The following is a 57,671-nucleotide window of genomic DNA, read 5'->3' on the forward strand; positions in this document are numbered from 1 at the left end:
ATAAAAAAACTGTAGATCAACTCAGCATCAAGTTCATCTACAGTTTAGTTTTTATACCGCCCCTGCTGCGTTGAGAATCTTTTCAATCTCCTTGAATCCTCGTTTTTTAGCATGTTGTAACGGAGTCACATTATTATCATCTGCTATATTAACATCTGCACCATGTTCGATTAACAATTGAATCGTTTTTTGCTGTGTTAGATTACCGTCATTTAAAATAATCGCCTCCATGAGCGCAGTCCATCCCAAATGATTGACATGATTAACGTCAATTTGTGTATTGGTTAATAATTCTTTTATAACCTCAATATGCCCGTGCTCTGCAGCAGGGATTAATGCCGTTCCCCCATATCTATTCGTAATCTTAGGGTCTGCATCAGCTTGAATAGTCATCTTTAAAATATCAAGGTATCCTTCTCCCCCTGCATAAAGGAAAGGTGTGTTTAGCATTTTATCTTGAATGTTGACATCAGCTCCTGCGTCTATTAATAGCTTTGCCGCCTCGACATTATTCTTATATGTCGCAATCATCAATGCTGTTCGATCGTTTGAGTCCTTTGCATTGATATCGATTTTTTTATTCAAAATACTTTGGAGTTGGTTGATATCACCTTTTTCTACTGCTTTAAACAATTCACTAGTTGATTCTTTTTTCAACATTTCACTCCCCCCTTTGCTATTATACAAAGCCCCCGTTTCATTTGAGGCACATCCTTGAAGGATAAATAATAACGCCAACATAACCACCTTCATGTTTGTCATCATTAAACACCTCTTCTAACGACATTTTTTAATACTTCCCATAGTTTAAGTGTTAATGCTAAATTATCCATTAATTATTTCTTAAAAAAGTCTAAAAATTTTCAAGAAAAAATAACCTTTCACTTAACAACGAGATATTTTCGTTAGACATTTAACCGGTACCCAGCTCCCCAAACGGTTTCCAAAAACTTGGGCTGTGCAGGGTCCCGTTCAATTTTTTCACGCAGTTTTCTAATATGAACAGTCACTGTCGAAACATCTGCTGCTGACTCATAGCCCCAATTTCTTTCATAGAGTTGCTCCTTGCTTAGCACTTGATTGGGATGTCTGAAAAAAAAGACAAGCAGATCAAATTCCTTTGTCGTAAAGGCAATATTTTCCTCATTGACAAAAACCTTTCTTGCAGAAGTATCAATGCTAATCCCATGAATAGAAATGATATTATTCGTTTGTTGATTACTTGCTAAACGTTCATATCTCGATAAATGTGCCTTCACTCTTGCAACAAGCTCACTTGGACTAAATGGCTTCGTAATATAGTCATCCGCACCTAGTCCAAGTCCTCGTATTTTGTCTATGTCCTCTTTTTTTGCTGAGACAAACAGTATTGGAATATTGTGAACTGCACGAATCTGTTTGCAAATCTCAAACCCATTCATTCCCGGAAGCATAATATCTAAAATAATTAAATCATATTGTCCCTGAAGAGCCTCTTTGAGTCCGGCCTCACCATTATGTTCCATAACAACTGAAAAACTATTAATCTCTAAATAATCTCTTTGGAGCTCAGCAATGCTCACTTCATCTTCAATTAGTAATATTTTTTTCACTGTTTCTCACCTTTTCCTCAGCCTTTTTCAATGAAAAGAAAATGCTTGTTCCCTTACTTAATTCACTAGTTCCCCAAATGTCTCCACCCATTTCAAGGACAATTTGTTTAGCAATGGCCAATCCTAAACCACTACCACCCGTTTGCGAATTTCTTGATGGCTCAGCCCGATAAAAACGATCAAAAATTAAAGGTAATGCATTCGGATCAATACCTATTCCATTATCCATTACTTGAATGATCACTTCATCTGATTTTTCTAACAGTGAAATAGTAATTTGCTTTTCTTGCTTATCCATATATTTTTCACTATTGCTCAATAAATTCGCCAATACGCGACGTAATTTATCGCGATCAGCCATAACATAAAGTGGTTTATTAAACGAAGTATATTGTAAATGGACCTCTCTAGAAACTAAGTCGAAGCTTGCTTCTTCTACGTAACCCCTTATATATTGATGAAGGTCTATTGTTTCAATATTAAATGGTAGTTTCTTCAAATCCAGCTTTGAAAATAAAAAAAGTTCATCAATTAATAAATCCAGATCCTTCGCTTTTGTATAGATGGTAGTTAAATATTTATCCATTTTTTCTTCTGTATTCGCCACACCATCTTTTATCCCCTCTACATAGCCAATAATAGATGTAATAGGTGTTTTTAAATCATGTGAAATATTTGACAGTAGTTCTTTGCGGTTTTCTTCATATTGTAACTGCAATTGTACGGAATCCTTTAACTTGATTCTCATTTCCTCGAAGGAGCGATTTAATTGACCAATTTCATCATTCGAATGGACATTAATAGCAAAGTTTAAATCTCCAGATTTAATACGTTTAGCTCCCTCTTTTAGAGTTGATATCGGTTTGATAATACTTCTAGATACTAAATAATTTAATAATCCAATAATCATCATAAAAAATAAAAATAATATACCTAAAAGTATTGGAAGCAGCTCTCTAATTACTTCCGCATGGGAGCTAACTTGTTTTAAGACAAAAATACTTCCCTCCGTGTCATCAGGAAAATAAAAATCGAACTTTACATACGTATAAAATGAATTCTCCATCATAATCGTGTCGCGTGTATTAATATTCGTTGCTTCAAAGCCTGGAAGACTATTCAGTAACATCTGTTCATGTTTAGGATTCGAAGTATAAATAAGCTGATGATCTTTTCTTACTACAATTCCAATTGAAGAATCGCCAATTTTCTGAAGCTGTTCAATATCCAATAACTGCTGGGGATTATTTTTGGCAAGTAACTTTAAATCCAGAAATGCGTTCTCCTCAACTGTTGTTAAAGGTTTTTGCACATAGGATTTTTTGTAAAAATGCTCAATAGCCTTTACATCACCTGTAATCGCAAATGAAAATAAAAACCCTGCAGCTATTAATAGTGTGATAGCTATTATGATTACACCTACATAAGATAGCAAAAACCTTGTTTTAATGGACATGCTCTTCCTCCCGTAAGTTAAACTAAAAAAACTTTACCATACAAATCTTAAAACTTTATAAAATGACCTTAAAAAAATAAAAAACTCTATTTAAAGGAACTGAAAATAAAAAAGCGACACTGCTATCCTCTCATTTGAAGGAGTATGCAGTATCGCTACAATTTTAATTTACATCTTTTTTTGCTAATTTATTTTTAGACACCAAATTTATAATTAATTCTACAAGGACGACAGCAATTAAAGAAAGTCCAAATAGTGGCATCAATATTCCTAAAATGATCATGAAAATGATAAAAGGAATAGATACCTTTTGAGAGATTTTAGGTGGTGCAGATAGTATGCCTTGTTTCTTTCGCAGTAGCCATGTTCTGAATCCCCAAGCAATAACTACTAAAAACGCTAGACATACTAGTAAATTGATTAATTTATTTGGCCAACCAAACAAATGACCTTCATGTAAAGGAATACCCCATGTGAACCATTTTGCAAGAATTCCATAGTCCTCATAGCCAACCTTGTCTATGAATTTCCCGCTATATTGATCAAAATACATTGTCGTTTCATCATCCGGGCTAACATCAAGACCTGTGACACCTGTGTTACTAGATTTTGCAACTGTATATACACCGTCTTCGCTAGTAGGATAAATAATAGCGTATGGTTTTGAGATATTCATTGCATCAATTTCTTGTTGTAGCTTTTCCACACTAAGTTGGTTAGGGTTAGCAACAAAGCCTGTATTTCCTCCCCCGTGATGGGCTGCATGAGCCGAGTCTGACGTTGGAGGAGTTTCTTGACGAGTAGCCCAAGGAATCTCACTTACATCAGATGTAGGTGGCTGCTGTTGCAATAATGGCGTCCCGAAAGAAGGATAATCTTGTGAAGCTTGGTAAATATATTTCCCCATAAATGCAGACCATGGTAAGCCTGTGAAAATAATAACTAGCATTGGAATCGTAATAATTGTCCCAACAAGGGCATGGAACTTTCTACTCTTTTGACGTTTGTTTGTCTGCTTTGTTTTCTTTAGTAATTTTCCTTTAAACGTCATGTAAATGCCTGAAAGCATTAAAAAGATAGCCCAGCACGCAGCTAATTCAACTAAATAATTGACAAACGTTCCCCCAATAAATAAGGAACTATGGATATTTCTAATAATATTCCCAAATGTGTAGCCAGCATCTTGACCACCAATAATTTGGTTATGATCATCTAAAAACAAATATTTTTCTTTGCCATCTGCATTTTTCATCGATAAACGTGTATTGTATGGCTCTTCTAACTCAATAATTTTATTTGTTTTGTAGCCAGCATATGATTCTTCTGCAAGTTTAACAGCATCATCAATAGATTGTACCTCGGTTTTTCCACTTTCACCAAAAAAGTATTTATCATATAACTTATTTTCAACATCAGTATAAAATAAATAGCCTATACCACTTAATGTAAGTGAAATAAGCAGTGGCGTAATAAATAATGCGGCATAAAAGTGCGTTCGCCAAAAGCTCTGATAAAATGTGTTTTTCATGTTGTATTCTCCAATCTATTTAATCAATTTCGCCTTGGCGTAATTGTAGCTGTCGCTTTGCTTTCGCTACAGAAAACATTTGCCGCTGACGCTTTGCTTTCCCGCAGATAAACAATGCGTCCGGATTTTGAATTGTACATAGGCATGCAGTTGTTTTTTGTGCGAAAGCGAAGCGTCAGCAACAACGTGAGGGCAGATACGATGTCGGTCATTTCGGTAATGCCACAGGACGTGGCGTTTTTACCGATGCAGGTCAGTTAACCGTTTTCGCAGGATGCGAAGGTTTTAGGCTAACATCCTTAAATTCTTTCCTTTCAAAATCCGTGACATCCGCCGGAGGCATTATCTTTATTCAGTAGATGTTCGGGCATCCACTGAATAAGATCCACATCTGCATTCATCCACCACCTACAGAGATGGAAGTCTTCATAAAAAAAATTACTGAATAAAGATAAGCACAAAATTATTATATAGATAAAAAGTGAAATATGAATGAAGTACTAGGGGTTATTTTATGACAATTATATGTATTCCTATTAATATAATCAGTTTATAAGAAATAAAAAGTAGCCAAACGCAATCATTTCAGGTTTGGCTACTCTACTTTTCTATAAGATCATCTAAGCTTATTTAACTTGTAATAACGGCATTACCATCAATAACACCTCATACAAGTAAATGGATAAATTCAGGGAATATATTAACGTATTTTCACTTTATCCAATTAGTTCTTTCATTACATTCTTATATGCTGTTATAATATCATTTTTATGAACAGCATCCTGCCCTACATACTGTTCAACGAGCTCCCCTAATGTTTGAGAAGTACTTGTATACTGCTTTTCCATGATTTCAAATTTTAACAGACTTTCATAATACTCAATAACTTGTAGATTCATGTGTAACACTCCTTTATTTTTAGCATAAAAAAAACATCTTTCCCTCTACAGAAAGATGTCTACTATGACAAATACACGACATAATACGGTGATTGCCACTACAAATCAATTACGCCTTGGCGTAATTGCGTCCGGATTTTGAGTTGTGCCCACACAATTCATTCCTTTCAAAATCCGTGACATCCGCCGGAGGCTTATCTTCATTCAATAGGCGTTTGGAAACCCATTAAAAAAGATCTATATCTGCATTCATTCACCACCTTGAAAGGTGAGAGTCTCTGAATGAAGATAAGACTTTCTATTAGTAATAGAAGCTTCCTTCTCAGCAATCATCGTACTATGAGCATGCAGGAGAAGTTCTCTAGTCACACTCAACACCCCCTATCCTCGTAGGTTTTTTGGTTGTACTAGATAAAGGCAGGTCTCCTGGCTTATGTTCATCACACCTTTCACCTTCCCATTACAAGTCGTAACAGTGGTCTTTTGAAACGTGCTCCCATTTACAGTTGCGGGACAGCGTCGGATTTGCACCGATCTTCCCTTTTAAACAAATCAAAATATGATTTGTACCTCTATCTTATTATTCCGTTTTTATTATTATACCATAGTGGTTTGTGTACATTGTCACTATCCTAATAGATTACTAATATCTATTGTAATGAAGTAAATTTTTAAAGTCAATTCAGCAATTATAATAAATTAGTTATACCTTTTTCATTATTTTTTACAAATAAAAAAGAAGGCAAGTAGCCCTCTCTAGATATTAATTATTTTGTTTCACTTGTATTAAAATTAGAACCCCGATAATTCAGCAGAAGAAGGTATGCTAGTACCATCACCTGTTAAACCAATCAATTCTTCAAAATGCATTGTTTCTCCTGCATCCAACTTAACCATGATATTTTTTACTTTGATAATTGCACCAACTTCATCAAAGAATGTAATTTGTCCAATTTCATCTATATGTTGAGAAGAAGTATTTGTAATCGAACCATAAGCATTTACATAAGTACCATCTGACTTAGCTGACAAGTTGGATAAAGAAAGAGATTTTGTATTACTTTCAGTTTCATAACTTGAAAAATCTCCAGCATCAATTTTATCAATTTCAGATTGTAAATAATCCTTTCGATCTTGTAGTTCCTTTATCCTTGCATATTTTTGGTATTTTTCTGCACCAAAATAAATAATTAATATTCCCAGTATCACGGACACCATTATTATAAGTGATTTTTTATTTCTCATTACTCTAACTCACATCCTAACAATTAAGTAATACGGTTAAATATTACCATTTTAGTATGTGTTAAACAAGTATTTAATTACTACGTTTCAAATATGTCCACAAAACAAAAAAAGAATGTACCCAATAGTACATCCTAGTCACTTATTAATACCCTACGACATTCATGGCACCATACTAAGCAATAAGGGGCATCCACACACTCAAGATAGCTTACGACGTTTTCACAACTCTACAGAGGTATCGGATACTTGCATAACCTCAAAAAAAAAACGAGATAAACACATCGTTCACCTCGCTTCTTTACTACTCTTATTGATCTGTTTGTTTTTGCTTCTTTTTCAAATACTCCGCACGTATTTTTTCAAGTTGCTGCTTTTTATCAAATTGGGCAGGCTTGTTCTTTTCATGATACTTTGTCACAGCTACCTTACCTTTGGTATCCAATTGATATTTCCCCACTTTGTTCACCTACTTTTCTTGTCTTTAAAGAGAAACTATTCAACTTTGTACCTCTATTTTATTATTCCGTTTTTATTATTATACCATAGCGTCTTGTGTTAATAAGTCCTTCTATCTTTTATCCAATGTGTATCCACCATTGTTAAAACGCACTTGTAAATTAAGGGGTATTTTGTTATTTCTTAGTTAGTTATCCAACTAACTATTAAATAAAGAGGTGAAAACCAATGGCAAAACCTACTGGTATCGAAAAGTCTGTTTTATTAACGGCTGTCAAGCAAAGTTTAGTGGAAAAAGGGATTGAAAAATTCACATTAAAGGTTGTTGCTGAGCAAGCCGGGGTGACACAAGGAACTATTTATTTGGCTTGTAGCAAGTGCTGTATTCCGATTAAAGGGGAATTACTTTTTTATCCTTGAAAAACCTTTATTCATGATAGCCACTTTCATTATAGCTATTCCACTCATTTTGATAGCGACTATACCTATTTATTCTTTGAAAAAGATAAAGGGTACTGATCGATTACTGGCTGCTATTTGTATCGTATTACCTGGAATGCTCATGGATGCAGTCGTATTATTAGTTTTCGATAATATTTTTCCGAATTTATCAGCCGATGTAGATCGTTATTTCGCCTCATGGCTTCTATGGGCCTATTCCCTAATACTTATTACAAGTGTTACAAAGGCTTCATTCGTGAGGAAGAATACTATTCAATCGTGAAAATCAAATATGCCTCGGCATAATTGCGTCCGGAATCGGCTTTGTGCTTAGGTCTGCAGATGTTTTTTGTGCGAAAGCACAGTGCTAACGTAGCGACAGCGAAAGGTCTTGGTTTTGTCTGTGCGAAAGCGAAGCGTCAGCAACAACATGAGGGCCGACACGATGTCGGTCACTTAGGCTAAGAACTTCACAGGATGTGAAGTTCTTAGCCTAAGTTCCTCTATTTCAGCATTTTTTAGACACCCGCTGAAAGAAATTAAAGGGTTTTCCATTATTATCCTAGAATTAAGTATTGATTGAATTAAAGGAGGAGAATAAATGGTTATAGGCCTACATCACGTTCAAATAACAATTCCAAAAGGTGAAGAAGAAAAAGGGAAACATTTTTACTGTCAAGTATTAGGACTAAAAGAACTTGAAAAGCCTGATTCGCTTAAAGGACGAGGTGGGTTTTGGTTACAAGTCGGCAATAAAGAGGTACATGTAGGGACAGAAGATGGCTATGATAGATTAACGACTAAGGCTCATATCGCCTATCAAGTTGAAAATATAGGAGAGTGGAAAAAGACATTAATCGAACATCATATAGAAATATTCGACTCAGTTCCTATTCCTCATTTTGAACGATTTGAATTTAGAGATCCATTCGGTAATAGAGTAGAGATGATTCAGGAAATTTAATAGCAACAGTTGAATAGGAGTAATTTCTATTCAACTGGCCTGTTTTCAAAAATATGATAGTGAATATCACATGACAGTCATTTTAACAAATGTCATCTAACTTTTGAATTTTATCGGATACCTTTTTCGTTTTATTACCCAAATGTTTTATTTTATTGATTAACTTTCGCGTTTTATCCCCCAACTTCTGAATTTTATCGACATCTGCCTTCCAAAAAGCAAAAAATGATTTACCTGATTACCGCTAAATATTTCATGCTGAGTGTATCGTCGTTTCCCCCTCTATCATGGCTTTTACTACCTATGACCTTTCGATTCTAGCAATTACTTCACCCAACTGAAACATTTGTAATATAACTGTAAATTAAGGCGACGAAGCCCTTTGTATCAGGTGTTTACAGCGAATTTCCATTCACTGTGGTAACAATTACCTCAAAGAAGCCTTACTTTTTCATGCTACGATTAATTCCAGAGAAAAGCCAAAACAGGATTAAACTTAACAAATAGCTTTAGGAGGAACTTAACATCATGAATAAAAGATTTTTAACAACAACATTAGCATTGACAATAGGTTTTAGTATACTGGGAATAGTGCAACCAACTGTTCACCCAGTAGAAGTAGAGGCTGCAACAACTAATAACTCTCAGGCTGTTGCTGCGAAAGCAGATCAACTAATTCAAACTGGTAAAAGCTTAATTGGTAAAGCGACATACAGTAATACAACATACAAGCCTACGTATCCATATAAGTTTTCTTGTGCTTCTTTTATCATGTACATTTTCGAGAAAAATGGTATCGATATTGGAACTTACAATGAAGATTATATGATGCAGCAAGGGACATACGTTGCAAAAAGTCAATTACAAAAAGGCGATTTACTTTTCTTTAAGAGTAAAAAAACAGGAACAGATCCTGATCATGTGGGAATGTATATTGGCAACAATAAAATGATTCACATGGCTGATTCTAAGCAAAATATCGTTATTTCGGATTTAAACAGTAAACCATATTATACAGATAATTATGTAACTGCTCGTAGAGTATTACCTACACTACTTTCAGCTAATCCTGCAACGAAAGGCGATAAAATTGTTGAAAACGCCTTTAATTATAAAAATAAAGTAACGATCAGCTCTACAAATAATGAAGCAAGTCTTCGCTTTACAGCGCCAGGATTTGTAGACTTTGTTTATCGCAAGAGTGGAGTTAAACTTGGTACAACCAATTTAAAGGATCTGATGAATGCTGGCACAACAGTTTCACGTGCTAATTTAAAAAAGGGTGACTTAGTGTTCTTTAATAGTGTTGTAGGCTCTAAAACCCCTTCACTAGTAGCTATCTATGCAGGTGATCACCGTATTATCATTCCAAGTTCTAGTGGTATCACTACAAGAGTACTAATGGTTGATTATTACAAAGAGCATTATATTACAGCAAAACGTGTTTTTTAAGACCGCTCTAAATTGTATGTAGAAAAAAGAAGCATTCCTTAAGGGGGAGCACTGAAAAACTTACGGTTTCATAAAAGCGAACCTTTTTCAGATAAAAATAAGGCACTTCTTGTTCAATTTTGAACAGGAAGTGCCTTATTTCTGTCTCTATTCCTTATTCATTTTCGTTTAATTCACTATTCTTCGCTTCTACTTTGTAGCGATTTGCGGCTAATTGCTTAAATGCTTCCGTATTTTGAAATGCCTCTTGTTCGGCATGTGTATCCGACTTAATTGTGACAGAATATGTTTTACTTTTTGCGCCTTCTTTATAACAGCCCTCTCTCATTGGACATACTTTGCATTTTACTCGTTCCTTTTTTACCCGTACGTGCTTTTCTTGTCGCGAGATGACCAGCCTTACAATCAAACATTCCAACGTCTTTATTAAACTCAAACTTGTCTTCTTCTTTTCGTGGTCCTTGTGTAAGAATTGGATTCAACTTTGCCACGAGCGCGATTTTCTCTTCTTTTGTATATTCGATATTTGCCTTTTCAGAGTAAGCTGCGTCTCCAATAACTGTATTAATTTTCATACCTGCTTGTGTGCTTTTTTCAATTAACTCTTGAAGATATTTTCCATCGCTTTCTGCACCTATTGTAATGACAGCCGCTGTAATAATACGTTCATCACTCAACGCGATATGTGTCTTATACCCGAAGAAAGAAGACTCCGACATCTTATGCCCTTTTCGCGCATCCGTATCAGAAGACTAAAATGAATGAAAAATCAACCAGTTCATTGATTTGGCAAAGTATATTATCTTTTGGCACAACAATATCGTAGATCGCCATATATGGACTTAAATTAAGGGTTTCTTGATTTGAAATCATCGAGGGCACCACCTACACATTAATTCTTTTATTATAAAGGAAAGCGTGACTATAATAATAGTGTGATACATTGCGTTGTTTGGAGAAGCATCGCTCGACTCCTGCGGGAAAGCGAGACAGACGAGACCCTGCACGAAGCGAAGCGTAGGAGGAGGCTCGGCGCTCGCCCGCGGAAAGCGAGCGGAATACTTCGGAAAACAACAGTAGAGTCACAGTGCCAAATGAAAAAAGCGAGGTATTCAACGATTTAATCGTTGAATACTTCGCAATGTGAGAAGATATAGACTTTTTCAGTGCCCTCCCATAAGGAAACTTCTTTTTCTTTTATCTATTTTTTAACTGATTCGCAAATTCAATCATAGATTTGCTAGACATTGGTCCTTTAATAAGTACGATGGTTTCACTATCGAGCTTAGTCTTTAGTACATCTAATACTCCCGAAACATCTTTAAACATATGAACGACTGCCTTCGTACCTTCCTTCAACGCTTGTTTCGCGATATTTTCTGCTCTTTTGCCAATAGTAATAAGTGTATCAATATTTCTTTTCGCGACCATTGTGCCAATCTCTCGATGATATTTTTCTTCGAAATTACCTAATCTCTTAATGTCACCTAAAATAAGAATTACTTTTTTCCCTTCTCCTATCGTATCTAACACCTTTAGTGCCGCTTCAACAGAAGTTGGATTATTTGTCCAAGTATCATCTACGATTGTACTTTCACCAATCCCTGTTGAGAACTCTAAGTGTCTTGCCATCGCTTTAAACGTTTTTAAATGCGAAATTGCGATTTCAATGGAAAGTCCCATTTCCTTTACAGCAGCTATAGCCGCTAACGCATTATATACTTGGTGTTCACCGTATCCTGGAACAGACACTTCATATTGGTTATTTGACACTTTTAGTACAAATTGCATGCCGTTCTCTGTGAATTGTATATTCGTAGCTTGATAATCTGATTTTTCGTGAACGCCAAAAGTAATCAACTTCCCTTTAAATTTGCGCAAGGGGATCTTTTTAGTGTTTTCATCATCACTATTAATGATTAGTGTGCCATCTTTTTTTATTCCTTCTAAAATTTCTGCCTTTGCTTTTATATACCCATCAAGATTTATACATCCATCTAAATGATGGACACCGATATTCGTAATAATACCAATCGTAGGCTGATAAATCATACATTGGTGTTTAATATTTCCGATATTGCCCAAACCTAATTCAAATATAGCTGCTTTTGTCTTCTGATTGATTCCAGTCAAGTATGGCAGGGATTGCCGAGGCTCATTTTTACTACTTACAGATGCTTGAACATCCCATTCCTTACTAGTAATATGTTTAATCATTTCTTTCGTAGTAGTTTTCCCACATGTTCCGGTTAAAGCAACGACTGGTATTTCAAATAGATTTCTGTAATATTCTATGAATTTCCAATAGGACTGCACAATACTCCTGACGCGTATAACAGTTGTATTCTCCAGCGCATTTTTCAATTCTTCTGATGATTTATCCGAAATGACTAGAGATGGCCCCTTTCGATCTATCTCTTGCCAGTTGATGGTATCCCTTTTACTAACAAACATAAGTGTATGATTTTGTGTAAGCTCATGTCGGTTGTAATAAATTGCATGTTTAACAGACCAGCGTTCAGAACCGCTTAATAATTCTCCTTGCAATAGTTTTCTTATCTCATGCACACTGATATGTTGCAAGTTAACTTCCCCTCCTTTCTATAAAGTACATTTCTGAATAAATGAGCAATATAACTAGCCTTCTGCCTTTTTTGCAGTCAGCTATAGATATGCTCAATATCTAGTAAATGATGAAAAATAACATTTATTTAGGTGAAATCTATTCGGAAGCAGATGATTTCTTTATTTTTAGATTCTCTGCCAACTTATAAATTTCTTTACTATACATATCTCCTTTAATGAAAATAATCGTATTTTCATCTACAATATCATCTAACAATTTATAGGCCAGCTTACTATTTTTAAAAGTATAAACAGGTGAACTTAATCCTAAATCAACGGCATGATGCGCCATAATGCTCGCATGTTCCCCTATCGTAATGAGTACATCTACCCCTATTTGACTAATTAATTCTCCCGCTTGCTCGTGAATGATATATCCCCAAGATCCTAAATCTGTAATCGTTCCAATGATGGCAATCTTTTTTTTCCCTTCTCCGAGCGCATTTAAAACCTTTAACCCTGCCTCCAAAGAAGTAGTTGTAATATTCCATGTATCATCTATTAATATGGAATTATTAATGCCTTTAAACACTTGAAGCTGCTTATTCAATTTTTGGTATGATTGCAGTTGTTCAGCTGCTAAAGAAATCGGCAGACCCATTTCATTAATAGCTGCAATCGCAGCAAGCGCATTATATACTTGGTGCTCGCCAAAACCTGGTACAAAGATTTCATATAGCTTCTTCTTGTGATGAACGTTGAACAGCATACCATTTTTGTGGTAACGAATATTACTTGCTCGAAAATCACAGGATGCCTGCTTGCCTATTTTAATGATGCGGCCGTGAAACTTCGATAAATCTAATTTACTTGTGTTGATATCCTCAGCATTAAGGATTAATGCGCCTGTAGGACTAATAATGTCCAACATTTCAGCCTTTGCTTGGATATATCCCTCCAACGTTTTACAATAATTTAAATGGTGTGCTCCTATATTTGTAATAATTCCAATAGTTGGCTTGAAATATTCTCCTGCAATCCGGATGTCTCCCGGTGAACCAACAGCAGTTTCAAAAACGGCTGCTTCGGTACGATCATCAATATTCAGTAAATATTGTAAAGAAGCCGTTCTAGAATTACTGCTAAGTGTCGTAGCTGTTACATTTTTTTTGGCAGAAAGTATATGTTTAATCATTTCTTTTGTTGTCGATTTACCAGATGTACCAGTAATGGCTACAATCGGAAGTTTAAATTGACTTCGATAAAAGTTCACAAATTTCCAATAGGCCTCGTCTGTATTTGTTACTTTAATGATGATTATTTGCTCAGGTACTTCATTTTTTCTATAAAATCTATCGGTTACAAGTACTAAAGGATAAAATGGCTTAAGTTTTTCCCAGTTGACAATAGGCTTACTCGTAAAAAGGACTGTATTAGGTCTTTTAACTTGCTTTAGTCGATATGCCCCATGTTGAATCAACACTTCCTCCGACCCTTGTACTAAATGACCTGCAGTTATCGCTTTTAAATTCTGCACCGTAAGAGGCTTCATATCAATCTCCCCTCCTTTCCTTTCTAGTATATGTAACTTCTTTAAAGTTGCTTGGATGTAGACAAGATACATAACTAGAGGAAATCTATTTGTTCGCATATATATATAGGTGATTAAGTATCTAAGTACCAATAGAAGGAGTGATATACCTGAAAACGATTATATTTATCGGTACAAACAAGTCCGGGTCAAGTCGTGAAGCAACGAGAGCAGCAGAAAAATTGGGCTACTTTACTGTACTTTTTACAAACAATGAAAAACAATTACAGCAGAGAAAAGCCTACCCAGATATTCATAAAATGATTCTTATTGATACTTCAAATATAGAAGAAATGAAAGATGAAATTAATAACTTAATTAAAACCGGGTTAGAAATAAAATCTATTGTTAGTTTTGTCGATCCTTTTGTCCATATTGCCTCGATTTTATGTGATGAGTTTTGTGTTAACTATACATCATCAACAGCTATTGAAATGATGGAGGATAAAGAAAAAACTAGAATTTTTTTAGAGAACCAGTCCTATTCTCCAAAATTTTTTCTTCTCAAGCCCAATGAGTCCGTCACTAATGACTTAGAATTTCCATTAATTATAAAATCTCCGAAATCTACAGGCTCCAAAGATGTTTTGTTAGCAAACAACTCCAGCGAACTGAAGAAACACCTGAGCTATCTACGAAGCAAAAACCCACTTGAGACAATAATGATTGAAGAATATATCGAAGGCCCGCAATATTTAGTAGAAGCTCTTGTCTATAAACAGCATGCTCATGTAATCGGTATTATTGAACAAGAAATTACTCAAGGTAAACGTTTTATTATTACTGGTTATGGCGTGCTTGTTAAAGCTCCTAAAGAAATTCAAACTGGTCTTGAGGAAGTTCTCCAATCTATTGTTAAAGCGTTTAACATCGAAAATGGTGCGCTTCATTTAGAGCTTCGTTTAACAAAGAATGGCTGGAAGCTTATTGAGATTAATCCACGAATCTCAGGAGGAGCAATGAATACTATGCTTCACACCGCTTTTGGATTTAATTTAGTGGAAGAAACACTTAAATTATTTTTAGGTGAACGCCCCAATATCAGGCCAAAGCATAAAAAGTTCGTCTATACAAAATACGTCATTGTTGAAAGTAAAGGTATTTTAGAAAAAGTTATTGGAAAAAATAAAGCAACGAATTCACCGGGAGTCGTGGATGTATATGTGAAGCCGAAAAGAGGAACATTACTGAGCCCTCCTTTATCGATGGGACATCGTTATGCGTATGTAATTGCAGAAGGTGCGACATTAGCTGAAGCTAAAAATAAAGCGATTGATGCCGCGAAAGAAATAAAGTTCATTCTAAAAGTATCTTAAATATCAATTATCAATTATTCCTTGGCATAATTGCAGAATCGGCTTTATTAAGTAACTTACTAAAATTACTCTCATTGTTTAGCTACAAAAAATAGCCCGAATAATTGTCCCCTTTCAAAAGGTCAATTACTCGGGTCTTTTATTTATTCTTTAAATGTTTGATCTAAAAATTTAACCGTTTCAAACATATTCGTTTTACTAGCACCCTTTACTAAAATGGTGTCGTGAGGTTTTATGACTTTCTCTAAGAGAGCATGCAAGTTTTCCTTATTAATGAAATGATGAATTTTAGAGGGCTCCATCCCTTTAGCCTTTGCTGCCTCTCCCATTTCCTCCGTTCTAAAGCCATAAGTAATGAATAAATCTATGTCTTGCTCATAAATGAATTCACCCAATTTACGATATTCCTCTTCTCTCAAATCCCCTAATTCTCGCATTTGTCCAATAATAGCAACTTTACGTTTCTTCGCTATATTCGTAAGAACATTAATAGCTGCACGTACGCCCTGTGGATGAGAGTGAACGGTATCGTCAATAAGCGTAATGTCATCACGACAGTTATAAATAGTTAATCTTCTAGGTGGTTTTTTGAAATTAAGCCCCGCTTGAATATCTGCTGGACTAAATCCTAAATAATCTGCAACCGCAACAGCATTCAGCGCATTATAAACATGATGCTCTCCTAAAATGGGGATATACATAGCCACTTCCTGTCCTTGTAGCTTTATTTTAAAGGTCATACCGATGTCTTTATATCGAATATCATAAGCATTATAGTCCGCTGTGCCATGTATGCCAACCGTTAATATTTTTCCTTTAAACTGCTTTGTCTCTAAATATTTTGAGTTGTGATCATCCTTATTCAATATTAATAAACCGTTTTGATCCATACCATGTATTAATTCCGATTTTGCCTTGGCCACGCCTTTAATATCTCCATCAAAGTTGCCTACATGAGCTAAACCGATATTTGTGATAATACTAATATTCGGTTGGATAATGCTACAGTGATTTGTTATGATACCTGGATAAGCCATTCCGTATTCAAGAACAACAGCCTCGTGCGAAGCATTAATTTCTTCTTTATGTTTTTTCGTATGCTCTGTTGTATTCCAATAATCTTTTGACTCAAAAACATTCCATTTTTGCGACAAAATAGAGGCAAGAAATGCTTTTGATGTCGTTTTTCCAGCACTGCCGGTAATCGCAATAATCGGTAAACCCTTTTCTTTGTCTAAAGCCTTATTTGTCGTTTGTTGTGTTATTTCACTTTTTACTTCGCCTTTATCCTTAGTCGGCTGTGTTATTTCACTTTTTACTTCGCCTTTATCCTTATTTGTCGTCTGCTGTGTAGTTTCACTTTTAACTTCGCTTATATCCTTATCTTTCTGCCGTTGCTTAATTTCCCTTTTAATTTGCTTATGGTTGCTAGCAAGGTACATGGCATACTTTATTGTATAGATAACCACATCTAATTCTAAATAGAACGCAGGAGGGCAACCTGGTCGCCAGTTTACTTCATACATCCAGATTTTTTGATGTTCATCTAGGCCTATATCAATGCCAATTTCATCAATAACTTCTCCAAATTGCGCCATCTGAATTTCATCTAAATGTTGAGCTAGTGACAAGGAAAAATGCTCTAACATACGCCGAATATCATAAGCCTCTTCTTTAAATTCCTGCTCTAGAAAAGGATCTAAATAATTCGTAAATCCACCATTGTTAATATTAGGTATGATTGAGCCATTTGGTGCGATTCGCGGATAAATCGTCGTTATAACCCATTTACCTTCACCGTTTTTTTGAACATGAAGCCGAAAATCATAAATTTGACCAGATTTTGTTATCGATTGAATATATGGTTGCACGATAAAGGTGCCTGTAGAAAGTTGCCCACTTATTAAATCATCTAGCTGTGACTTTGAATAAATAGTAATTTCTGTATCCTTCTTTACCTCAAAGTTAGTCCTTCCTACTTTTGAAATAAAATAAATCCTTTTTCCCTTCCGTCCATCTATCGGTTTAAATACCACTTTTTTATAAAATGATATAAATTTGTGGAATAAATCAACATTCTCCACAATTTCAGATGGAATTAAATATTTATCGAATTCCTTAGCTTCCTTCAGTCGCTTCATCACGTTCCATTTATTCCCTATAGAATAAGTTGTAAAAGGGATTTCCTTTTTCAATTTCTCAATAATGTCCTTTGATATTGATAATTTTTCTGGACTTCCTGCATTGTATATCACATCTGGAAAGGGCATCATCCTTTCATGCCAATCGCCATTTTCATATACCTTCCCTCTAATGGAACGATTATCGAAGTTAACACTTTTTGGTGTAAAATAAAAAAATTGAGCCCCTTCTGCTTTTGCAACGGCCGCAAATGCATATGACTTAATTACGGTTTGAGGATCTAGACGATGATGCAACATTCCAATAATTGTCATTCGTTAATCTCTTCCTTTCATCGATTTTCTCTCTAATAATTCAATCAATCCAACGTGCATATAGACAGCTGCTCTAACTTTTATGTTATTTTAGTAGGCTAAAAAAGGTAAATAATTCTATCACCATTTGGGCTCAATGATAAATTTCTCTTTTAACATATCTGGCTTTAGTATTTGAATCCCAGAGATACAACATAATTCAATGCATTTTACAGTGGATGTTCGCTCTAACCTGACAACCTCTGTAATCAAATTCGTATCATGCCCTTCATAATCATAAGCACGCAAAAGCGAAATTGTTCCTCGACAACGTTCTCTATCAATAGCCTCTATACGAAAAAATTCCGTTTCAAACTGCTTTACAGTATCCATTAACCTCAAATGAGTACCGTCTTCTGTGATTAAAAAAAAGGGAATTGTATCGCTTCCCACTATTTTCACAAGCAGTTGACCAAAGTATTTAGAATGATAATCCTTTATCACATCTTGGAGTGCTTTTATGTCGTAGAGTGCTTCACATAGAAAATGGTTTCTTTTATTTTCATTATTCATTTCCCCCAGCCCCTCCCAAGTCTTCATGAGCCATTCGTCCAGGACAGAAAGACTACCTATTCAAGGTTTTAGTGTATACAAAAATATAAGTGGGAGTTCCACTGCCCGTAAAAGCCCGATTGGTTTATGAACAATCAGCGGGGATGAGAATCTCCCATTTCACTTTATGCAACATCTTCTCTTTATCATATGTAAAAACAATAAATATGACGACTTTTTTCGATTCACCTATAAAATTAGTTCATTATTTTGAAAGCTGTGGGAAAGTAGTTTACCGAATATAGATTATGTTAACTTTTCATTTGGAGAATTGATATTTTGAAGATCATTGCAGAAGGTTTTAAAGCAAGAATAAACGGACAGTAAGACTCCCTAAATAACAGCAAAAAAGTTAGGTGGGAGTTCGACTGCCCGTTAAAGCTCGTCTGAAGAAGACTTATTATTTAGTGGTGTACTCCACGTTTCACTTTATTGAACACTTTGTTGGTCTCCCTGATTTAGAAGAATAACACCGCCAATAATTAATGTAATTCCGATTGCTGAGAATAAATTAAACATTTCTCTCCATACAACAATTCCGACAATTACGGTTAAGGCTGTACCTATACCTGACCAAATGGCATATGCAAGGCTTAATGGCAGCGTTTTTAAGCATAGGGACAAAGAATAAAACGAAATCCCATATCCTAATGCGACAGCTATCGATGGACCTAGAATTGTAAATGCCTCTGAAAACTTAAGCATCGTTGTTGCAAATACCTCACTGACAATAGATAACGCTAAAAAAAGATAACCCTTCATTTACAAATTCCTCCTTAATGTCCGCTACCAGCAAGGTTAAGTATTACTACACCGACAATAATAAATAAAATCCCCATAAGCTTTTTTTTATTAAGTAATTCCTTATAAAAGATTGCACCGATTATCGCCGTTAACGCCGTTCCTATTCCTGCCCATATCGCATACGCAGTACCAATTGCTAAAGTTTGTAATGTTAGAGAAAAGAAATAAAAAGCTGTTCCATACCCAACCACTACACCAATTGACGGGAATAATCGTTTAAAGCCATTTGTAAGTTTCAGCATCGAGCTTGCAAAAACTTCTGCGATAATTGAAATAAATAAAAAACCTAAAGCACTCATGTATGTTAGTCCTTCCTTGTCATGTGCATTAATTGTTCAAAGACACCTTCTGTTGCCTTATCGGATAACGGTGCGATATTTAATAGTTTAGAATAATACAATCCATCAATCGTTAACCGAATCAAATGAACAACGGGGGCCTCTAAGCCATCCTGAAACAACTCTTCTAATAAACATTCATAAACGGTTGAGATGGATGAATGGTCATTTTGCAATATTTGAACCGCAATATTTAAAGATGCCCCATTCTCAAGATCTTTTTGAGAAGTTAAAATAAATGCTCTCGACAGTCTTCCAGTCCCTTGCTCAAAACTTGCTAGATGTTCAAAGGATTGTATAACCTCGTTTAAAATCGTTTCAGCAATTGCTGTTTGAAGGGCATCCTTCGTATTAAAATGATATAGTAAACCACCTTTACTAATGTTCGCCCTTTCGGCTACCCTTTCTAAAGTTAAAGTGCTTAAATCATTATCCTTTAAATATCGAATCGCCGTTTGAATAATATGTAATCGTTTTAAATCTGCTTTTGATGACATACAATCCCCCTCTATCAATTTCGCCTTGGCGTAATTGCGTCTAGATTTTGAATTGTACCCGCACAATTCATTCCTTTGAAAATCTGTGACATCCGCCAGAGGCTTTATCTTCATTCAGTAGGGGTTTAGAAACCACCCACGGAATAGAAACCTCATCAGCATTCATCTCACCACCTTCACAGGTAGGAGTCTTCTACTGACTGAAGATAAAAAACCGTCTGGACGGTCTTTTTTATTTTACAGTTCCTATTTCACATCGTCAATTACCGCGCAAAAAAATCGAGACCCGAATAGCATTCAAGCTTCGGGTCTCTTTTATTCTTCATCGTCTATATACTCCAAAATATCTCCTGGCTGGCAGTTCAATGCTTTACATATCGCATTCAACGTAGAAAACCGCACTGCTCTAACCTTTCCAGTTTTTAAGTTGGATAGATTGACAATCGACACATCTACTTTTTCCGCTAGCTCACTTAGCTGCATTTTTCGATCAGCAAGCATTCGATCTAATCGAATAATTATCGTCATTTTTTCACTTCCTAAGCTGTCGCATCATATTCATCCTGTAAAAACGCACCATACCGGAATACACGTGCTATCGTCCAAATGACGAATCCACATAATAATAATGTCCAATTAATTCCGGCAAATTGAAAGCTTATCTCTTTTATCAAACCTGTACCTACTAACAACTCACCTAATTGAATTTGTTCAGTTACTGTATAAGCAATGTACGTGCGAAATGTATCTACTGTCAAGCTTAATACAACTACAGTATAAGCTATCCATTCTATTTTTCTACTATTCTTTTCTGAAAAAATAATCCCTTTACTTATATGACTCAACAGATTTCTTACTTGAACAACGATGAATAATAATAATCCTATGTAGATTGTAGCAGTCAATAGTAATTTCACGACACTCATTTTCGTATACTGAATATTTTCCGTTACTTTATCTGCTAATTCAATTTGTATCCCTTCTAAATGAATAAAAGCTGTTATATTACCTTGTTCCAGAAAATTATTTACACTATTCTCCGGCACAAAAATTACCCCTGCACATAATACGCCTATCATAATAAGTCCAATTATCATTAAAACCATCATGATTGTAAAAATTGAACGTAACCCTTTTGTTAAAAATCGAAATTCTTTACTTTGGATTATTTGTTCCATTCCAAGCATCCCCTCTCTTATTGTTAATTATACATCTCACTATACCCTTTTCAATAATTAATTAATGTTTATCGTTAAAAAATTATTGTTTAATTTGAATACCATCATGCATACTGAATTAGCTATACTATGACAAAAGGCAATAGTTACAACTTTGAAAGGGCTGAAATAGAATTGGAATCTTTACCTACATACAGAACGATTTTGCAAATGGATCAAAAAGGAATCTCTCAAACTACAATTAACTTTCTAGTTGAGAATATTGAAGATGACTTTGAAAAGTTGAGCAAAAAATATAAATTTTTATCGATTGCTAAAGGATTTTTGAGAAGCTATTACTCACTTAAAGAAACGGAATTAAAAGTTGAATTGTCAAATTAGAACAATCCGGTGAAGAGGAACCTTTAAAGAAACTTGAAGGTGATCGGTACTATGCAGATATTATTATTAAACTACCGAATTATTTTAAGTTTGAGGATTTCTATCTGATTAAAGAGCATTCCAATCATGAATATTTTGTACTCAGTAAAGTTAGTGATGAAATTCTCTTAATTGACTACGGCAATTTTGAAAATATAGAACGCATTTATGTAAATTCATCAATAGAGACTTTTTGTCATTCTTTAGCGGCATATAAACGATGCGTCAATATAATTGTGAAATACTATAATAATTTTCGAGATAAAGACGAAATGAAGTTTAGTGATGAAATACTAGCTATCCCTCATCAATTAAGGACTATATTACGAAAGATTGATCCGTCTATACTTCCTTCTCATTATTGGGAAAAGAAATGTGATGATTGGGAGAAAAAACTTGTGATGCATGAATCGTCCCATCGCAAAGGATTAGGCCTAAACGGATGGTAAAATAAGCCCTCTCAATTTACGAGAGGGCTCCAGCCATTTATTTTGGTAATGTAAATGTTTCTTTTTTACCTTTAGAAGTATCCTCTGCTCCTTTATTTCGGATCGGACCCAACTCAATGTCAAAGGCTTTATCTTTCCAAATTTTTTCATACTGCTCTTGATCTAATACGAATACTTGTAATAGCTCGCCATTTTCACCAGCTTTAATAATATCATTAGGCTTATAATTTAATAACATACCTTCGCTTAATAAATATTGCATGCCATCATTAACTGTTAATTTCGAAGACATAGAAGATAAGCCAATTTCACTAGTAGCTTTATTTTCAAGTTTAAATTTCACTGTTAATAAAGTAACACCGTTTGTGAAATTCGAGAAACGAGGAGCCTCCACCTCATTAGGTGTAAATTTTGTAAACTGATACCCTTCTAAAGTAGCATTTACATCACCAATTTTTTTACTTTCATTGATGTCGCTTTTTTCCTTTAGAATCTTCTTTTCACCCATATTGTCCATTGTTACTTTATCTTGATAAAACGTTGAATTACTAGATACTTTTTTCGAACCATCTGCATTTAAAGCAAGATTAAATCTTCCTTCTGTACCAATAGTAGTATCATATTTTTCTTTTTCGGCAAGCGGTACTGGAATCATTACTGATACTGTGCCCAATTCATTGATTTTTGCTAAATCTGTTTCACCGAATGGATAAGCGATATACCCAGTTACCTCATCACCCGCTTTTATCAAATAATCTGTTTCAAAGCTTAGTTTTCTTGGTAATTGATCCTCTTCCGGAATCAAATACTTATCATTCGTATAATATTTACTAGCACCCGTAAATGTAACGTCTAAACTAGGCATGTAATAAACATCTTTATCCATATCATTCTTCACTGTATATTTAGCTAAAATGACACCACCGTTATTTTCTTCGTTAAATGGAATATTAAAATCGGTATGGAAATCCTTTAACTCTACTACTGAATATGCATCAATCGAAATTGCAACATTCTCCATTTTATGTACTTGTGGTTCATTATTTTCAAAAAGAACTTTAGTTTTCCCTTGTGTTTCCTTCCCCATATAAGAAATTAAGGAAGCAAAGTCAGCTGAACCTTTTGTTGATTCTTGGTCTTTTTTAGGTTCTTCCTTTTGGACTTTGTCTTTTTCTTTATCTTGTCCTTTTTCCTCCTGTACTTTCTTTGGTTCATCGTCTTTCTTTGTTTCGTCCCCGTCTTTCCCACAACCACTAAGAATGATTGAAGTCGATAAAATTAGCGAAGACATTAAAAATAAACTCTTTTTCATTTCTTCCTCCAAGTTGTTTCTTAATTAATTTTTGGCTCAACTGTAAAAACAAATAATAAAAGCTATTTTTTGAGCTGATACCCATTTTAATCCACATTTAGTTCCAAAACAACTTGCACTGGAAGAAATTATACTATTGAAGTATCGAACATCCAAATATTGTTTATTGAATAATTCAATCTTATTTTTCAATTACCATTTTTTACATATTCCGAACTTTTTCAAGTTATTTTCTTTGAATAATAATTATCAATGTACTAAAAAGGCTGTATCACTCAAAGTTATTAGAAAATAAGTACAATATACCCGAGAACATAGTCTCATTGCGATTTTTGAAATTCCTGATAAAACTAGGCTGCTATCGTATAGATTATTGTTAATAAAACGTAAAAAAAAGAATTAATCTACAAAATATATAGAATTAACTCTGTTAAAAAATATTCAAATTGAATTTTAACTACTTATTAAACCATATAGCATTAGTAGCAGACCTAAATAAAAAAACTTGATCCTGTTATAGGGTTTGTAACAAAGTCAAAAACCTCCATCTACTTTTCCTTTACAGTATCAGCTTTCATTATCTCCGGTATGTAAATACAAAACGTAATAACTATACAAATAATCCCTGTAATGAAGGATCATACACCAAATCTAAATTTTCTTTTCTTGTTTTCATTAAATGGATCATATACCCGACCATTGCCAAAGTTAGTCCGCTTGTTACAATGGTCAAAAAAATCATACGCATTCTTTCAATTCTCTTTTCTCTATGTATTCGATCATTACCCGGACAGTATCTTCTAAATGTCCAAGCATATCAAACTTGGTACCCATTACGAAACAAGTTACATAACGCTTAATTATACTATTTCATACAACCTTCCCATTACTTCAAAATATACCAACATCTTATGGCAGTAATTTCGGTTGGCAACGCAACTATCTTTACGAAAACAGCCTAAAACTAATAAAAAGTAGCTAGAAAAAAGATAAATATCTCATTTCTAGCTACTTTTATTTTCGTCTTACAACAGTCCTGCTTTTATTAAATATTCGCGTGCCACGTCTTCTATGTTTTGGCCATCTACATTTACTCGATAATTCATTTCGCGCATCTCATCATCTGTTATTTGCTTTGCCAGCTTATTTAAAACTGTTTCAATTTCAGGATACTTCTCTAGCGTTTCTTTCCTTAGTAATGGAGCTCCTTGATAAGGTGGAAATAGTTGCTGATCGTCTTCCAACACTTGCAGATGATATTGACGTATTTCACTATCCGTTGAATAAGCGTCTAATAAGTTAATATTACCTGATTCGATTGCCTGATATCTAAGCTTTGGCTCCATAGTCGTTATGTTTGAAAGTGAAATACCATAATTTTTTTGAATGCCCAAATAACCATCTTCTCGATCATTAAATTCCAATGTGAAACCGGCTTTTATCTTTTCTTGAATAGGTTTAATGTCAGAAATTGTTTGCAAATGATAGGTTTCAGCCATTTGCTTTGATACTGCCAATGCATACGTATTGTTATATTTCATCGGACTGAGCATCACCATATCAAACTTATTCACCATTCCTTCTTGCGCCTGATGATAAACATCCTCTTGATTATTATTGATGGCTGCCTCTTTTAAAAACTCTGAAATTACCGTTCCAGTAAATTCTGGATAGATATCAATGCTACCAGATTTAAGAGCATTAAATACAAAGGAAGTCTTACCAAGCCCAGGTTTTAATTGCACCTTTAAATCTGTTTCATTTTCGATTAGCATTTTATACATATTAATTAGAATCTCTGGCTCAGCACCAAGCTTCCCTGCAATGATAATCTCTTCTTTCCCTTTGAAGTTAAGTAGTGGGGAGACAATCATTACTAATGCAACAACACTAATCATACTCAATGCTGAAATTGTTTTTTTAAACGACAGTGATTCTAGCTTTTTGAGTAAGACGTCAAACACTAAGGCTAAAATCGCGGCAGGAACAGCCCCTAAAATAATTAAAGCTGTATTGTTTCTGTCAATACCAAGCAAAATGATATCTCCTAATCCCCCTGCTCCGATTAATGCTGCTAATGTTGCTGTTCCAACGATTAATACCATAGCTGTTCTAATCCCCGCCATGATAACCGGCATAGCAAGGGGCAACTCTACTTTCACTAATCGCTTTCGCGTATTCATCCCCATAGCCATCGCTGCCTCTTTTAAAGATGGATCTACTTCGTTGATCCCCGTAAATGTATTACGTAAAATGGGAAGAAGTGCATAAACAACTAAGGCAATAATTGCCGGTACTTTTCCGATGCCAAAAAACGGAATTAATAACCCTAATAACGCTAATGAAGGAATCGTTTGTAAAACCGCACTAATACCAATAATAATCTCCGCTATTTTCTTTTTATTCGTTAAATAGATCCCTAGAGGAATAGCAATCACCACTGCAAAGAATAGCGCAATGAAGGAAATTTGAATATGCTCTAATAAAGATGCCAATAGCTGGCCTTTTCGTACGCTCAACACCTCAAAAAAATTAGCCATATAAAGTACCTCTTTCTAAGGAATCCTGTGCCAAATACTGAAGCATAGATGCTCTTGTGACAACACCAATCATTTCCCCTTTTTCTTCCACACCCAAACATTCAAAATGAGCTAATTTTTGAAGAATGGTCTGTAAAGAATCATTGAAGGAAATGGTGTTCTCTTGATTTCTTTGAATATTCTCAACTGCAATAGATTCAATTACATCTTGGATATTGAAAGTATGCTTCCCATACTCTTTTACCCCAATAAATTCTCGAACAAAATCATTAACAGGCTTTTGTATGATTTCTTGTGGAGTACCAATCTGCACAATCTCCCCATCCTTCATTACGCATATTCGATCACCGAGTTTTAAGGCTTCTTGCATATCATGCGAAACAAAGACGATCGTTTTTTGAATCGTTTGCTGAAGCTCAAGAAGATCATCTTGTAATTTTGTGCGGCTAATCGGATCTAAAGCACTAAAAGGCTCGTCCATTAAAATGATTTCGGGATCCGCTGCTAATGCACGAATAACACCGACCCTTTGCTGCTCACCACCAGAAAGCTCTGTTGGTTTGCGCTGACTATATTTATCTGGTTCAAGACCAACCATATCTAGTAACTCACGAACTCGTTGCTGGATTTGAGGTTTATTCCATTTTTTCAATTCAGGCACAACAGCTATATTTTCTTCAATCGTCATATGAGGAAAAAGCGCAATTTGTTGAAGGACATAGCCGATATTCCATCGCAATTCATGAATGTTGTAATCACTAATTCTTTTACCGTTAATTCGAATAGTCCCTTCCGTTAAATGAATTAATCGATTTATCATTTTTAATAATGTTGTTTTTCCACAGCCACTAGGTCCAATAAGAACAAAAAATTCTCCCTTTTTGATCTCTAAATGAATAGCTTTCACTGCGACTTGGTCATTTGCATATTTTTTTGTGATATTTTCAAATGCTATCATTGTATAGTATAAGCTCCTTTTCATCACTATCTGTTAAACGAATACCCTCAGTTGTTACATCAATTTTAATCCCCGTTAAAACATTGATACGTAGACCTACTATATTAAATATATATTTTGTTAATTTCCGTTCCGGCTTGGCGCTTTCCTAGGGCCCAGCCGTAACGGAAATCAGCTATTCCACTTTGCAAGGATTCCTTGATCTTTTGAGAACACACATTGTCTATTTACTTAAGTTTTAATATAGAAATAAACTACTATTATAGTCTTCTTCATTTCATATACGTTAAGCATAGTAGGTCTAGAACTAACACTTTTTTAAGATACAACGTGTTCCTATATATATTTCACTATCTAAAGTCATTTCAAACTTAATTTTTTGTATTATATCAAAACGTTAGTCATCTTGACGCTTTACTCTATTTGTCTCATAATTTTCATAGAAAATCGTATACTGTTTTTGAATACGTTTAACTACTATTCAATCTCCTTTCATTTCTAAAAGGTGCTGGAAATTAAGGAACTAAATGAAGGGTTTTATCGTTCTATGAATGATATACTCTGTAAAAGAAAACATGACTTTATTTCTATTAATGACTCTGGAATAATTAGAAATATATGAACTTCGTTATTTAATAGAAAGGGGGAAGGCAGATGTTGTAGTCTATCAACATCAATGAACAATGAAATACGTAATTAATTTTTTCAAAGGACTTCTGATTACTATTATTGTTATTTGTATTTCGTTTTTTATGGTGACACAGCTATTCAAGACTAATGAAACTGTAGAGCCTATAGTTGTAGATAATCGTCCTAGTGTAGAAGAGTTTATTGGCTCAATTGCTGAAATTGCTCGGAAACTCGGTGCCGAAAATGACTTGTATGCATCGATTATTATTGCTCAAGCCGTTTTAGAAAGTGAGCATGGACAAAGTGGTCTCGGATCTTCTCCAAATAATAATTTATTTGGTATGAAAGGTAGTTATCAGAATGACTCAGTGACATTTGAAACATATGAGGATGATGGGAAAGGTAATATGACTACAGTGATGGCTCAATTCCGCAAATATCCTTCCTATGAGGCATCTTTACAAGATTATGTGAAATTAATGCGTAATGGGGTTTCATGGGATAAAAATTTCTATGCAGGCGTTTTTAAAAGCAATGCGAAGTCCTATACAAATGCCACAAAGTTTTTAACAGGCTCCTATGCCACAGATTCAAAATACAATGAAAAACTGAATGCAGTAATAGCAAAGTATGATTTACAACAGTATGACAGCCCTGTCAAAGATAAAAAGACAATTACCGTAGCTGATGGTGACTCGCTTATGCATATTGCAGAGGCTCATAATGTTAAAGTTACGTCCATCAAACAATGGAATCAGCTTCGATCTGATACACTTGAAGCTGGTCAGCAATTAAATATTTATAAATATTAATAAAAAATCTCCATGTAAAATTTTTTGTCATGGAGATTTTTTATTTTGAAGTCTATTATTAACTTATTAATCTGTAAATCACAGTCTCTATGTCAAAAACACGCTTGTTTAATGCGTAAGTTCTATCTTCTACTTGCTTAGCAATTTTTTCAGTAAACTCACCTAAATGTTCGACAATATTTTTCTGAAGCTCAGCTTGTCCAATTTTAAGTTCATGCACATCACTCTTAAGTTCACTAACATCATTTTCAATTTTATATAAGCGTTGGTCAATGTCGTCAATACGTTTTTCCATTACATCTAGTTGTTGGTCCATTCCGTCTAGCCGATGGTCAATTCCGTCTAGTCGACGGTCAATTCCGTCTAGTCGTTGGTCCATTCCGTCTAGTCGACGGTCCATTCCGTCTAGTCGTTGGTCCATTCCGTCTAGTCGTTGGTCCATTCCGTCTAGTCGTTGGTCCATTCCGTCTAGTCGTTGGTCAATTCCATCTAGTCGTTGGTCCATTCCGTCTAGTCGTTGGTCAATTCCATCTAGTCGTTGGTCCATTCCGTCTAGTCGTTTATGAACTGGCGTCAATTCTTCTTTTAAAACGGAACGTAGTAACTCTTTTAACTCTAGATTCAATTCATAACCTCCGATCATTTAAATTTTGATTTCATTATAGCATAATGCAAATAGGTTATCTCTATCAATAATTTCCCGATTCTTATCACAATTGAAAAAGAGAAGCCAAGTCAAGCTTCTCTAAAACTTTTATTTAAATAAGTACCAACAGCAGTAATAGAATTTGCCAAATCCTTCCGATAATGCTGATGCTGCTCGTCCAGACTATTAATATTAACCTCATTCCCGCCAAGCGAAGAATGTACATAAAGAAGCTCCCCTATATATAAAGCAATATGACCTGGGAAGTATATTAAGTCTCCCTTTTGTATGTTCCCTAAAGATATTTCCTTGATAGGAAAACCTTCAACAATTTTGGCGTCGCGATATATATATACCCCATTTAACATATACGCCATTGAACATAAACCTGAGCAATCAATACCAAGTGGCGATTTACCTCCCCAGCGATATGGTGCTGCTAAATAGCTAAGCGCTGTTTGGACCACATTTTCTCGTATTTGTTGCTCAGTTAAGCTGTTTTCTGGAATTTGTTCTTGTAACCATTGCCTACGTACATAACCAGTCTCACCCGACACTAATTGCACTGCTGCCCAGTCAGGATCTAACTCGTCATTAGTGATCAAACAGATAATTGAACCTTTAACGAGTGTTATCATTTTCGCACTTTGAATTCGAGGTTGCTGCAAAACATCGGCGAAGCTTTGGTTAATAAAATGGTTTGCTTCTTGTCGCCAAGTATCTGTTTTTGTTTTATCAACTATTAATTTAGCCTTTTGGCAATAGCCTTCATAACGATAAGCGGTTTGTATGCGTGCCCAGATCTCATCTATGTCTTCCATAATTTCTACCGTCATTCCATATAGTACCTCATCCACTAATTCTGAGGCTTCATCTGGCTTTGCGTGTAAATTTGCGATCATGGACTTCACAATGGCATTCATTCTATCCGCTCCTTCCGCTTCACCAAGTATTCGTAAACAACTTTGGAAATACGACCGATTAGCTGCCTCGCATGATCATTATTCGTCACCTCTGTTACGAAAACACCAATGAGATAATCTCCAGAGCTGCTGTACACAATCCCAGCATCATGATCTACTGTTTCAAGACCACCTGTTTTATGAGCAAGTTTCACATCATCTACTAAATAACGACTTAATGATTCGTGTATTCGTTGGCGACTTAAAATATCGATTGTTAGCTCACAAAATGCTGGTGATAACAAGTCCCTACGATAAATTCGTGAAAATAGTAGAGCCATATCACTTGCCGACGTTGTATTATCAAAGCCTTTTACAAGCTTTTCAAAATCCATCATCTTCCGTTGAATGGTTGTTTGCTTAAGCCCTATTTGACGAAAATAATGATTGAGTGCATCCATCCCTAGAAAATCGATTAATACATTTGTTGCTGTATTATCACTCGTAATAATCATCCATACTAAAAGCTCATAGATGGTACTTTGCTCTAGACGCTGCTCACTAATAACACTAAAATCAACCCACTCTTCTGGCGCTATCTCAAACTCTTGCTCTAAAGATTGGTTGTTGCTTTCTATATAGTTCAGAACAGCTAGCAGTATAGGCACCTTTATTAAGCTAGCACTAGAAAACGCGTCTTCTAGCTTTTCACTAATGAAAAATTGCTCAGTCTTACAATCTTTCACAAACATATGCACTTTATAGGGAGCATTTTGAAGAATCTCTGTTATCGTTTGCTTCATATTTCACCTACTCTATCACTGTTATCATCTGATTCTCCGTATCCATCGTGATCGTACGACCTAGTGGCAGCGACATCGTCGGTAAGATGTGACCACAAGTGATACCCTTAATGATAGGTTTATTGAATGGACCTAAAATTTCTCGGAAAATCGTTTGTAGGGATAGGCTATGCTCTGGATGTTTTGGTTTTTCAGGACCACAATTTGTCCAAGCTCCTAATAAGATACCTGCCACCTCATCTAGTTTGCCTGCTAGTTTTAGCTGCGTAAGCATCCGATCAACACGATGCTCACTCTCGTCTACATCCTCTAAAAATAATATTTTGCCCTTTGTATCAATTTCATAAGGTGTTCCAAGAGATGCGGTAACTAATGTTAAGTTCCCACCAATAAGCTGTCCTGTCGCTTTTCCAGCTACAAGCGTTGTCATTGTACGTCCAGGTGGATTTTCAAGACAGTAGTCAGTTCGTTCTGTTGCTGTCACACTTTCGATAAAGGAATTCCATGTATATGGATCCATCTCTGGCCGAATAAATTCTGTAGAGGGCATTGGTGTATGATATGTGACAAAGCCACATCTTTGGTTAAAAGCGATATGTAATGCTGTCACATCGCTATAGCCAGCAAATACTTTTGGGTTTGCCTTGATCATATCGAAATCCAGAAGCGGTAAAATTTTCGTTGCTCCGTAACCTCCACGTATGCAGAAGATGCCATCAATAGTAGGGTCTCTAAACATTTGATTAACTTCAGAGGCTCTTAGCTCATCAGAGCCTGCTAAGTAGCCATGCCTTACTCTACACGTTTCCCCAGCAACTACCTTATAACCTAGTTTTTCAATACTTTTAACTGCAGGGAGAAATTTTTCTGGTGGGGTTGCACCTGAAGCACTTATCAAACCAATAGTGTCACTTTTTTTCAAAGCCTTCGGACGAATCATTTGCTTACCTCCATTGTTCGTGAAGTTCGGTATCTTTCCAATTCCTCTTCATTTGCTAATACAAAATGACCTTCCTCTATTTCGAAAAATGACGGTGGCTGAATGTCATAGTTGTGCTGTGACGGATCATAGATTTCTACGACTTTATCACGCTCCTTATAAGGATTTGGCTCAGGTACTGCCGATATTAACGCCCTTGTATACGGATGAATTGGATTAGAAAACAGCTTTTCTGTCTCAGCTAGCTCAACAATCTTACCTTTATAAATTACAGCCGTCCGGTCTGTAATAAAACGGACTACCGATAAGTCATGCGCAATGAATAAATAAGTTAAATCATTTTGCTGCTGTAAGTTTGCTAGTAAATTTAATACTTGTGCACGAATGGATACATCTAATGCTGAAATTGGTTCGTCTGCAATAATAAACTCTGGCTCCATTACTAGTGCACGTGCAATTCCGATACGCTGACGCTGCCCTCCTGAAAATTCATGTGGGAAACGGCTAGAAAACTCCGGTAATAATCCAACATTTAATAATGCATTGCGTACCTTCTGTTGACGATCGGCTTCATTTTTGACTTTTTTTGTATTAATAAGCCCCTCGGAAATAATATAGTCTACCTTTGCCCGTTCATTTAGCGATGCCATAGGATCTTGAAAAATCATTTGGATTTTCTGTGTAATTTCTCGATCCCACTCTTTTGATATTTTGCCATTTAGCTTCTTACCGTGATACAGTATTTGTCCTTCAGTGACTTCATTGATTCGCATAATAGCTCGGCCGATTGTTGTTTTTCCAGAGCCAGATTCACCTACTAAACCGAACGTTTCACCTTTGCAAATATCAAAGCTGACATCATCAATAGCTATAAATTTATTTTTACCTTTACCAAAAACGACTTTTAAATTTTTCACTTCAACTAACACTTCTTTATGACTCATGGGCGTATCGTCTCCCTTCTGCAAAAAAGGCTTGTAATGCTTCAGGTGGCTTTACTTTCGGAGCAAGCGGATCCAATAGCCATGTACGTGCAAAATGTGTGTCACTCACCTGAAAAAATGGAGGACGTTCCATAAAATCAATCTTTAACGCATATTGATTGCGAGGTGCAAAGGCATCTCCTTTAATTTCTTGAAAAAGATTCGGAGGAGTACCTTTGATGGAATAAAGCTGTTGCCCTTTTGAGCCTAGTTGCGGCAATGAAGAAATGAGCGCCCAAGTATAAGGATGCTTGCCATTAAAGAAAATTTCATGTGTCTTGCCCACTTCGATAATATCGCCCGCGTACATCACTGCAATACGGTCGGCAACTTTCGCAACAACGCCTAAATCATGGGTTATATAAACGGTTGTTAGTCCATATTTTTGTTGGAGATTTTTTAGCAGCTGTAAAATTTGTGCTTGGATTGTGACATCTAACGCAGTTGTTGGCTCATCACAAATTAATATTTCGGGCTTACACGCTAGCGCAATCGCTATCACGATTCGTTGACGCATACCACCGGAAAATTCGTGTGGGTATTGCTTATAGCGCTTTTCCACATCGTGAATGCCAACATCTTTTAACAATTTTAAAGTTTCTTCGTATGCGGCTTTCCCCTTTAATCTCTGATGTAGATGAACACATTCCTCGATTTGCTTACCAATCGTTTTAAGCGGATTTAAAGATGTCATTGGGTCTTGTGTCACCATTGCCACTTCTTTTCCACGAATGCTTAGCCATTCCCGCTCGGTTCTATACTGTGCTAAATCTTGATCATTGTAGAGGATTTGCCCTTGATCAATGTGGCCATTTTTATCGAGCAAGCCCACGATGGATTTCATGAGAACTGATTTTCCTGAACCTGATTCGCCAACGATTGCAAGGCTTTCACCTCTGTATAAATCAAGGGAAATATTGCGAATAGCCGTTAGCACTCTGCCACGAAGTGTAAATTTAATGACAAGATTTCGGATGGTTAAAATAGGTGATTTAGTTTGTGTCACTTCCATCATCCCCCTTTATACGTGATTTTTCGGATCTGCTGCATCTGCAAATGAATTCCCTATAATATAAAATGCAATCGTAATGATACTTAATACAATACTTGGGAAAATGAGCTGATATCTTAATTCTGGAGACATCATGAGCACTCGGCCTTCATTGATTAAATTTCCTAAAGACGGCTCACTAATCGGTAGCCCTAATCCGATGTATGTTAAAAAAACTTCCGAACCTATTGCAAATGGAATAGCTAAACTCATTCGTAGCATAATGACAGAAATAAGATAGGGTAATAGATTTTTCACTATAATTCGGTAATCAGGTGTACCTAAACATTTTGAGGCTAAGTTATATTCACGATCTCGTAAAATAACAATTTGATTGCGTATAAACCTCGCCATTTCTACCCAACCAGTAATACACATAGCAATAATGATGGTTGAAATACTCGGTCGCAAAATATAGGACATTAAAATAAGTACGATAGTCGTCGGTATATTATCAACGACGTTGTATAGCTGCGTGATAGGTAGCTCTAATTTACGCGAAAAGCCCCAAAGCGTACCGATCGTAATGCCTACAATAGCTTCTACTAAAGCAACGACACAGCCAATAAATAGCGAGGTCCTTGTCCCTGCCCAAATACGTGACCATAAATCCTGCCCAATGGAGTTTGTTCCAAACCAAAATTCAGCGCCTGGCGCAATATTACGTGCTTGGAGTCCTGTTTGCTCATCAAGATATATTTCAGTCGGTGATTTTTGCGCTGGTAAATACGGCTGTAAAATAGTAAAGGTTACGATAATAAGCACGCCAACTAATAAAAAAACAGCGATGCGGTTTTTCAAAAAGGATTTCCAAGTTGAACGCCAATAGGAGTAATTAGAGTAGGCTGTTTCTTCAGCTTGACGCTCATCCACTTCTGCAAACTCGAACAAAGTTTCACGTGATTTGTTTGAAATATTGTTTATTTCTTCTGAATACATTCCCATTAACGTACACTCTCCCCTTTCCCTAATTTAATCCGCGGATCAACAAGGGCCATTGCAATATCCCCTAAAATGAGTCCGATAATTCCAAGTGAAGAGAAAACTAGCACTAAGCCTTGTACAATCGTATTATCTTGTCGTTGTATGGCATCTACGAGTAAGCCCCCCATCCCAGGAATGGAATATAAGGATTCAATATAGATAGAGCCTGTAATCGTAAAAAGGATGGTTGCAGGTAAATATTGTGCCATAGGAATAAAAGCATTTCGTAGTACATGTTTAAACATTAATGTACGTTCTTTAACACCTTTCGCTTTTGCTAGCTTAATATAATCTTTGTTTAGTTCATCCACCATATAACGTCGCATCCACATCGCATAGGAAGCAGTCGGCGCTAGTGCCATTGAAGTAAGTGGTAATATCCAAGTAATGGGCTGATACTCATCAAAAAGCATTGGCAAATGTAAAATTTCTGTAATATACATTTGAATGACTAAATAATAAACGGCGGCTGGCACTGCAACAACAATGACAATGTAGCCAGTTCCCAAACGGTCCAACCAACGTCCCTTCATCTGGGCCATCAATATTCCGAGCGGAACCCCTACTAATAGAGATAGTGCAACCGCACCTAAACCGAATAGTAAGGAATACATAATCTTATCTGCAATAATCGTGACGACTGGTACATCTGTCCGATATGTAACGGATTTACCTAAATCACCTTGAAACAGATTCGTGTAAAAGTTCCCCAATTGTACAAGTAATGGGTCCCGTAAACCTAAATTCGTTATATAGATCTCTTGTTGAGCAGGAGACATCTTATCCGCTGCTGCGCCTAAATAACCTTCTTCAGGCATTAAACGGAGTAATGAAAAAACAATCGTAATAATAATAAACAGTGTTAAAACTGATTGTAATAAACGTTTACCTATATACCCCAGCATCACTTCATCCTCCTTTTTCAGAAAGACTAAAGGAGATCCCGACTTTTCTATTTCGGTATCTCCTTCATCAATACTCACTACTTTTGAATATTTATCTTGAATGGAGCCATCATGTTTTTTCAACATTAACTACCCTAATGATCGATTCATTTAACTAACAATTATCGGGACGGGATAGGGTTTGAAATAATTGAATTTTCAATTATTTCACTGTATTAGCTAACACATCTGCCCGTTCTTGCTCCCACTTCGCTAAAGCTTCTTTAAACTCCTCATTACTCATTGGTTTTTCTAAAACTCGCTGACCTTTAAACTTCTCGGCCGTCACACCAAATGGGGAGTATTGAGCCTCAAATGGATTTAATTTAGAAGCAACATAGCCACTTCCTCCTACTGAATAAGGAATGACAAATGCCTCATCAATTAAGAACGCTTCCGCTTTCGCAAACAGCTCGTAACGTTTTGCTGTATCGATCGTCACTTTTGCTTCGTCTACTAAGTTTTGATATTTAGTTTTTCCGTTTGCTTCTGTATAACCTTCAGCTAACTCCGGTTTATTATAAGTACCGTCTGCAGTGAATGGATCCGTATACGTTGATGGATCGGCATAGTCTGGACCCCAGTTAGCTTCAAGGAATGCAAATTTACCAGGTTTACGAACCTCTGCTAAAAAGCCTGTTGATGGTCCGGCCTCTACAATAACGTCTACATAGTCAGTACCTAATAATTTTTCAATCTGCTGTTCAACGACTTGTGAACGATTTGCCCAATCTGGACTACCAGAGTTATAAGGCATTAACACTTTTACCGGGAAAGTTACTTTCCCTTCTAGCGCTTTTTTCGCTTTTTCCTTGTACTCTAATGCCTTTTCCTTATTAAAGGAGTCGGTGTTCGTTAGATTAGCTAATGGTTTTAATTGTGTATAGTCAACTCCCTCTACGTTGACAAAGTTTTTAGGCGTAATTGTGTTGCTCAGTAAATCTTTTGGATTATAAGGTTCTAATGTTAACATTGCTGACTCGCGGTCAAGCGCATGGAACAAAGATTTTCGGAAATCTTTATTATTGACCGCTTTCTTCCAATTTTCAGGCTCGTATTCTGCATCAAACTGCGGATTAAAGTTTAATGCAAAGAAGTACGTATAGAAGTTATTTTGTGTTTGACGGATTTGTGTTTTTTTCTTTTCGTCTTTAAACCACTCATCAATAATAGAAGTTGGAATACTCGCTGAATCGATTTCTCCTCGTAAAAATAATTCTGGTGCTACTGTAGCCGCTTCTTTATTGTATTTATAGCGAATACGATCAATTAGTACATTTTCTTTATCCCAATATTTATCATTTTTCACAAGTACTCGCTCATTTTGCGGTTCAAATTTATCTAAAATAAACGATCCGTTATAAAGGAAATTTTCACGAGTTGTACCAAAACTATCACCTTTTTCTTCTATAAACTTCCCGTTAACTGGGAAGAAGCAGACGTAGTTCAACATCGACAGGAAATAAGGTGTAGGCGTTTCTAAAGTATATTCCACTGTCTGCTTATCTACCGCCTTAATGCCTACCTTCGTAAAGTCAGTCATATCACCGTTATAGAAAGCTTCCCCATTTTTCACGACCGTCGCAATCCAAGCTGTCGATGATTCATTTTTTGCATCAAGTACATAATGTAAGCCATCTACGAAATCTTGAGCAACAACATCGGCATACTCTTTACCGTCATGTGTAACCCATTTTGCATCGTCACGAAGCTTGAACGTCCAAACAGTAGCATCTTCATTTGATGACCATTCTTTCGCTAAGCCCGGTTGCACAACACCATACTTATCATACTCAATTAATCCATCAACTAAGTTCGCTGCAACAGCAAACTCATTCGTTTCAGAAGTCTTTAAGTAATTTAGCGTTTTTATTTCCCCCGAATAAACAACCCGATACTCTGATTTTTTTTCACTTGATGAATCGTCACTACAGGCTGCACAAAGCATTACAACTAGACACGCGAAAAGCATCCAATATCTTTTCATAATAAGCATCCCCCTAGCAATCTTTTTATCTCGCATAAACGGGTAGAGATTTATATGTACCGTAAGCGAAAGCGTCAAGTACAAGACTCCCACTTCAAGATATATAAGCAGGGAGGTTAACTACCCGTAAAAGCCCTTTTTGTTCATCAGTGGAGGATGAAACACTTCCACTGGAGAAACTACATTGAAAATCCTACCCCAACGGCATCTGTCATCCTAATTCGATCATTTTCAAATTTTGGACCCCCAGCAATAGGATCTTTCACACATAAACTCGGTCCATCTAAATCTACCATCGTGATATTTTTCTGTGATGCGGCAAAATGTGCAGCAGCACTTACGCTAATTTTTGTCTCTAACATACAGCCAATCATGCATTGTATGTCGTTTGCCTCCGCAATGTGGCAAATTTTCTGTGCTTGATAAATGCCTCCTGATTTCATGAGCTTAATATTAATCAAATCCGCAGCTCGCTTTTCAATAATTGTATAGGCATCTTTTGCAGAGAAAACACTTTCATCCGCCAAAATATTTGTCTTTGTATTAGCCGTCACGAATTGCATTCCTACTAGATCATGGCAATGAACAGGCTGCTCAACCAATTCAACATTCGTACCTGCATCTTCAAGTGCGCCAATAATTTGTACAGCCTGCTTTGGTGTCCAGCCCTGATTCGCGTCCACCCGTAATGTAATGGCGTGTCCAACTGCATCACGAATAGCAACAACTCGCTCTACATCACCTGCTGGATCTTTCCCCACCTTGATTTTTAAAATTTGAAAACCTCGATGAACAGCGGCTATACTATCCTTCACCATTTCTTCAGAATCATTTACACTTATCGTAATATCTGTAATTAATTCTTTCCGATAGCCTCCTAGTAATTTATACAGAGGTGTTTGATAGTGTTTCGCCACTAAATCATAAACCGCCATATCTACGGCGGCTTTCGCACTGGTGTTTTGATAAATACTGCTGTCGATTCGCTCCATGATTGCTGTCAATTCTTCAATATCCATCCCGATAACGGCTGGCTTGATATACTCTTCTATAGCGTGCGAAATGGACCCTAGAGTTTCACCAGTAATAGCAGCAGTCGGTGCCGCTTCACCGATGCCTATTTGCCCATCATCAGTGTGAACATAGACGGCAATATTGTGAATGCTATGCACTGTTCTTAAAGCTGTTTTAAACGGTGTTATAAGCGGTACTTCTACTTTCCCTACGATAATATCTTTTATTTTCATCCATTCACCTACCTTTTCATTGCTTATGTTAAGAATTGTAATATTCGAAGCACCTCATAAAAATTATCCGTTACGAATTCCACTGTATTATGTGGTTTAAACGTAGCATTCGGATAGAACGAGTTTCGATATGCACGCGTATGATCACGATAAATGATTTCCACTACAAAGCGCTCCGGTAATGGTACTTGCAAATCTTCCCGTGGAACTTTCATTGAGTCCTCAACAAGTCGTTTCGTTTCTTTAATCGTCAGCTGTGGGCTAACACTAATAGTCGCATTTCCGATCCCTTCTTTTGTAGCAAATGTGAGGATATGATCATTGATTGATTGAATTTCCTCTGTTAACCCCACATCTCCACTAACAAATGAAACTGGAACACCATGTAAAGCAGCCGCGTACGTATTAATTAAAAATTCACTCGCATACTCCCCATTAATTTTCACATCCGCAAAAACACAAAGCGTATGTGCCAAAGGATTACGCGCACTTCCCCCTTTACTGTGGTAACCAATAAAAATCGCTCGATCAAAGCTCTTATCAAGTCCCGCGACCATACACATCGGGTCATACGTCCAACCTCGAATAATCTTGCAATTTACTGGTAAATTAGAAATATCTAGATTACGTGCTGAATCATGGGCATCCTTTAGTAAAATTTCGGTTGCTCCACCACGAATAGCCCCCTCTATAGCGGCATCTACTTCCTTTGTCATTTGCTTTTGGAAAAACTGATAATCTGGCGCGTTTAGCTCCGTCTCACTCCAAGCTGTTGTGCCAGTAATTCCCTCAATATCTGCACTAATATAGACCTTCATAGAATTCGAAACTCCTTTACATTATTGTCTTGGATAATGGCTTCCACAGCCCCATAACTAGCTTCTTGCGCACCAACACGTCTTGCCCATGAAACATTATTAAAATCGTAATGCCACCATTCCTCTGAATAATTCGTAAAGCCAACCATCGTCATACAGTTATATAGAAGACGTCGATGCACACAGGCTTCCCAATCTTCCTCTGGCTGTTGTTCAAAATAGCGTGTCGCAGACTTTTCACTGATTTCATCAAATGCTGAACCTAAATTTAAAGCATTCCCCTCTAAATCTCCTAGTGTCAGATCAATCGCTCCACCTGTTAAATGTGGGGCGAAATGAGCATGATCTTTGCTAGGAAACGCAACATACTTACGCGTTCCTCTTACAACCTCTTGCTCAGTAAAATGGGGATAACGCTGTGCGATTTGTTTTGAAAAACTCTTAAACAAAAATTGCTGCACTTGGAACGGACGATAGCCATCATATAAGATCAGGCTAAAATTTTCAGGTAATAATAATAGTGCTTTTATCAATCGGTCATAGACACCTTGACGTAAATAAATAACTTGTAAACTATTTGGTATTTTTTGATGATAGTATATTGGCTCAATAAAAATTCTTGAATGTTCTTCTCCAATTTGAATGATTGGCTCACCATTTTCACAAATTGCTGGCGTTGATTCCCTCATTGAAGTTTTATTTGCCTCAATAGGTTGAAAGATGGGGTCATGTATAGTTCACACCTCCAATTTCAGGTTTCGATAAAATTTTTAGATAATTCAGTTTTATCGAATGTATCACACCTTAAATTTATTGACTAGATAAAAAAAGAAATCTTACAGAGTAATAGCTATTCTCTGTTTTTTAAACAAGATGCGCCAAATCATTGATGCAAGGAGTCGAAAGGGGATGTTTTTTCACCTATTTAGGAATTTTATTCGTGGATAGGGTAGAAGATTACCGAAATACAATAAAAAATGAAACCCATCACCTTCTTCAAGGTTTCCAACCATAACGTGTGGTTGATTTCCGTTCCGACTTGACGTTTTCCAGGGGCGTGCAATCGGAACGGAAATCAGCTTATATAAATGGCATACGTTTTATGAAATGACATCCACCATCTGTGATAAGCCTTAGTAATTGGTTATAAAAAAAACCTCCATTTTGATATTAATCAAAACGGAGGTAAACTCTTCTAATTATTTCGAGATTACTATACGGTCCAATAGCCAAGTAAATAGTATTTTTATTACTACTTCGAGCACTAAAATTAAAGAGGTTTCATGCCTATTTATAGAGCTAAAATCGATAGGCTTCAACATTATGTCCATCTCGACCAATTGTAGTCTGTGCCTGTGATAATGAATTTAAAATGGCTTCCTCTGTTGCTTCTGCAGCAGCTGCAAATAATTGATTCATGATAGGATGATCCTCACGTAGCTGTGCACGTGTTTCAACAAGTTGATCTGATAGATGTGCGATATGATATGCTGTTGTAAAGCCAATGACTATATCTCCGCTGCCATGTGAAAAGTGACTGCCTGTACGTCCTAGTCCAATACCGCAACGTTTAATGACACGTGTTAGTTGACGACTACTAAGCGGAGCGTCTGTAGCAAGTACGATGATAATGGAGCCATCTGTCGGAGATAATGTCGATTCACTTGGATTGTTCGAAGTAATATATCGATGTGCTAGAAACTCTGAGCTTTGCCCGAAATTACTAAGGACCATACATCCTATCGTATAGTTCGTTGACTCATGCGTCACAATTCGGGAAGATGAACCAATTCCACCTTTATAGCCAAAGCACATCATTCCTTTTCCTGCACCAACTGCCCCTTCCTTTGCTGTTTCATTTGATGCGTTGCGGATCGCTTCCTCAGCATGTTCGGGTGTGATAGGACATTCTCGAATAGAATTTAAATAGCTATCGTTACATTCCCCGACTACGATATTAATAGTTCCTGTTGAATGACCTATTTCACTATTCGAATCTAGCATAAATTGTAACGTTCCTTGTGTTACAGCCGGAACGCCAAATGTATTCGTTAGCATAATTGGTGATTCAATAACCCCTAGTTCATTCACTTGAACGAGCCCTGTCGTTTTCCCAAAACCATTTATGACATAGCTTGCCGCAGTAACTTTTTGCTGAAATAAATTTCCATCATGCGGTAAAATCGCCGTTACTCCTGTACAGGCATAAGCGCCATCTTGATTCATCTTTTCATCGAGCGTTACATGACCTACATGCACGCCAGCTACATCGGTAATACAATTTTTCTCACCAGTGGATATTGTTCCAATAACGATTCCCAGCTCTCGTACTTTCATATTACTCCCCCTTATGAATCGCCATATTTACTGCAGCCTTTGCATGAAGAATTGTTGTATCAAAAACATGTACTTTCAGATCTTCCTGTTTAATAAGTAATCCAATCTCTGTACAGCCTAATATAATTCCTTGTGCTCCCGACTGCACAAGGTTTTCAATCAGCTGTAAATAATATTCCTTCGATGTTTGTTCAATTTGGCCCAAACATAATTCTTCATAAATGATACGATTGACCTCAGTACGCTCGTCAGCAAGCGGAACAATCACTTCAATGCCAAATCCTTCTACTCTAGCTTTATAGAAATCTTGTTCCATCGTGTACTTTGTCCCAAGAAGGGCAACTTTTTGTAAACTAGCTTTTTCTATTTGATTTGCTGTCGCATCTGCTATATGTAAAATCGGTAATTGGATTTTTGCGGCAACGATATCTATAACTTTGTGCATTGTATTTGTACAAATGATAATAAAATCTGCCCCTGCACTCTCTAGAGATTGCGCGGCTTCTCCCAGCACTTGACCCGCCTTCTCCCAATCTCCCTCAGCTTGGTAATGCTCAATTTCTTGAAAATCTACACTATACAAAATACATTTGGCTGAATGTAAGCCTCCTAATTGTGTCTTTACCTCTTGATTCATAAGACGGTAATACTCAGCAGAAGACTCCCAGCTCATACCACCAATCATGCCAATAGTTTTCATACAAATTCCCCCTTTAATTTGACTGATTACACATAATATCATGTTAATTTCTTCTCCGACTTGGTTTCAACAATTGTCATACTCATCTTTTGTTGATTAGCCTATAATTTAATTATTATACTAAAAAGCCAGCCTAAATAAGAGAATTTTCTAAAACTTCACTAATTGAAACTACCTTCCCCCATTTCTTCCGCTTTTCTTTTTAAGAAGTGTAAATATCTAATTAATAAAATGGGGATAGAACTAACAACAAGATTAATACTAATAAAAAAGAAACTGGCATCCTTATAATCTATGAATATAGAATATACAAAGCCGATTAGACCACCCAAAATCAATAAAACAATAGATGAAAACCTGGGAAACAAAAAAGTAATCATTCCTGCAAAAATGATCACTAACATAATCATAACTAAAAAGTGCCAATACAAAAGTAAGTAAAACACCATACCGAACCTCCTTTTCATACAACTTGCATTTTTCTTTCATCTCATTCTATTTATCCGGTAAAATCCCTACAAAACAATCCATACTAACCAACATCTAGGGATATGTATTTCAAATATTGTAAAAATATTACGTCGCACACAAAATTAATATAATTCAGTATTTTCAAAAAGTGGATATATTGCAAAAAAACAGTGTAGACTAAAGCGTATTGAGATTGGAGGAAAACAAATGGAATGGTTAACGAATATTGTAGGTGATACTAATAATATTTTATGGACATATTGCATTATCACATTGTTAATATCTGCTGGATTGTATTTTTCATTTGGCACAAAATTTGTCCAAATTCGACTTTTCCCTGAAATGTTTCGTTTAATAGTGGAGAAAAGAGAGGGAGATTCAGGTGTTTCTCCGTTCCAAGCCTTTACGATTAGCGCAGCCTCACGTGTAGGTACTGGGAATATTACAGGTGTTGCATTAGCAATCGGTGTAGGTGGACCTGGAGCAGTATTTTGGATGTGGCTTATTGCCATCTTAGGAATGGCGACTGCCTTTATTGAAAGTACGCTTGCACAGGTGTACAAAGTAAAGGATGGAGATACGTTCCGTGGTGGACCAGCCTATTATATGGAAAAAGCGTTAGGTCAACGTAAATTAGGGGTTATTTTTGGTATTCTTTTAACGTTAAGCTTTGGCTTTATATTTAATGCGGTACAATCGAATACGATTGCAACTTCTGTAGGTGAGGCATTTAATATTAATCCTACTATCATTGGTATTATTCTAGTTGTGTTAACGGCCATGATTATTTTTGGTGGCGTACATAGAATCGTAAAAGTTACGCAAGTACTTGTACCCGTGATGGCAGTTTTCTATTTAGCTGTAGCTCTATTTGTTATTGTAACGAATCTGACTGAAATACCTGCCGTTTTCAAACTGATTTTCACAGAAGCGTTTGGTCTTCAGGAAGCTGCTGGTGGTGCGATTGGTGCTGCTATTATGCAAGGTGTACGCCGTGGCTTATTTTCTAATGAAGCCGGTATGGGTAGTGTCCCTAATGCCGCAGCTACAGCTAATACCTCACATCCTGCGAAGCAAGGATTAGTGCAAAGTTTAGGTGTATTTTTTGATACAATTATGATTTGTTCTGCAACAGCCTTTATTATTATTTTAGCGGGTCTATATAATACTGGTGAAAGCAATGGAATTATTCTTACACAAAATTCCTTAGCTGTACATGTAGGTGGATGGGCTCCTTACTTTATTGCAATTTCTATTATTTTCTTTGCCTTTAGTTCGATCGTTGGAAATTACTATTACGGTGAATCTAATATTGAGTTTATGAATGCACATAAAGGTTGGATGTTTGGCTACCGTATTTTAGTTCTTGCTATGGTTATGTTCGGTGCTCTTGCGCAAGTAGAGCTTGTTTGGAACTTAGCAGACCTATTCATGGGACTAATGGCTATCATCAATATTACGGTCATCTTGTTACTTGGTAAAATTGCCTTCCAAGTGTTAGACGACTTTACAATGCAACGCAATGCAGGCAAAAACCCTGTATTTTATGCAAAATCAATCCCAAAATTGAAAAATACTGATTGCTGGGAAGAAGATCGATAATTATTCAAAAGCGCCATTCCTCAAGTGGAATGGCGCTTTTATTATTGTTGGAACACAATATCAACAAGTAAATCTCTGTGGATGTTTTGAACCTGTCGCTTTGCCGAAGGGCCATGTTTTAAATATGACACCTTAAGTTTTCAACAACATGAAACGCCATTCCTCAAACGGAATGGCGTTTTTAGTTTTGTTAATAATTAATATTTAAATTGACTAATTAGCTGTTTTAGCTCGTCTGCCATATGCGCAAGAGCTTGTGCAGAAGCATTAATCTCTTCCATCGAAGCTAATTGTTCCTCTGTAGACGCTGCAACATCCTCTGAGGCAGCTGCATTTCCTTTTGCTGAGAATGCCAAATCTTCCGTAACAGCAGTCACCTCTTGTACACTTGCTGCCATTTGTTCAGAGGCAGAAGATACCTCTTCCATTTTAGGAGTAATCGCCTCCATACTCGACATAATCACTTGGAACTTCGTGATAGCTTCATCCGATACATGTAGACCATTTTGAACATCCTCTGTAACTTTTGCCATGATGTTTACGGATTGTTCGGTTTCTAACTGAATGCCATGGATTAGCTCGAAAATTTGTTGTGCAGATTTTTGTGATTGCTCCGCCAGCTTTCTAACTTCATCAGCAACAACTGCAAAACCTTTTCCGTGCTCCCCTGCTCTTGCTGCCTCAATCGCTGCATTGAGAGCAAGTAAGTTCGTTTGATCTGCAATGCTTGTAATTACATCTAAAATGGACGTAATTTGCTGAGAGCGTTCATGTAGTGATTGAATTTTCGTGTTGGAATCGGTCACCGATACATGAATAGATTGCATTTGATCTTTTGTATCTCGGACTGCCTTTCCACCTTCGTCTGCTTGTAACGTTGCATGCTGTGAAAGATCTGTCACAGTAGAAGAGATTTCCGCGATATGAAGAATAGCATTAGAAAGTTCTTGTAACGATTCTGCATTCTTAGTGGCACTCGTCGTTTGCGTGTCTGCGCTCGATGCAACATCTTGAATCGAAATGGCCACCTTTTCTGTCGCTATGCTTGTTTGAGTAGCATTGGCTGTTAGCTCTTCTGCCGACGATGCTACCTCTTCAGCATTTTGTTCAATTTTTTGAATAAGAGTTCTTAAACTGTCTTGCATATCATTAAAGGCTTGTCCTAGCTGTCCAATCTCGTCATGAGAAGTGATTGTCACTTTCTCTGTTAAATCACCTTTACTAATGGTTACTGCACTATCCTTGAGCGATTTAATCGGGTTTATGATTCCTTTCAAAACAAAATAGAAAACAATTGCACTTATGACAATCGCAATAATTAACACGAGTAATGTTTGATTTAAAATTGGTGATGCTGATTCATCAATTTCCTTCGCAAAAATTGTTCCGGTAATTTTCCAATTCGTCAATTCGTTCGTTGTAAAGAACAAAATACGATTTTCACCTTCAAATACATATTCATAGGTTCCCGATTTGCTGTCGTACATTTTGTCGCTGTAGCTTTCTTTTATTTCGCTACCCGGTTCTATAGTCGGGTCTGAAATGACCATTTTATCTTCACTAAAAATAGACGAATATCCATTTTTCCCGATACTGATAGAGTCCGAAACTTTTTGAATGTCTGTCAATTTTAAATCAATTGCCACTACCCCAGATTGATCTTTTACCCGCTGAGCAATTGTTACAATCATATCTCCTGTCGCTACATCTTTATAAGGTTTCGTTATTAAAGTTTCTCCCTTCAAAGCCATAGCTTCTTTATACCAATCTCTTTCCAAAGGATTGTAATCAGCGCTATTCGATTTTGGTTCTACAAATACTTCTCCGTCATTTGTTCCAACATAAATACTTAAAACATCTGGACTCAGCTTCATATATTCTTGAAAATTCGGTAGTATTTTAGTTTCCTTCTGTTTGTACTTAGAAGAATTTATTTCCTCGCTAAAGGTAGCGATTTCATTTATTTTCGTGCTAATAGTACTATCAATTAACGTATTCAAAATTTTTACACTTTGATCTGTACTAAAAAGTATTTCTTCTTTTATCGAATTTTTTGCTGAAAGATACGATAAGCTTCCTACAGAAATAACTGGGACTAATAGGATAAGAGCAAATAACGTGTAGAGCTTACCCTTAAAGCTTCTAAATAATTTTTTCATGCAACAGTTCTCCTTTAGTCTTCAAAATTCTTGAGATATGTATTTTTATTGTGTTTCTTTTACTGACACTTTACTTGATGATTTAGGCTAGGAAACTATGCCGATTCCTTCTCTGTTCACAATCTACCCTTCTTTTATCGAAGAAATATCACCCTAAGTTTTTATCGGATGAAATACTTAATTTCAAAGCCCTTTTTTTATATTTTTGATTTAACTAGATTACAACACCATAACGTGTGGGTGATGTCACCTTGGCATAATTGTTGCTTTCGCACAGAGAAAATCTTGTTGCTGTCGCTTCGCTTTCGCACAGAGAAAATCTTGTTGCTGTCGCTTCGCTTTCGCACAGATAAAACCAGGTGCTATCTTTCGACAACGAAAAATCAATGTAGAACCTATTTTCGGATTCTTAAAGACTAATTTTCGTTTCATTCGATTTTCTGTCCGTAGTAAATAAAAGGTTGAAAACAATATAGGCTTTTTGCATTGATGCCATTAAATCACCGGAAATACACTACCATTATTAAATTTAGAAAATAGAATGACTTAGTCAAACAAGAAAATGTCCCAGTGTCATTTATTAGTATTGAAAAACAAAATACTCAAGGCCATCTTTGCGAATATTTTCTATAGCTACAAAACAGAATCGCTAAAGCTACTATAGTTCGTTTTTTATATGAATAAAGATTTATTGAAACAAAATCCTGTTTTATCTAAAAAACAACCACTTTCTATTAACAAATGACTCAAGAAAGCGCCCATTCGTTTTGCCGAAGAGCCTTACTTTATTTAAAATGAAACCTTAATTTTATTGACACAATAGTTTTTCAATAATATAAAATACCACCCCTCAAAGGAGGAATGGCATTTTTTCGTACGTCTATTAATATTTAAATTGACTAATTAGCTGTTTTAGCTCATCTGCCATATGCGCAAGAGCTTGTGCAGAAGCATTAATTTCTTCCATCGAAGCTAATTGTTCCTCAGTAGACGCTGCAACATCCTCTGAAGCAGCTGCATTTCCTTTTGCTGAGAATGCCAAATCTTCCGTAACAGCAGTCACCTCTTGTACACTTGCTGACATTTGCTCAGAGGCAGAAGATACCTCTTCCATTTTAGGAGTAATCGCCTCCATACTCGACATAATCACTTGGAACTTCGTGATCGCTTCATCCGATACATGTAGACCATTTTGAACATCCTCTGTAACTTTTGCCATGATGTTTACAGATTGTTCGGTTTCTAACTGAATGCCATGGATTAACTCGAAAATTTGTTGTGCAGATTTCTGGGATTGCTCCGCCAGCTTTCTAACTTCATCAGCAACAACTGCAAAGCCTTTTCCGTGCTCTCCTGCTCTTGCTGCCTCAATCGCTGCATTGAGAGCAAGTAAGTTTGTTTGGTCTGCAATGCTTGTAATTACATCTAATATAGACGTAATTTGCTGAGAACGTTCATGTAGTGATTGAATTTTCGTGTTTGAATCGGTCACTGATACATGAATAGATTGCATTTGATCTTTCGTATCTCGGACTGCTTTTCCACCTTCGTCCGCTTGTAGCGTTGCATGCTGTGAAAGATCTGTCACAGTAGAAGAAATCTCAGCTATATGAAGAATTGCCTTGGAAAGTTCCTGTAACGATTCTGCATTCTTATTGGCACTCGTCGTTTGCGTATCTGCGCTCGACGCAACATCTTGAATCGAAATCGCTACCTTTTCTGTAGCAATGCTCGTTTGAGTGGCGTTGGCTGTTAGCTCTTCTGCTGACGAGGCAACCTCTTCGGCATTTTGTTCAATTTTTTGAATAAGAGTTCTTAAACTGTCTTGCATATCGTTAAAGGCTTGTCCTAACTGTCCAATCTCGTCATGAGAAGTGATTGTCACTTTCTCTGTTAAATCACCTTTACTAATGGTTACTGCACTATCCTTTAGTAATCTAATCGGTTTTATAATTGCCTTCATGACAAAAAAGAATACAATCGAGCTGATTACGATCGCAGCAATTAGTACGAGAAACGTTTTTTTCAAAATGGGTGATGCTGATTCGTCAATTTCCTTTGCAAAAATTGTCCCTGTGATTTTCCAGTTTGTCAGTTCATTCGTTGTAAAGAACAAAATACGGTCATCACCGTCAAAGACATAATCATACGTGCCAGATTTGCTGTCGTACATTTGATTAAGGAAGCTCTCGTTTAATTCCTTACCGGCTTCTAATGTAGGATGTGAAATGACCAAATTTTTGTCACCAAAAATAGAAGGGTAGCCATTTTTTCCGATACTTATAGAATCTGCGACTTTTTGAATCTCTGTCAATTTCAAATCGATTGCAACTACCCCAGATTGATCTTTCACCTGGCGAGCAACTGTTACGACCATATCTCCAGTCCCTGCATCTATGTAAGGATCCGTGATTAAAGTCTCACCTTTTAATTCCTTAGCTTTTTTATACCAATCCCTTTCTAAAGGATTATAATCCGCGCTATTTATTTTTGGTTCTTGGATAAATGTTCCGTCATTTGTTCCAACATAAATGCTTAAAACATCTGGACTCAGTTTCATATATTCTTGAAAATTCGGTATTATTTTAGTTTCCTTCTGTTCGTACTTAGAAGAATTTATTTCCTCGCTAAAGGTAGCGATTTCATTTATTTTCGTGCTAATAGCACTATCAATTAATGTATTCAAAATTTTTACACTTTCATCTGCACTAAAAAGTATTTCTTCCTTTATCGAATTTTTTGCTGAAAGATACGATAAGCTTCCTACAGAAATAACTGGGATTAGTAAGATAAGAGCAAATAATGTGTAAAGCTTACCCTTAAAGCTTCCAAATAATCGTTTCATGCAACAGCTCTCCTTTTAACTTTACGAGTTCTTAAAAAGTCTATTGTCAATTTTGAGGTTTCTCTTAATATTCAAAGAGCCCCCAGCACACAGCCTCCCCTTCTCATATCGAATAAATTTTCTTCTTCTATTTTTATCGGACGAAATACACTTAAATTCAAACATTTTTTCATTTTTTTGATTTTCTCGACATAATTCGAGCTCTCCACGCCATTATCCACTAAACAAAGAACCCTATGAATCATTCTTTCTGTATGATTCATAGGGGTTATTTGTTAGTATTTAAATGCCTGAATGGATTCTTGTAAGTCAATCGCCATTTTTGACAAATGTGTAGAGGCAGCCGCTACTTCTTCCATCGCCGCATTTTGTTCCTCAGAGGATGCTGCAACACTTTGAACATTGCTACTCGAATTCATGGATACTTCGCTAATGTAGTCAATTTCTTTTACAAGTTTTTCAATATCTTGATGGATTGTTCGAATAGCCGCTGTAACTGATTCAGTTTGAGCTTGCACATCATTAATGGCATCGTCAATTTGAATGAAATTATCTCTTGCCACATTTACTTTTTCACGACCAACCATTACTGAATCATTATTACTGATCATGTCTTCCTCGATAATTCTTGTATCTTCAGTAATTTGTAAAACAACCTTTTCAATATCTACCGCCGCTAGATTCGATTCGTCTGCTAGCTTCCGTACCTCTTCTGCCACTACAGCAAAGCCCTTACCATGCTCACCACTGCGCGCCGCTTCTATAGAGGCGTTGATCGCCAATAGATTTGTTTGGGTAGCAATATTTTTAATAACATTGACTGCTGAGACGATCGCTGCTGTATTTTCATCTAAGTCTTTAACACGTGTACTTAGTTCTTCTGTATTATTCGCAATGTCATTCATCTGTTCAATGACATTACGAACTGAAGAACGCCCTATGCTAGCCATATTTTTAGTTTCTACAGTTGCATAGTTAACATGATCAATATTCGTTGATATATCATCCATCTTTTTCAAAATGTGCGAGGATAAGTTTCGTACATCACCTGTTAATGTATCCTGTTCTTCAATACCATGTGCAATATCTTGAATCGATTCTGAGACAACTTCTGTTGCCTGTGTCACTTCCATACTACTCGCTGTGAGCTGCTCGGATGTTGCTGCTACCTGTTCAGCCGAATTACCAACTTGCTTCATCGTATGTTGAAGCTTTTCTGACATCGAATTAAATGAAGCTGCCAGTTGGGCAAACTCATCTTTTGTTTTAAATTGCAGGTGCGTTTGTAGATTGCCAGTTGAGAATTTGTCCATTTCTACTACTGTTTGCTGAATATTTTTTGCTACTCTTCGCCCAAAAACCGTCGCAATAATAATGCTTATAAGTAAGGAGACTATTGCTAGTACAGCAATCTCTTTGCCACTTCTGTCGCCCTTTTGCTTAGTAGCCTCTATACGCGCCTGCATTTCGTCCTGCTGAGCGGTTGCCATCGTTTTTCCAAACTCAACAAGCTTTAGAGAGCCTTTCCCTAAAACCGGTAATGCTAACTGCTGGGCTTGCAGTTTTTCACCACTTTGAAAAAGCGGTACAATTTGTTCATCTATAGGCTTTTCCCATGCTTCTAATTGCTTTAAAAACTGTTCAAAGTCCGTATTTTTATGTTCGAGTTCTTCAATACGCTGAATAGATTTATGTAATGTTTCTCGTATTTCCTGATGATTGTTGAGCATATCTTCTTTACCATATAACATATACCCGCGAATGGCAGCATTTGCACGAACTGTTTGAAAGGAAATATCATTATACAAATTCATTAGTTCGGTATTTTTTTCGATTTCCACAAGTGTGTGTTTATTATCATTTAAAAAGTATATGGCAATACTAGTAATTAGTAATAGAAATACTAAAACTATACCAAATGCAAATTGCAGTTTTCGTTCTACCGTTGATTTCATAGGACTCCCTCTATTCTACTATTAACATTTATCCTCTTGAGTATAGCCTAATCATATCTTTTATCCCATACGAAGTGCGTCTTTTATCATAAATCAACACTAAATTTTTACAAAATCAAAACACATCTCCAAATGTCTTGACTTCTGTAAATTTAATATGGTTGTTTAAAAGTGTAGTGCAATCATAGCGGTAGCAATTACACGATGTTGGTTACGAACTGGCTTTCACATTGTGGGTTCACGTTGTTTGTTGGAATCATTACCAAAAATAGGGTAAACCGTTAACAACTAAAATAAAGGAGAATAGTAGAAAATGAGTAAACCAGATTTATACGTTAGTTTAGTTGTAGGCTCTGAATGTGATATCGAATCGCTTGCAATACGCTCTGTACTTGAGTCATTTGGTGCACGAGTGACTCTTCATTTAATTGGAAGACCCAATGATTTAATTGATGTTTTGTCAGGGGAAGATTTAGACGATCGAATAGATTATTTAATTTTAAACTTCCATGGGGATGAAGGACGTATTTGCATGCCAAAGCTAGGTGAGGATATTTATGAGGTAAATGAACCAAGGGGTGAATTTTTCGGTCCACAAGAGATCTTAAATTACTGTACATTAAAAGATGTGAAAGTTATTGCCTCTGGCTGTACTTTAGGTGAAAAGCAGCTAGCTACTGCATTTTTAAAAGGAGGTTGCTACTCCTATTTGGCCCCGGATGATTACATAGATGGTAGTGCCAATTTAATGTTTCTCATAAGATTTATGTATGAAATCATTGCTAATGGGTGCACACAACAAGAAGCCTTTGAAATCGCAAAATCTATTGACGATGAGACTTCGATGTATCAGCTTTATTTTGCATAGTAAAAACAGCAAAAAATCGTAGCTATAAAATTGGCTACGACTTTTTATTTATTTAAATCTTCCCTTAAGCTAACAAGTTTTTTGTCTGTCCCGGGGATGCAAAGGCAGAATAGCGTTGAATAGTTCGAGTGAAGCGGGGTGATTAAATGGATCGTCCTTGTTTATTTCCTCAACAAGTCGTCCTTTATGCATCACTAGTATTCTATCTGATATAAAGCGTGTTACATTTAAATCATGAGAAATAAAAATATAAGATAACTTCAGTTGTTTTTGTAGTGATTGAAGTAGTTGCAATATATTTTTCTGCAATATCATATCGAGGCTACTGATAGCCTCATCTAACACAATTAGTTTTGGGTTTGTTGCAATTGCTCTAGCAATATTTACGCGTTGCTGTTGACCTCCACTAAGCTGTGAAGGATATTTATTTGCAATATTGCTTTCTAACTCAACACAGTTAAGTAGCTCCTCTACCTTACGTTGCCTTTCGCTTTTGGAAAAATTCTCAAAATTAAGCAATGGTTCTTCTATTATTTCAGCAATAGTTTGCTTTGGATTAAAGGAGTTAAAGCTATTTTGAAAAACAGCTTGTAAATCTCTTCGAACCCCCTTTTTTTCTTTAGAGCTAGCTTGATATAAATTCACATTATTAAATCGTACAATCCCACTTGTCGGATTCTTTATGCCCAAAATTATCCGAGCTAATGTACTTTTTCCTGATCCACTTTGACCGACTACTCCTAAACATTCGCCTTCTTGAAGTGAAAATGTGACCTGTTGTAATACTGGTATTTCTAATTTTTTTTGTATAAATGACTGCCTCTGATGATAGTACTTCTCAACATTCGTCACCTCTAATAGAGCCATTTACTACCTCCTTTAATAAGTGATTCTTGATTGTAAAAGTTTCTTTGTATACCAATGCTGTGGCGCATCAAAAAAATCAAAGACATTCGCCTGCTCGATGAGTTCTCCCTTATACATAACAGCAACTTCATCAGCAAGTTCAGCAATTACACCCAGATTATGCGTGACGATAATAATCGCTGCATCGGTTTCATTTCGGATTTGATTGAACATTGTTAATATTTTCTTTTGATTGACTGTATCAAGGGCTGTTGTAGGCTCATCGGCAATATATAATTTAGGTTGCATCGAAAACGAAAGAGCAATCATTACACGTTGTAACATCCCTCCACTTAATTGGAAAGGATAATATTGCAAAAGTTTTTCCGGATTAGGTAAATTTACTTTATTCATAGCGGAAATAGCTATCTGCCTTATTTCTTTTTTATTGAAGGCGTAATGCGCTTTTAATGATTCTCTAAAATGCATTTCTATTGTCTGAATACTATCAAAAGCTACCAAAGGATTTTGTGTAATCATCGATATTTGCCTTCCTCGATAATCTCTCAATCTTTCTTTTGTTACAGATGTTAAATCAGTATTTTGAAATAAAATTTGACCCGTCGATTTTGCTACAGCAGGAATAGATTGCATAATTGCTTGACATAACATCGACTTTCCACTACCACTTTCACCGATAATACCTAATATACGTCCTTTATTTGCAGTTAAATTAATAGAAGATAAGATTTCCTGCTCTCCTATTTGCACATTTAAATTATTGACTTGTAATAAGATTTCTCTTTCCATAGCTATCCCTTTCAATGTTCAACTTGCTTGTTATGACGAGATATGAAGTTAAATAATAGGACTACAATGATTATTGCTACACCTGGATAAAGCATAAGTTCAGGATGTTGTCGAACATACTGTTTGCCTTCACTTATCATCATTCCCCACTCAGGAGTAGGAGCTTGAACACCTAATCCAATAAATGAAAAGCCAGCAATTTCTAGAATGACTTTTCCTAAATCTAATGAAATAATAGTCAGCATCGGCGCCATAATATTTGGCACGAAATGGCGTAGGATTAGCTTAACTCCTGAAGTTCCACTAATTTTAGCAGCTTTTATAAATTCTTTTGCATGAACACTTATAAATAGGCCTCTTAAAATTCTTGAATAATAAATAGTTTGAGTAAAAATAAGTGCCAATAATAGATTTCTTAAACTTGGACCCAAAATACCTAGAAGTCCAAAAGCAAGAACAAGCGTAGGGAAAGCTAATAAAATATCACAGATACGAATAAATAAATAATCAATTATCCCCCTCTTAAAAGCCACTATTGCCCCTATCCATATAGCGAAAAAGGTTGCTACTAACTGTATAAATAAAGCTGATCCCAAAGAATAGCGAATACCTAACAGTATACGTGAAAGTATACATCGCCCTAAATGATCTGTGCCGAAAGGAAATGCCCATGATGGTTCTAAAAACTTTTTAGTTACATCTACCAAAAAAGGATCATTCGGCATGATAAACGGCGCAAAAAGCCCTAATACCCCAATAAATGTGAGAAGAGTTATACTAGTCAATTGTTTACCATTTAAACTTTTGTGTAATTTAATCAATCTACTCTCTCCCCCTTACTATCATTAGCTGAGGGTCAAGAACTCGATGTAATGTATCAGTACATAAATTAGCAAAAACATAGATGATAGCGATTATTAGAACATAACATTGCACAACTGGATAATCCCTATTCATAATTGATTCTATTAAGTAGCGACCTAAACCTGGCCAGCTAAATACTTGCTCAACAATAACTGCCCCACCTAATAAATTCCCAAGTGTCATGCCAAGCATTGTCGTCAACGGAATAGCTGCATTTTTAAAGACATGTCGACTGAGAATAACAGATTTTTTCAACCCTCTTAAATATGCATACTGAACATAATATTTTTGTAATTCTTCTATGACACTTGTACGAATTGCTTGAACAAACAATCCAGTAGTTGGTAATGCCAAAGCCACGGCTGGTAAAAATATATGTAAAATAGTCCCTTTACCATTTGTCGGGAAAATGCCCAGCTTCAAACTGAATAAGTATAAAAGAAAAAAGCCTAACCAAAAAGTTGGGATGGATACACTGATAATAGATAATATGCATACAATCCTATCAAATATGGAATTTTTATAAAGAGCACTTATTATACCTAGAGGAATACTAAAGCAAATAATACATACAAATGCAGCTAGGGCTAATTCAAAAGTTGCCGGTAGTTTTTCAAATATTTCTTGAGAAACGGGTAATTTACTCACAAATGATGTACCAAAATCGAAGTGCAGCACACCTTTTAGCCATATAAAATATTGAATAAACAAAGGCTGATCAGTGCCTAATTCCGATCGTAGCGTCTGTATTGCTTCTGCTGTCGGGGCGACTCCTGACAGTCTAAGTATGACCTCCGCTGGCTCTACTGGCACAAAACGAATAAATAAAAAGGTCATTATTGAAACCCCTAGTAAAACAAATGGTAATGTAATCACTCGTTTTAGACAAAAAAGCCAAGTTGATTCGTACATTTCTTTCATCACTTCCCAAGTCTTCATAGTGCAAAAAGAGAGGAGTCATAGTAGACCCACTCTCTTCTCTTTCTCTTACTTTAAATCCATTTGAGCATATGGAATATCGTATTCAGATGCACGAGGATTAATATCTTTCATATGTTTATGGTAAATAACGTTATTCGTTTCATATGAAATTGGATAAAATAATGCTTGGTCATGGAACATTGTTAAAATATCTTTATACAATTGCACACGTTCCACTTCATTTGTACCAATTAATAGTTGATGTATTTTACCATCAATTTGTGCTGCGTTATCTAAGCCTAATTTCGCTTCATAAACGCCATTTGCATTCGGTGTTGCTGATTCATTTGCGAAGCTGTGTGGGTCTGTTGGTGGACCATTTGTGCGCCAGAAATTAATATCTACTTGATTATCCATTAATTTTTGGAGCCCTACCATTACATCAGCGCCTTCAAGGTTTAATTGGACGCCTAATTTTGCTAATTCCCCTTGCATTAATTCTGCCATTGGTTTTTGGATAGCATCTGTTGCAATATAAATTAAATCTAATTGAAGAGGTTGCCCATTTTTAGAACGGATTTTATCACCATTTTTTAATGTCCAACCTGCTTCATCTAATAACTGCTCGGCTTTTTCTGGATTAAAGTGTATTGGTTTTAAATCAATATTGGCATATGGAATTGCATCCCAAAACAGTGTATTGGCAACTTTTTCTGTACCATGTGTTATACTTTCAACCATTTGTTCTTTATTAACAGCGAATTGAATAGCCTGACGTACTTTTAATTCTGCTAAAGGACCAGATTGAGTATTAAAAAGTAATGCACGTGTAGATAAAGGTTCAGATACAGCCGTTTTATATTGATCGCTGTCTTTTAAGAAAGTGTAGTTATCTAAGCTAATAATGCCTCGACCATAAATTAAGTCTAATTCCTCGTTTTCGAAAGCTAGTGAAATAGATTCTGAATCAGGTATAATTTTCACTTTTACTTTGTCAACTAGTGGCTTTTCACCCCAATAATGCTCATTTCGGCTAAAAAGTGCATATTGATCTTTTTTGTATTCGGTTAATACCCATGGACCTGTTCCAACCGAAGCTTTAATACCTTTATTAGTTGTATCTCCCTCTGGGAATCCGTTATCCCCTAAAAAGCGAAAAGGTCGCACAAAAGCAAGTTCATTTAATACAGGGTAATAGGGCGCATCTAATTGTAGACGAATTGTATAGTTATCTTCTTTCACAACATCTACAATATGATTCACCATCCCCATCCAAGAGTGTGTATCACGATCTGCTAAAACTGCATTAAAATTACGAATAACATTATCTGCATTAAAGGCTGTCCCATCAGAGTATTTTACATCTTGTCTAAGATGAAATATGTATGCTGTTTTATCCTCAGAAAATTCCCAACTCTCCGCTAATTTCGGCGATATTGTCCCGTCATCGTTATATTCTACCAATGATTCATACACCATTGCTTGCGCAGTCATT

The 57,671-nt window shown here is 36.1% G+C and carries 54 protein-coding genes, 2 pseudogenes and 1 riboswitch (1 of these 57 running past the window's edge); of the genes and pseudogenes, 11 read left to right on the top strand and 45 right to left on the bottom strand.

The window, feature by feature from the left end; all coding sequences use genetic code 11:
* Positions 1–51 precede the first annotated feature (51 nt).
* From ACFTQ7_RS14410 to ACFTQ7_RS14440, 7 genes are all read right to left on the bottom strand, one after another.
* Positions 52–762, bottom strand: coding sequence for an ankyrin repeat domain-containing protein (locus ACFTQ7_RS14410; protein WP_386829733.1), 711 nt, complete (start codon positions 760–762; stop codon positions 52–54).
* Between the two features lie 143 nt (positions 763–905).
* Positions 906–1,592: a response regulator transcription factor gene (locus tag ACFTQ7_RS14415; protein ID WP_386829562.1), complete on the bottom strand. Its 687-nt coding sequence runs from the start codon at positions 1,590–1,592 to the stop codon at positions 906–908.
* Positions 1,570–3,048 (bottom strand): sensor histidine kinase, encoded by a 1,479-nt coding sequence (locus ACFTQ7_RS14420; RefSeq protein ID WP_386829564.1) that lies wholly within the window; start codon positions 3,046–3,048, stop codon positions 1,570–1,572. The genes ACFTQ7_RS14415 and ACFTQ7_RS14420 overlap by 23 nt, the downstream gene beginning before the upstream one ends.
* Before the next feature lie 163 nt (positions 3,049–3,211).
* Positions 3,212–4,576, bottom strand: a complete 1,365-nt coding sequence (locus ACFTQ7_RS14425; protein WP_386829566.1) for a PepSY-associated TM helix domain-containing protein — start codon at positions 4,574–4,576, stop codon at positions 3,212–3,214.
* Between the two features lie 716 nt (positions 4,577–5,292).
* The gene (locus ACFTQ7_RS14430; RefSeq protein WP_386829568.1) at positions 5,293–5,475 is read right to left on the bottom strand and encodes a hypothetical protein; all 183 of its coding nucleotides are present in this window, start codon (positions 5,473–5,475) and stop codon (positions 5,293–5,295) included.
* 399 nt (positions 5,476–5,874) lie between these two features.
* A riboswitch (cobalamin riboswitch) is annotated at positions 5,875–6,064 on the bottom strand.
* 203 nt (positions 6,065–6,267) lie between these two features.
* Complete coding sequence (locus ACFTQ7_RS14435; RefSeq protein WP_386829570.1) at positions 6,268–6,720, bottom strand: hypothetical protein; 453 nt, start codon at positions 6,718–6,720, stop codon at positions 6,268–6,270.
* A 310-nt stretch (positions 6,721–7,030) separates the two neighbouring features.
* Positions 7,031–7,165, bottom strand: coding sequence for a hypothetical protein (locus ACFTQ7_RS14440; protein WP_386829743.1), 135 nt, complete (start codon positions 7,163–7,165; stop codon positions 7,031–7,033).
* Between the two features lie 242 nt (positions 7,166–7,407).
* Here ACFTQ7_RS14440 and ACFTQ7_RS14445 point away from each other — a divergent pair, with 242 nt between their 5' ends.
* The 4 genes from ACFTQ7_RS14445 (at position 7,408) to ACFTQ7_RS14460 (ending at position 10,036) form a co-directional block, all read left to right on the top strand.
* Positions 7,408–7,599, top strand: coding sequence for a TetR/AcrR family transcriptional regulator (locus ACFTQ7_RS14445; protein WP_386829572.1), 192 nt, complete (start codon positions 7,408–7,410; stop codon positions 7,597–7,599).
* 13 nt (positions 7,600–7,612) lie between these two features.
* On the top strand, positions 7,613–7,903 hold the full coding sequence (locus ACFTQ7_RS14450; protein ID WP_386829574.1) for a DUF5367 family protein: 291 nt from the start codon (positions 7,613–7,615) through the stop codon (positions 7,901–7,903).
* Between the two features lie 318 nt (positions 7,904–8,221).
* Complete coding sequence (locus ACFTQ7_RS14455; protein ID WP_386829576.1) at positions 8,222–8,584, top strand: VOC family protein; 363 nt, start codon at positions 8,222–8,224, stop codon at positions 8,582–8,584.
* Positions 8,585–9,112: 528 nt separating this feature from the next.
* Complete coding sequence (locus tag ACFTQ7_RS14460) at positions 9,113–10,036, top strand: C40 family peptidase (RefSeq protein WP_386829577.1); 924 nt, start codon at positions 9,113–9,115, stop codon at positions 10,034–10,036.
* 169 nt (positions 10,037–10,205) lie between these two features.
* On the opposite strand, the pseudogene ACFTQ7_RS14465 reads toward ACFTQ7_RS14460, so the two are convergent.
* From ACFTQ7_RS14465 to ACFTQ7_RS14480, 4 genes and pseudogenes are all read right to left on the bottom strand, one after another.
* Positions 10,206–10,788 (bottom strand): annotated as a pseudogene (locus ACFTQ7_RS14465) (transposase); the annotation flags it as partial.
* Complete coding sequence (locus ACFTQ7_RS14470) at positions 10,781–10,909, bottom strand: hypothetical protein (protein ID WP_386829579.1); 129 nt, start codon at positions 10,907–10,909, stop codon at positions 10,781–10,783. The pseudogene ACFTQ7_RS14465 and the gene ACFTQ7_RS14470, both read right to left, overlap by 8 nt.
* 324 nt (positions 10,910–11,233) lie before the next feature.
* Entirely contained in the window at positions 11,234–12,619 is a 1,386-nt protein-coding gene (locus tag ACFTQ7_RS14475; protein WP_386829580.1) for a UDP-N-acetylmuramoyl-tripeptide--D-alanyl-D-alanine ligase, read from the bottom strand.
* 139 nt (positions 12,620–12,758) lie between these two features.
* Positions 12,759–14,153: a Mur ligase family protein gene (locus ACFTQ7_RS14480; protein WP_386829582.1), complete on the bottom strand. Its 1,395-nt coding sequence runs from the start codon at positions 14,151–14,153 to the stop codon at positions 12,759–12,761.
* Positions 14,154–14,302: 149 nt separating this feature from the next.
* On the opposite strand from ACFTQ7_RS14480, the gene ACFTQ7_RS14485 reads away from it, so the two are divergent.
* The gene (locus tag ACFTQ7_RS14485) at positions 14,303–15,508 is read left to right on the top strand and encodes an ATP-grasp domain-containing protein (protein ID WP_386829734.1); all 1,206 of its coding nucleotides are present in this window, start codon (positions 14,303–14,305) and stop codon (positions 15,506–15,508) included.
* Positions 15,509–15,651: 143 nt separating this feature from the next.
* Here the strand turns inward: ACFTQ7_RS14485 and ACFTQ7_RS14490 are convergent, their stop codons facing one another.
* The 7 genes from ACFTQ7_RS14490 to ACFTQ7_RS14520 form a co-directional block, all read right to left on the bottom strand.
* Positions 15,652–17,964 carry a YheC/YheD family protein gene (locus ACFTQ7_RS14490; RefSeq protein ID WP_386829584.1) on the bottom strand — a complete coding sequence of 771 codons (2,313 nt, stop codon included), beginning with the start codon at positions 17,962–17,964 and terminating at the stop codon, positions 15,652–15,654.
* Positions 17,965–18,084: 120 nt separating this feature from the next.
* Positions 18,085–18,516: a hypothetical protein gene (locus ACFTQ7_RS14495; protein ID WP_386829585.1), complete on the bottom strand. Its 432-nt coding sequence runs from the start codon at positions 18,514–18,516 to the stop codon at positions 18,085–18,087.
* A gap of 468 nt (positions 18,517–18,984) precedes the next feature.
* On the bottom strand, positions 18,985–19,317 hold the full coding sequence (locus tag ACFTQ7_RS14500; RefSeq protein ID WP_386829586.1) for a DMT family transporter: 333 nt from the start codon (positions 19,315–19,317) through the stop codon (positions 18,985–18,987).
* A gap of 14 nt (positions 19,318–19,331) precedes the next feature.
* Complete coding sequence (locus tag ACFTQ7_RS14505; protein ID WP_386829588.1) at positions 19,332–19,658, bottom strand: DMT family transporter; 327 nt, start codon at positions 19,656–19,658, stop codon at positions 19,332–19,334.
* Positions 19,659–19,663: 5 nt separating this feature from the next.
* Positions 19,664–20,194 carry a TetR/AcrR family transcriptional regulator gene (locus tag ACFTQ7_RS14510; protein ID WP_386829590.1) on the bottom strand — a complete coding sequence of 177 codons (531 nt, stop codon included), beginning with the start codon at positions 20,192–20,194 and terminating at the stop codon, positions 19,664–19,666.
* A gap of 315 nt (positions 20,195–20,509) precedes the next feature.
* A complete protein-coding gene (locus ACFTQ7_RS14515; RefSeq protein ID WP_079560164.1) occupies positions 20,510–20,722 on the bottom strand; it encodes a helix-turn-helix domain-containing protein in 213 nt (70 codons plus the stop codon).
* A gap of 11 nt (positions 20,723–20,733) precedes the next feature.
* A complete protein-coding gene (locus tag ACFTQ7_RS14520; protein ID WP_386829592.1) occupies positions 20,734–21,372 on the bottom strand; it encodes a DUF2975 domain-containing protein in 639 nt (212 codons plus the stop codon).
* A 129-nt stretch (positions 21,373–21,501) separates the two neighbouring features.
* Here ACFTQ7_RS14520 and ACFTQ7_RS14525 point away from each other — a divergent pair, with 129 nt between their 5' ends.
* Complete coding sequence (locus ACFTQ7_RS14525) at positions 21,502–21,753, top strand: hypothetical protein (protein WP_386829593.1); 252 nt, start codon at positions 21,502–21,504, stop codon at positions 21,751–21,753.
* A gap of 107 nt (positions 21,754–21,860) precedes the next feature.
* The gene (locus ACFTQ7_RS14530) at positions 21,861–22,241 is read left to right on the top strand and encodes an SUKH-4 family immunity protein (protein ID WP_386829736.1); all 381 of its coding nucleotides are present in this window, start codon (positions 21,861–21,863) and stop codon (positions 22,239–22,241) included.
* A gap of 37 nt (positions 22,242–22,278) precedes the next feature.
* On the opposite strand, the gene ACFTQ7_RS14535 is transcribed toward ACFTQ7_RS14530, so the two are convergent.
* From ACFTQ7_RS14535 to ACFTQ7_RS14545, 3 genes are all read right to left on the bottom strand, one after another.
* Positions 22,279–23,553, bottom strand: coding sequence for a DUF5068 domain-containing protein (locus ACFTQ7_RS14535; RefSeq protein ID WP_386829595.1), 1,275 nt, complete (start codon positions 23,551–23,553; stop codon positions 22,279–22,281).
* A gap of 1,025 nt (positions 23,554–24,578) precedes the next feature.
* Entirely contained in the window at positions 24,579–26,093 is a 1,515-nt protein-coding gene (gene opuFB, locus ACFTQ7_RS14540) for an osmoprotectant update ABC transporter permease/substrate-binding subunit OpuFB (RefSeq protein ID WP_386829597.1), read from the bottom strand.
* Positions 26,086–27,051: an ABC transporter ATP-binding protein gene (locus tag ACFTQ7_RS14545; protein ID WP_386829598.1), complete on the bottom strand. Its 966-nt coding sequence runs from the start codon at positions 27,049–27,051 to the stop codon at positions 26,086–26,088. Before ACFTQ7_RS14545 ends, opuFB begins: the two co-directional genes overlap by 8 nt.
* Positions 27,052–27,734: 683 nt before the next feature.
* Here ACFTQ7_RS14545 and ACFTQ7_RS14550 point away from each other — a divergent pair.
* Entirely contained in the window at positions 27,735–28,493 is a 759-nt protein-coding gene (locus tag ACFTQ7_RS14550) for a glucosaminidase domain-containing protein (protein ID WP_349658640.1), read from the top strand.
* 58 nt (positions 28,494–28,551) lie between these two features.
* On the opposite strand, the gene ACFTQ7_RS14555 is transcribed toward ACFTQ7_RS14550, so the two are convergent.
* The 15 genes from ACFTQ7_RS14555 to ACFTQ7_RS14625 all read right to left on the bottom strand — a co-directional run bounded on the left by ACFTQ7_RS14555 (position 28,552) and on the right by ACFTQ7_RS14625 (position 43,284).
* Entirely contained in the window at positions 28,552–29,118 is a 567-nt protein-coding gene (locus tag ACFTQ7_RS14555; RefSeq protein WP_386829600.1) for a hypothetical protein, read from the bottom strand.
* A 110-nt stretch (positions 29,119–29,228) separates the two neighbouring features.
* Positions 29,229–30,062, bottom strand: coding sequence for a C40 family peptidase (locus ACFTQ7_RS14560; protein WP_386829601.1), 834 nt, complete (start codon positions 30,060–30,062; stop codon positions 29,229–29,231).
* On the bottom strand, positions 30,059–30,844 hold the full coding sequence (locus tag ACFTQ7_RS14565; protein WP_386829602.1) for a serine hydrolase: 786 nt from the start codon (positions 30,842–30,844) through the stop codon (positions 30,059–30,061). The genes ACFTQ7_RS14560 and ACFTQ7_RS14565 overlap by 4 nt, the downstream gene beginning before the upstream one ends.
* A 7-nt stretch (positions 30,845–30,851) precedes the next feature.
* Positions 30,852–31,784 (bottom strand): S66 peptidase family protein, encoded by a 933-nt coding sequence (locus tag ACFTQ7_RS14570; protein ID WP_386829604.1) that lies wholly within the window; start codon positions 31,782–31,784, stop codon positions 30,852–30,854.
* Positions 31,781–32,728, bottom strand: a complete 948-nt coding sequence (locus tag ACFTQ7_RS14575) for an ATP-binding cassette domain-containing protein (protein WP_386829606.1) — start codon at positions 32,726–32,728, stop codon at positions 31,781–31,783. The genes ACFTQ7_RS14570 and ACFTQ7_RS14575 overlap by 4 nt, the downstream gene beginning before the upstream one ends.
* Positions 32,718–33,782 (bottom strand): ABC transporter ATP-binding protein, encoded by a 1,065-nt coding sequence (locus ACFTQ7_RS14580; RefSeq protein WP_386829607.1) that lies wholly within the window; start codon positions 33,780–33,782, stop codon positions 32,718–32,720. The genes ACFTQ7_RS14575 and ACFTQ7_RS14580 overlap by 11 nt, the downstream gene beginning before the upstream one ends.
* A gap of 6 nt (positions 33,783–33,788) precedes the next feature.
* Positions 33,789–34,763, bottom strand: coding sequence for an ABC transporter permease (locus ACFTQ7_RS14585; protein ID WP_197144043.1), 975 nt, complete (start codon positions 34,761–34,763; stop codon positions 33,789–33,791).
* On the bottom strand, positions 34,763–35,833 hold the full coding sequence (locus ACFTQ7_RS14590) for an ABC transporter permease (RefSeq protein ID WP_386829609.1): 1,071 nt from the start codon (positions 35,831–35,833) through the stop codon (positions 34,763–34,765). Before ACFTQ7_RS14590 ends, ACFTQ7_RS14585 begins: the two co-directional genes overlap by 1 nt.
* Before the next feature lie 76 nt (positions 35,834–35,909).
* Positions 35,910–37,733 (bottom strand): peptide ABC transporter substrate-binding protein, encoded by a 1,824-nt coding sequence (locus ACFTQ7_RS14595; RefSeq protein ID WP_386829611.1) that lies wholly within the window; start codon positions 37,731–37,733, stop codon positions 35,910–35,912.
* 179 nt (positions 37,734–37,912) lie between these two features.
* A complete protein-coding gene (locus tag ACFTQ7_RS14600) occupies positions 37,913–38,980 on the bottom strand; it encodes a dipeptide epimerase (RefSeq protein ID WP_386829613.1) in 1,068 nt (355 codons plus the stop codon).
* Positions 38,981–39,003: 23 nt separating this feature from the next.
* A complete protein-coding gene (locus tag ACFTQ7_RS14605) occupies positions 39,004–39,798 on the bottom strand; it encodes a M55 family metallopeptidase (protein WP_386829614.1) in 795 nt (264 codons plus the stop codon).
* A complete protein-coding gene (locus ACFTQ7_RS14610; protein WP_386829615.1) occupies positions 39,795–40,487 on the bottom strand; it encodes a M15 family metallopeptidase in 693 nt (230 codons plus the stop codon). Before ACFTQ7_RS14610 ends, ACFTQ7_RS14605 begins: the two co-directional genes overlap by 4 nt.
* Before the next feature lie 610 nt (positions 40,488–41,097).
* On the bottom strand, positions 41,098–42,135 hold the full coding sequence (locus tag ACFTQ7_RS14615) for a DmpA family aminopeptidase (protein WP_386829617.1): 1,038 nt from the start codon (positions 42,133–42,135) through the stop codon (positions 41,098–41,100).
* Between the two features lies 1 nt (position 42,136).
* A complete protein-coding gene (locus ACFTQ7_RS14620; protein ID WP_386829618.1) occupies positions 42,137–42,835 on the bottom strand; it encodes an aspartate/glutamate racemase family protein in 699 nt (232 codons plus the stop codon).
* A 161-nt stretch (positions 42,836–42,996) separates the two neighbouring features.
* Positions 42,997–43,284 (bottom strand): hypothetical protein, encoded by a 288-nt coding sequence (locus ACFTQ7_RS14625; RefSeq protein ID WP_386829620.1) that lies wholly within the window; start codon positions 43,282–43,284, stop codon positions 42,997–42,999.
* A gap of 229 nt (positions 43,285–43,513) precedes the next feature.
* Between ACFTQ7_RS14625 and ACFTQ7_RS14630 the strand changes: the two genes are divergently transcribed.
* The gene (locus tag ACFTQ7_RS14630; RefSeq protein WP_386829621.1) at positions 43,514–44,908 is read left to right on the top strand and encodes an alanine/glycine:cation symporter family protein; all 1,395 of its coding nucleotides are present in this window, start codon (positions 43,514–43,516) and stop codon (positions 44,906–44,908) included.
* A gap of 197 nt (positions 44,909–45,105) precedes the next feature.
* Here ACFTQ7_RS14630 and ACFTQ7_RS14635 read toward each other — a convergent pair whose 3' ends face one another.
* On the bottom strand, positions 45,106–47,067 hold the full coding sequence (locus tag ACFTQ7_RS14635) for a methyl-accepting chemotaxis protein (protein ID WP_386829623.1): 1,962 nt from the start codon (positions 47,065–47,067) through the stop codon (positions 45,106–45,108).
* A 246-nt stretch (positions 47,068–47,313) separates the two neighbouring features.
* Positions 47,314–47,499: a hypothetical protein gene (locus ACFTQ7_RS14640; RefSeq protein ID WP_386829624.1), complete on the bottom strand. Its 186-nt coding sequence runs from the start codon at positions 47,497–47,499 to the stop codon at positions 47,314–47,316.
* Here ACFTQ7_RS14640 and ACFTQ7_RS24885 point away from each other — a divergent pair.
* A pseudogene (locus ACFTQ7_RS24885) lies at positions 47,420–47,607 on the top strand (IS5/IS1182 family transposase); the annotation flags it as partial. The gene ACFTQ7_RS14640 and the pseudogene ACFTQ7_RS24885 sit on opposite strands and share 80 nt — an antisense overlap.
* Positions 47,608–47,950: 343 nt before the next feature.
* Here ACFTQ7_RS24885 and ACFTQ7_RS14645 read toward each other — a convergent pair.
* Positions 47,951–49,912: a methyl-accepting chemotaxis protein gene (locus ACFTQ7_RS14645; protein ID WP_386829626.1), complete on the bottom strand. Its 1,962-nt coding sequence runs from the start codon at positions 49,910–49,912 to the stop codon at positions 47,951–47,953.
* Between the two features lie 275 nt (positions 49,913–50,187).
* Positions 50,188–51,867 (bottom strand): methyl-accepting chemotaxis protein, encoded by a 1,680-nt coding sequence (locus ACFTQ7_RS14650; RefSeq protein WP_386829628.1) that lies wholly within the window; start codon positions 51,865–51,867, stop codon positions 50,188–50,190.
* 313 nt (positions 51,868–52,180) lie between these two features.
* Here ACFTQ7_RS14650 and ACFTQ7_RS14655 point away from each other — a divergent pair, with 313 nt between their 5' ends.
* Positions 52,181–52,735 carry a delta-aminolevulinic acid dehydratase gene (locus ACFTQ7_RS14655; RefSeq protein WP_386829630.1) on the top strand — a complete coding sequence of 185 codons (555 nt, stop codon included), beginning with the start codon at positions 52,181–52,183 and terminating at the stop codon, positions 52,733–52,735.
* Positions 52,736–52,804: 69 nt separating this feature from the next.
* Here the strand turns inward: ACFTQ7_RS14655 and ACFTQ7_RS14660 are convergent, their stop codons facing one another.
* The 5 genes in view from ACFTQ7_RS14660 to nikA are tightly spaced (at most 48 nt apart) and all read right to left on the bottom strand, a layout consistent with a single transcriptional unit that may run on beyond the window.
* Positions 52,805–53,602, bottom strand: a complete 798-nt coding sequence (locus ACFTQ7_RS14660) for an ABC transporter ATP-binding protein (protein WP_386829632.1) — start codon at positions 53,600–53,602, stop codon at positions 52,805–52,807.
* A 12-nt stretch (positions 53,603–53,614) separates the two neighbouring features.
* Positions 53,615–54,391, bottom strand: a complete 777-nt coding sequence (locus ACFTQ7_RS14665) for an ABC transporter ATP-binding protein (RefSeq protein WP_386829633.1) — start codon at positions 54,389–54,391, stop codon at positions 53,615–53,617.
* A gap of 11 nt (positions 54,392–54,402) precedes the next feature.
* On the bottom strand, positions 54,403–55,212 hold the full coding sequence (locus tag ACFTQ7_RS14670; protein ID WP_386829635.1) for an ABC transporter permease subunit: 810 nt from the start codon (positions 55,210–55,212) through the stop codon (positions 54,403–54,405).
* A gap of 1 nt (position 55,213) precedes the next feature.
* On the bottom strand, positions 55,214–56,194 hold the full coding sequence (gene nikB, locus ACFTQ7_RS14675) for a nickel ABC transporter permease (RefSeq protein WP_386829637.1): 981 nt from the start codon (positions 56,192–56,194) through the stop codon (positions 55,214–55,216).
* Positions 56,195–56,242: 48 nt separating this feature from the next.
* On the bottom strand, positions 56,243–57,671 hold the 3' portion of the coding sequence (gene nikA, locus ACFTQ7_RS14680) for a nickel ABC transporter substrate-binding protein (protein WP_386829639.1). 179 nt of this gene lie beyond the right edge of the window; only the last 1,429 of its 1,608 coding nucleotides appear in the window; its start codon lies beyond the right edge, outside the window; it ends in the stop codon at positions 56,243–56,245.

The organism is Lysinibacillus sp. NPDC056959 (assembly GCF_042674095.1).
Lineage (GTDB): Bacteria > Bacillota > Bacilli > Bacillales_A > Planococcaceae > Lysinibacillus > Lysinibacillus zambalensis.

What these genes read in the sequence shown, in the direction of transcription:
- ACFTQ7_RS14410 (WP_386829733.1), bottom strand. Translation starts at nt 762, where the DNA reads ATGACAAACATGAAGGTGGTTATGTTGGCGTTATTATTTATCCTTCAA.
- ACFTQ7_RS14420 (WP_386829564.1), bottom strand. Translation starts at nt 3,048, where the DNA reads ATGTCCATTAAAACAAGGTTTTTGCTATCTTATGTAGGTGTAATCATA.
- ACFTQ7_RS14425 (WP_386829566.1), bottom strand. Translation starts at nt 4,576, where the DNA reads ATGAAAAACACATTTTATCAGAGCTTTTGGCGAACGCACTTTTATGCC.
- ACFTQ7_RS14430 (WP_386829568.1), bottom strand. Translation starts at nt 5,475, where the DNA reads ATGAATCTACAAGTTATTGAGTATTATGAAAGTCTGTTAAAATTTGAA.
- ACFTQ7_RS14435 (WP_386829570.1), bottom strand. Translation starts at nt 6,720, where the DNA reads ATGAGAAATAAAAAATCACTTATAATAATGGTGTCCGTGATACTGGGA.
- ACFTQ7_RS14445 (WP_386829572.1), top strand. Translation starts at nt 7,408, where the DNA reads ATGGCAAAACCTACTGGTATCGAAAAGTCTGTTTTATTAACGGCTGTC.
- ACFTQ7_RS14450 (WP_386829574.1), top strand. Translation starts at nt 7,613, where the DNA reads ATGATAGCCACTTTCATTATAGCTATTCCACTCATTTTGATAGCGACT.
- ACFTQ7_RS14455 (WP_386829576.1), top strand. Translation starts at nt 8,222, where the DNA reads ATGGTTATAGGCCTACATCACGTTCAAATAACAATTCCAAAAGGTGAA.
- ACFTQ7_RS14460 (WP_386829577.1), top strand. Translation starts at nt 9,113, where the DNA reads ATGAATAAAAGATTTTTAACAACAACATTAGCATTGACAATAGGTTTT.
- ACFTQ7_RS14470 (WP_386829579.1), bottom strand. Translation starts at nt 10,909, where the DNA reads ATGATTTCAAATCAAGAAACCCTTAATTTAAGTCCATATATGGCGATC.
- ACFTQ7_RS14480 (WP_386829582.1), bottom strand. Translation starts at nt 14,153, where the DNA reads ATGAAGCCTCTTACGGTGCAGAATTTAAAAGCGATAACTGCAGGTCAT.
- ACFTQ7_RS14490 (WP_386829584.1), bottom strand. Translation starts at nt 17,964, where the DNA reads ATGACAATTATTGGAATGTTGCATCATCGTCTAGATCCTCAAACCGTA.
- ACFTQ7_RS14495 (WP_386829585.1), bottom strand. Translation starts at nt 18,516, where the DNA reads ATGAATAATGAAAATAAAAGAAACCATTTTCTATGTGAAGCACTCTAC.
- ACFTQ7_RS14500 (WP_386829586.1), bottom strand. Translation starts at nt 19,317, where the DNA reads ATGAAGGGTTATCTTTTTTTAGCGTTATCTATTGTCAGTGAGGTATTT.
- ACFTQ7_RS14505 (WP_386829588.1), bottom strand. Translation starts at nt 19,658, where the DNA reads ATGAGTGCTTTAGGTTTTTTATTTATTTCAATTATCGCAGAAGTTTTT.
- ACFTQ7_RS14510 (WP_386829590.1), bottom strand. Translation starts at nt 20,194, where the DNA reads ATGTCATCAAAAGCAGATTTAAAACGATTACATATTATTCAAACGGCG.
- ACFTQ7_RS14515 (WP_079560164.1), bottom strand. Translation starts at nt 20,722, where the DNA reads ATGACGATAATTATTCGATTAGATCGAATGCTTGCTGATCGAAAAATG.
- ACFTQ7_RS14520 (WP_386829592.1), bottom strand. Translation starts at nt 21,372, where the DNA reads ATGGAACAAATAATCCAAAGTAAAGAATTTCGATTTTTAACAAAAGGG.
- ACFTQ7_RS14525 (WP_386829593.1), top strand. Translation starts at nt 21,502, where the DNA reads ATGACAAAAGGCAATAGTTACAACTTTGAAAGGGCTGAAATAGAATTG.
- ACFTQ7_RS14535 (WP_386829595.1), bottom strand. Translation starts at nt 23,553, where the DNA reads ATGAAAAAGAGTTTATTTTTAATGTCTTCGCTAATTTTATCGACTTCA.
- opuFB (WP_386829597.1), bottom strand. Translation starts at nt 26,093, where the DNA reads ATGGCTAATTTTTTTGAGGTGTTGAGCGTACGAAAAGGCCAGCTATTG.
- ACFTQ7_RS14545 (WP_386829598.1), bottom strand. Translation starts at nt 27,051, where the DNA reads ATGATAGCATTTGAAAATATCACAAAAAAATATGCAAATGACCAAGTC.
- ACFTQ7_RS14550 (WP_349658640.1), top strand. Translation starts at nt 27,735, where the DNA reads ATGAAATACGTAATTAATTTTTTCAAAGGACTTCTGATTACTATTATT.
- ACFTQ7_RS14560 (WP_386829601.1), bottom strand. Translation starts at nt 30,062, where the DNA reads ATGAATGCCATTGTGAAGTCCATGATCGCAAATTTACACGCAAAGCCA.
- ACFTQ7_RS14565 (WP_386829602.1), bottom strand. Translation starts at nt 30,844, where the DNA reads ATGAAGCAAACGATAACAGAGATTCTTCAAAATGCTCCCTATAAAGTG.
- ACFTQ7_RS14570 (WP_386829604.1), bottom strand. Translation starts at nt 31,784, where the DNA reads ATGATTCGTCCGAAGGCTTTGAAAAAAAGTGACACTATTGGTTTGATA.
- ACFTQ7_RS14575 (WP_386829606.1), bottom strand. Translation starts at nt 32,728, where the DNA reads ATGAGTCATAAAGAAGTGTTAGTTGAAGTGAAAAATTTAAAAGTCGTT.
- ACFTQ7_RS14580 (WP_386829607.1), bottom strand. Translation starts at nt 33,782, where the DNA reads ATGATGGAAGTGACACAAACTAAATCACCTATTTTAACCATCCGAAAT.
- ACFTQ7_RS14585 (WP_197144043.1), bottom strand. Translation starts at nt 34,763, where the DNA reads ATGGGAATGTATTCAGAAGAAATAAACAATATTTCAAACAAATCACGT.
- ACFTQ7_RS14590 (WP_386829609.1), bottom strand. Translation starts at nt 35,833, where the DNA reads ATGTTGAAAAAACATGATGGCTCCATTCAAGATAAATATTCAAAAGTA.
- ACFTQ7_RS14595 (WP_386829611.1), bottom strand. Translation starts at nt 37,733, where the DNA reads ATGAAAAGATATTGGATGCTTTTCGCGTGTCTAGTTGTAATGCTTTGT.
- ACFTQ7_RS14600 (WP_386829613.1), bottom strand. Translation starts at nt 38,980, where the DNA reads ATGAAAATAAAAGATATTATCGTAGGGAAAGTAGAAGTACCGCTTATA.
- ACFTQ7_RS14605 (WP_386829614.1), bottom strand. Translation starts at nt 39,798, where the DNA reads ATGAAGGTCTATATTAGTGCAGATATTGAGGGAATTACTGGCACAACA.
- ACFTQ7_RS14610 (WP_386829615.1), bottom strand. Translation starts at nt 40,487, where the DNA reads ATGAGGGAATCAACGCCAGCAATTTGTGAAAATGGTGAGCCAATCATT.
- ACFTQ7_RS14615 (WP_386829617.1), bottom strand. Translation starts at nt 42,135, where the DNA reads ATGAAAGTACGAGAGCTGGGAATCGTTATTGGAACAATATCCACTGGT.
- ACFTQ7_RS14620 (WP_386829618.1), bottom strand. Translation starts at nt 42,835, where the DNA reads ATGAAAACTATTGGCATGATTGGTGGTATGAGCTGGGAGTCTTCTGCT.
- ACFTQ7_RS14625 (WP_386829620.1), bottom strand. Translation starts at nt 43,284, where the DNA reads ATGGTGTTTTACTTACTTTTGTATTGGCACTTTTTAGTTATGATTATG.
- ACFTQ7_RS14630 (WP_386829621.1), top strand. Translation starts at nt 43,514, where the DNA reads ATGGAATGGTTAACGAATATTGTAGGTGATACTAATAATATTTTATGG.
- ACFTQ7_RS14635 (WP_386829623.1), bottom strand. Translation starts at nt 47,067, where the DNA reads ATGAAAAAATTATTTAGAAGCTTTAAGGGTAAGCTCTACACGTTATTT.
- ACFTQ7_RS14640 (WP_386829624.1), bottom strand. Translation starts at nt 47,499, where the DNA reads ATGAAACGAAAATTAGTCTTTAAGAATCCGAAAATAGGTTCTACATTG.
- ACFTQ7_RS14645 (WP_386829626.1), bottom strand. Translation starts at nt 49,912, where the DNA reads ATGAAACGATTATTTGGAAGCTTTAAGGGTAAGCTTTACACATTATTT.
- ACFTQ7_RS14650 (WP_386829628.1), bottom strand. Translation starts at nt 51,867, where the DNA reads ATGAAATCAACGGTAGAACGAAAACTGCAATTTGCATTTGGTATAGTT.
- ACFTQ7_RS14655 (WP_386829630.1), top strand. Translation starts at nt 52,181, where the DNA reads ATGAGTAAACCAGATTTATACGTTAGTTTAGTTGTAGGCTCTGAATGT.
- ACFTQ7_RS14660 (WP_386829632.1), bottom strand. Translation starts at nt 53,602, where the DNA reads ATGGCTCTATTAGAGGTGACGAATGTTGAGAAGTACTATCATCAGAGG.
- ACFTQ7_RS14665 (WP_386829633.1), bottom strand. Translation starts at nt 54,391, where the DNA reads ATGGAAAGAGAAATCTTATTACAAGTCAATAATTTAAATGTGCAAATA.
- nikB (WP_386829637.1), bottom strand. Translation starts at nt 56,194, where the DNA reads ATGAAGACTTGGGAAGTGATGAAAGAAATGTACGAATCAACTTGGCTT.